Origin of the sequence: Fictibacillus sp. KU28468 (genome assembly GCF_026153615.1) — a bacterium.
Taxonomy (GTDB): Bacteria; Bacillota; Bacilli; order Bacillales; family Fictibacillaceae; genus Fictibacillus_C; species Fictibacillus_C marinisediminis.
In genome coordinates this window covers 1,318,131-1,374,416 of the sequence record NZ_CP110666.1, presented here as the reverse complement: position 1 = coordinate 1,374,416, position 56,286 = coordinate 1,318,131, and the positions used below count along the sequence as shown (strand labels likewise).

The following is a 56,286-nucleotide window of genomic DNA, read 5'->3' as shown; positions in this document are numbered from 1 at the left end:
TCCCTGTCCCGGAAGATCTCCCATAAGGACGTGAAAGCCAGCCAGATTAAATTGCTGAATGACCCATTCATAGCGCCCATGGTATTCTCCAGCGCCATGGACCATAATGACGACACCCTTAGCTTCCTCCTTAGTTTCCCACTTCCACATAACCCCATCCCCTTCTCAAAATAATTTTCAATTAATCTTTCATTTGATAGAATAAGTTGAAAAGCTGAGGCGGCTTGGTCAAAAGCGAAGGCTGTTGGAGCTCTTGAACACAAATACGCTTTTTGTATTTTGTGAAAGAGCGAAACGACCAGGCTTTTAGCCGCTGAAGCTGGATCAAGAAAAGCTGAAACGCCTTGTTTTTATTATTTTATACGAAATAGGATGTGATATTTTGATCTACCCTTACAATGGCAAACACCCAGTTATCGCAGAGACTGCCTATATTGCAGATTATGTAACCATTACCGGCGATGTTACGATCGGTGAATACAGCTCTATTTGGTTTAACACGTCGATACGCGGAGATGTTTCTCCTACCATTATCGGCAATAGCGTCAATGTTCAGGATAATTCTGTTCTTCACCAGAGCCCTAATCGGCCTCTTATTCTGGAAGACGGAGTAACCGTTGGGCACAGCGTGATCTTACATAGCAGCATCATACGAAAAAACGCACTGATCGGCATGGGATCTCTTGTACTTGACGGCGCTGAAATCGGTGAAGGAGCGTTTATCGGAGCCGGCAGCCTCGTACCCCCGGGCAAAAAGATTCCGCCGAACACCCTTGCATTCGGCCGTCCTGCCAAAGTGATACGGGAACTGAACGCAGAAGATATTGCCGACATGGACAGGATCCGCCGCGAATACCAAGAAAAAGGGCAATATTATAAATCACTTTCAGAAACAGACTGACGCTCTCCGTTAAATTCTATTAAATTTCCATCTGGATCACTGACATAAACCTGATGCCACGGTGTTTTATTATCCGGCTTATTTAAATAAGGTATTTGATGGTGGTCCAGCTTTTTTAACAGTCTCGGAATATCTGTAACACGGATGGCAAAATGACCATCCCTGCTATCCAATTCATCCGTTCCTCTCAAAGCCTTGCCTTTTGCGTTTGCGATCAAATGAAGCTGTGTTGCCCCAAAATCGTACCAAACACCTGGAAAGCCGAACTGAGGCCGCTCTTTGCTCGCCGAAAAACCCAAGATTCCCTCATAAAAATAAAGTGCTTTTTTCAAATCAGTAACTACTAGTGATACATGATGGACTCCTTCGTACATGGCTTCCCCTTTCTTTCCTCTTAATTTTCCGTTCATCACTTTTCTGTTCTTGATAAATCATACCATAAGATGTTTTCTTATTTAAATTGTAGGCTCTATCCTGATAAAATCCACATAATTACCTCCGTTAGAAAATAATTTAGTAAGAGTACGATTGTCGGAGGTGAAATCCTTTGAAACATGTAAAATCCTATGTTCCTTTCCATAGCAATTTCGATCCATGCCAGCCGATCGGAAGAAAGTATTATTCTACTCCTCCTCACTTATATATGACATTCCAGCCCTATAACCTGCCGCAGTTCTCACCACAGGAAGCATTAAAAAAAGGAACGCTTTGGCCGGTATTTTATGATTACTATGAAAATCCTTATGAAAGAAGGAGTTGATCAGGAATGGAAACAGGCCTTCCAGCTGAGTATTATCAGCTCCTCGAGGAATTACAGGCGGTTGATTTTGTGCTTGTTGAATTAACCCTGTATTTAGATACCCATCCAAATGACACAGCCAGCATCCATCAGTTCAATCATTTCGCCCGGGAACGAAAAAAATTGAAGAAAGCCATTGAGTCAAAATATGGGCCGATGCAGCAATACGGAAACAGTTATTCAGGTGCTCCCTGGGATTGGAACAAAGGACCTTGGCCGTGGCAGGTATAAAAGTAAAACCATGGGAGGGCAACTATGTGGATTTATGAAAAAAAGCTGCAATATCCTGTTAAAGTCAGCACATGCAATCCGAAGCTGGCTAAGTTTTTGGTTGAACAATATGGCGGGGCAGACGGTGAGCTTGCTGCTGCATTACGGTATTTGAATCAGCGGTATACGATCCCTGACAAGGTCATCGGCTTGCTCACCGACATAGGAACAGAGGAGTTTGCCCATCTTGAGATGATTGCCACCATGATCTATAAATTGACAAAGGATGCCACTCCCGAGCAGATGAAGGATGCCGGACTCGATACCCACTATGCCAATCATGACAGCGCGCTCTTTTATCATAATGCAGACGGTGTGCCATTTACTACAGCTTATATTCAAGCCAAAGGAGATCCGATCGCTGACCTGTACGAAGACATTGCAGCAGAGGAAAAAGCACGTGCTACGTATCAATGGCTGATTGACATGTCGGATGATCCAGATCTCAATGACGGGCTGAGGTTTTTGAGGGAAAGAGAGATCATCCACTCCATGCGGTTCCGTGAAGCTGTTGAAATTCTAAAAGAAGAGCGTGATCAAAAGGTTTTCTTTTAACCTCATTTATACCGGAAGCTGCAAACCGCTTGAATTCATCCAGGCGGTTTTTTCATTTATTTACAATTTCTTCACAATGCCTTTAAACAGCGGCAATAAACCTCTTGTAATCTGAAAGGGAAATCGTTATACAAGGAGGACTTCCATGGCAAGAGTAACCGGCTGGATCTATGAAAAGGAATGTGATGTGTTTAAATGGGTGAACGGCAGACTGCAGCACCGTTTGCTGGATAAGTATTTCAATGGGATCACACACATTGGCGGAGCAACGTGCACCATTCTAACTACACTGCTTCTCCTGCTTACCATTCCTGTCGATCTGAAGAAATTTGCTGCTGCAGGAATCCTGTCTCTTATTCTCAGCCATATTCCTGTTGCGATCTCAAAGAAATGCTATCCACGGAAACGCCCTTATCTGATGATCGCGGGTACCAAGACCTTCAGTAATCCGCTGAAAGACCATTCTTTCCCTTCAGGACATACGACCGCAATCTTTTCGGTCATCATCCCGCTCGCTTTCATCCATCCAGGATTGCTTACCATACTGCTTCCGCTCGGGTTGTCTGTTGGCATCTCGCGTATGTATCTCGGCCTTCATTACCCAACCGACGTGCTCGCCGGTATGATCCTCGGGATCAGCTCAGGAATCTTTTCCGTGTTTTTACTCAACGTTTATCTCGTTCCTTACTTTTTATAAAATTTAGGAGGGGTTACATGAAAAAAGCACCACAGGAAAACTGTTTGATGATTGTGCAAGAAATCAGTCCGAATCTCAATCCAAGAATCGCTCTAGCAGCAATCTTCAAGCTTCCTGTATTCATGAAAACCTTTGAGCATAAACCTCCGGATTTAATTGTAAAGGTGCCAGGCACCGGCTTTTGACATATGTCAAAAAGCGGTGCCTGGCACCTTTTCAAAAATAAACACTTAAATCGATTCATAAAATAACAAATCGATAATAAACTAGTCGATGTCAATAATAAATTTAGTTTTTCGATAATAAGTTCTTCTCAAAACTCTACTTACATAAAGAAATTCACTTTGTTACTTGCAAAACCCACGTTATTTCCATATCAAGGGTCGGCTCACCATCATTTCACTCAATAAGTAGTCTCTTTACTCGTAAAACTGGTCAATCATTGCCTCTTTTGATCAAAATAACTTTATTTCAAAAGAAAAACCGGCCCAAAGGCCGGTTTTTTTCAATGTATTTATGCGTTTGCTTGATCTTTAAGTGCTTCTGCTTTATCTGTTTTTTCCCAAGGAAGCTCAACGTCTGTACGGCCAAAGTGTCCGTATGCCGCTGTCTGTTTGTAGATTGGACGGCGAAGGTCAAGCATTTTAATGATTCCCGCAGGACGAAGGTCGAAGTTTTGGCGCACAAGATCAACCAATACTTCTTCAGAAACTTTTCCTGTTTCGAATGTGTTGACAGCGATCGATACAGGCTGTGCTACACCGATTGCATATGCAAGCTGAACTTCTACTTTGTCAGCAAGTCCGGAAGCAACGATGTTTTTCGCTACGTAACGAGCGGCGTACGCTGCAGAACGGTCAACTTTAGTTGCATCTTTACCGGAGAATGCTCCACCACCGTGGCGAGCATATCCGCCATACGTATCAACAATGATCTTACGGCCAGTTAATCCAGCATCACCTTGTGGTCCGCCGATAACGAAACGGCCTGTCGGATTAATGAAGTATTTTGTGTTTTCGTCGATCAATTCTGCAGGTACAACAGGCTTGATGACTTGTTCTTTAATGTCGGCTTGAATTTGCTCAAGTGTAATTTCTGGATGGTGCTGAGTGGAGATAACAATCGTATCGATACGAACCGGTTTGTCATCCTCATCATATTCCACCGTTACTTGAGTTTTACCATCCGGACGAAGGTAAGGAACTTCTTCGGTTTTACGCACTTCAGCCAATCGGCGGGACAGGCGGTGTGCCAAAGAGATCGGAAGCGGCATAAGTTCAGGTGTTTCATTGTTGGCATAACCAAACATAAGACCTTGGTCACCAGCACCGATCGCTTCGATTTCTTCATCAGTCATTGAGCCTTCACGAGCTTCAAGCGCTTGGTCAACACCCATCGCGATATCCGCTGACTGCTCATCAATGGATGTAAGAACTGCGCATGTTTCAGAATCGAAACCGTATTTTGCACGGTCATAGCCGATTTCTTTGATCGTTTCGCGAACGACTTTTGGAATATCAACATAAGTAGATGTGGTGATTTCACCAGCAACAAGCACAAGGCCTGTCGTTACGGATGTTTCACAAGCGACACGTGCGTTCGGGTCGTTTGCAAGGATTTCATCCAGGATCGCATCGGAAATTTGGTCACAAATTTTATCCGGATGCCCTTCCGTAACTGATTCAGATGTAAAAAGACGACGGCTTTTAGACAATTGAAATCCTCCTTCTCTATTGAAAGCATAGAGCAATTTTTTTATAAGATACGGTACTCATTCCTATATGGATACTTTGTTTTGTAAAATATTCAGGTTCAAACTGTTTTAAGACATAAAAAAAGCCTTTCCCTGGACCTAAAATACACGAGGGAAAAGGTCTTATTTCTACGCCTTCACCTCTTATTTTCAAGGTTTTTCACCTTGCAGGTTAGCACCTTTTCACTTCACTGCACAAGATGCATATGTGATGATGAAGTGTCGGTTGCTGGGTTTCATAGGGCCTGTCCCTCCACCTACTCAGAATAAGAGTAGCCGTTCCCGAAATATAATAGCGCAGTTCGACAAACCTGTCAACTTGAAAAGCTATACTCTCCCTCTCCGGCGGGAGTCTGGGAGATCCTTCAAACGGAATTAAGTACCAATTATAAATGAAAGATTATGCTTTTAAAAACAAAGAGCCTGATTTATGAACCAATTTACAATTTGCTAAATAAAATAGTATACATTATTTGTTTCAATGTGTTATACTAATTTCGAATTTACTTACGATATTAATGATAAATATATTTCTTAAAAGGATGGTTTTGCGAACATGAATACGGTTGATTTAACGACGACTTTAGATGACATTCTATCCAGCGCTGCTACTCATGAAAATCTACCTGTACCTATGCTAGTTGAAAAGGCGCTGCTCCGAAATGAAGGCATTTTATCTTCAACCGGTGCTCTCAGGGCCACTACTGGAAAATATACTGGACGTTCTCCCGAAGACAAATTCATCGTGGATGAAGCTAGCACACAAGATAAAATAAACTGGGGCAAAATCAATAAGCCCTTTAACGAAGAGAAATTTGAGCAGCTCTATAAAAAAGTACTTCATTACTTAGGACAAAAAGAGGAATTGTTTGTATTCAAAGGATTCGCTGGTGCCGACCACGCGTACAGGCTGCCTATTCAGGTGATAAATGAATTCGCTTGGCATAACCTGTTTGCCCACCAAATGTTCATCCGTCCGACAGCTGAAGAACTAAAAGGAATCGAAGCGGGGTTCACCGTGGTATCTGCACCAGGATTTCAAGCAGATCCTGCTGTAGACGGGACCAATTCTGAAACCTTCATTATTATATCATTTGAAAAGCGTATCGTGTTGATCGGAGGAACTGAATATGCAGGAGAAATTAAAAAGTCCATCTTCTCAGTGATGAACTACATTCTTCCTGAAAAAGGGATCCTTTCTATGCATTGCTCCGCAAATGTCGGGCAGGAAGGCGATGTAGCTCTGTTCTTCGGATTATCGGGTACCGGGAAAACTACGCTCTCTGCTGATCCGCATCGTTCATTGATCGGGGACGACGAACATGGCTGGGCTAATACTGGTGTTTTTAACATTGAAGGCGGCTGCTATGCAAAATGCATCAACCTCTCTGAAGAAAAAGAACCGCAGATCTGGAATGCGATCCGTTTTGGAAGCGTTCTCGAAAATGTCGTTCTTGACCATGAAACACGCGTAGGTAATTATAGCGAAGGTACGTTGACTGAAAATACTAGGGCTGCCTATCCAATTCAGGCGATTCCGAATATTATCCAGCCAAGTGTTGCTGGTCATCCGAACACGATTATCTTCCTGACAGCTGATGCATTCGGCGTATTGCCTCCGATCAGCAAACTGACAAAAGAACAGGCCATGTATCATTTCCTTTCCGGCTACACGAGCAAACTTGCCGGAACAGAACGAGGAATCACATCTCCTCAAGCGACCTTCTCAACATGCTTCGGTGCACCGTTCCTTCCATTGGATGCAACTGTATATGCCGAAATGCTCGGAGAAAAAATCGATCATCATGAAGTAGAAGTATACCTGGTGAATACCGGATGGTCAGGCGGAGAATATGGTGCCGGCAAGCGCATGAACCTTTCCTACACAAGAGCCATGGTTCAGGCTGCCCTTCAAGGGGAATTAAAATCTGTAGAGACGATAACCGACCCTATTTTTGGACTGCATACACCAGTACATTGCCCAGGTGTTCCTGATCAAGTACTTCAGCCGAAAAAGACTTGGGAGAACCCGGAAGATTACGACCACAAAGCAAAAGAGCTTGCAAGTAAGTTCAAGGAAAACTTCGAAAAATTCAACAATGTGCCAGCAGAAATTAAAAGTGCAGGACCGCTTTGCTAAGTTAAGAAAAACTTTAGAGCCCTGGGCACTAAAGCTAGATCCAAAACTCCTACAAACCGCTTCCCAGCCGAAGCGGTTTTTTTATTTTCCATAAAAAGGTTGAAATCGACACTTATGTCATTTATAATAACGACATAAGTGTCATTTTAATTCCTAGGAGTGATTTCATGGAAAAGAAAGCAGGTAATACATTAAGGCAGAACAAATCTTTTAAGTTTTTAATGTCGGCACAGGTCATTTCCAATCTTGGTGACTGGCTTAGCATCATGGCAATTTTTTCATTGATGGCTTTTAAATGGAACGCCTCACCGCTGGAGATGTCATTTGTCATTATTTCACTTGGACTCCCCATGACGGTTCTTGGACCGGTTGCTGGCGTGATCGCCGATCGCATGAACCGTAAAACCATCATGGTTTGTTCTGATTTTTTCCGCTGTATCATTATTCTTGGTTTGATCGTTGCATCTGTGCCTTGGCATGTGTACATTCTGCTTATTCTTCTGGGAATCTTCTCCTCTCTTTTTACTCCCGCCAAAAGCGGCATGCTGAAAGAAATTGTGTCCGATGACGATATGCAGCAGGCTGCTTCGATCAGCTCTGTCATCCAGGACGCGACGAAGATTATCGGTCCTGCCATCAGCGGATTTTTAGTAACCACGGCTGGAATCAGCAGCGTTTTTATTCTTGATTCAGCCAGCTTTCTCTTGTCCGCTTTGCTGCTGTTCGTGCTTCCAGGTGTTAAACCGCTTCACGTAAAAGAAAAACGCACAAAAGGATCTGTTATATCAGATTTAAAAGAAGGCTTTCAATATATGAAAACAGTACGCTTTATTTTGTTTGGCACTGGTCTCATGTTTGTTTCCATGTTGATCTTGCAGATGGCAGATGCCCAGTTTTCCGTTCTGATCCGATTACTCGAGACGGGCAGCCCGGCATTGGTAGGTCTAGTGGTCACCTGCTCAGGAGTTGGCTTTCTCGTGACCGGCCTATGTTTGACAAAATGGCAGATCAGTTCTCCATGGCTGGCAATGACGATCGGTATCTTCTCGCTTGGAGGCGGTTTTATGATCATGGGATATCTGGCTTCTCTCCAGCTTCCCCACCCATTTATCTGGGCTCCTGCGCTAACCTTCTTAGCTGCCTCAGGCGCAGGTTTAATCTTCATCCCTTTCAATACAGCCGTTCAGAGACTAACACCCGTTCATATGACAGGAAGAGTATTTGGCCTGACGGGAAGCATTATAATGCTAGCGACTCTTATAGGCCCGGTGACTGGCGGATTTGCTGGAAATCAATTCGGAGTGATCTCCGTATTTATTGTTTCTGGCGCTGGACTTGTTACAATAAGCATAGCGGCATTGTTTTTACGAAAATCGATTGAACGGAGCGATCAGTATGTCACCGAAAGTGCCTCACGAGCACAAGGAACAACGACAGCGTGAAATTTTAATGGCATCTAAAAAAGTGTTTGCCCAAAAAGGCTATGAAGCTGCCTCTATTAAAGACATCATGGATGCCACTTCCATCAGCAGGGGCGGAATCTATGCCTACTTCTCAAACAAAGAGCACATCTTTCTTTCTCTATTGGAACAAATGATGGAGGATAACCGCAAGGAGCTGGATGAGCTCCTTCAAAAGAATAATGGATCCGTTTGGAAAACTCTCCTTACCTTATTGGATGACTACAGAAGGGCTGAATACGAAGACACGGAAAATCTTTTTAGTGCGGCAATCGTTGAATATGGAATTACGCATTGGCGAAAACCGGAAAACAGAGATTACATCGAAAAACGATACGAAGGTGCAGCCAGTATTTTTAGCGTTCTAATCCAAAAGGGTGTGGACGCCGGTGAGTTTAATCCGATTGCCCCGGTTGATGATATTAGCCGGTTCATGATTAGCTTTCTTGATGGGCTAGCCATTTCAGCGATTAGTCTGACTCATGACCTCATGCGTACCGGAAAACAGATGGATCTTTTTGAATCCACATTAAAAATGATGCTCAACGTACAAAAGCCGGACTTGTCACAAAGGTGACAGCTCCGGCTTTTCTTTGTTTTGCGTTTTCATCCACTCACAAAAAGCATAGGTTATTTTCCGGTTTTCCTGCGGCGGAAAATGATGAGTATATTGCGGGTAGAACCAGGATTCTACTTTTTTCTTTGGCTCCAGGCATTCTTTCAGCATTAAAGAATGCTTGATTCCAACATTTTCATCACGGCTTCCATGGATTAATAAGAGCGGAACGTTAAGTTCGTCGCAGAAATATACAGGTGAACGTGTCCTATACCCCTCCGGATTTTTAGCAGGTGTTCCGCCGATGACCCTTTTCATCATTTTGCGGAGGTCTACTCGTTCTTCATAGGTAAGGACCATGTCAGAAACGCCTCCCCATATGACGAGTGAGCGGGCTTCAGGAAACTTTAACGCTGTAAAAAACGCCATCGGTCCGCCTCTGGAAAACCCAAAGATATGGAGCTGATCCTGATCAACAGAAGGCAGTGATTGGAGCACCTCAAACGCATGAAATGCATCGCACCGGTCTTCCCCGCAAAAATCTTCACGCCCCTCTCCCCCTTCATTTCCCCGATAAAACGGGGCCATCACAACAAACCCCTGTGAAGCAAGCTGGATGATTCTCGGAATGCGTACCATCCCTACTTTTTTAATCCCTCCCCGTAAATATAAAAATCCAGGAAGAGGCTGTGTCTGATGTTCAGGGATAGCTAACAGCCCTTTTACAGTTAATCCTTCACTCTTATATGTAATCTTGAATAACGTAATCTGTGGATGCGGAGATGGAAATCGTTGTGCATGAGTGATCAGGCTGCTTCCTAACAACGCGCATTCCTCCTTTTTTTCAATAGGCCAACACACAATTTTTCAACTCACATAAAGTATTACATGAAAAGCAAAACTTCATTCGAACATAAAGGAGGCACACCGCTTGAAACGGATAAAAGCTCATATCATGCTCTGCTTAACACTGCTTCTCACTGCCTGTCTGCTATTGTCGGCATGCTCATCTGATAACTCCGAAAAGCAAAAACGCGATAAAGTAAGAATTGCCGAAGTGACCCGCTCCATTTTCTATGCTCCCCAATATGTTGCCATAGAAAAAGGGTTCTTTAAAGATGAGGGAATTGATATCGATTTAAAAACCACTTGGGGCGGCGATAAAACGATGACGACCCTGCTGTCTAACGGAGCTGATATTGCCCTCGTAGGCTCTGAAACTTCCATTTACGTTGATGCCCAAGGCTCCAGTGATCCGGTCATCAACTTTGCACAGCTGACTCAAACGGACGGAACCTTTTTGGTCGCAAGGAAAAAACCAAACTATTTTTCATGGAATCAGTTAAAAGGCAGTACGTTTCTCGGACAGAGGAAAGGCGGAATGCCGCAGATGGCCGGCGAGTTCAGTTTGAAGAAGCACGGCATTGACCCTCATAAAGATGTGAAGCTGATCCAGAACATCGACTTTGCGAATATCGCTAACGCCTTCGCCTCAGGAACCGGCGACTATGTACAGCTGTTCGAACCCCAAGCCAGTCTTTTTGAACAGAAGGGCATCGGCCATGTTGTTGCGTCATTTGGTGAAGAATCCGGCAAACTTCCCTACACTTCTTACATGTCAAAACAAAGCTATATAAAAAAACACGGAGATGTGCTGAAACGCTTTACGAAGGCCCTCTATAAAGCCCAGCTGTATGTTGAAACACATTCTGCAAAAGAAATCGCCACTCTCATTGCTCCGTATTTTGAAGATACATCGGTTGATCTCATCGAAAAGGTAGTCGACCGCTATAAAGGACAGCACAGCTATGCGGTCAATCCGATCCTTGAAGAAGGAGCATGGAGCAACCTGCAAGCCGTTATGAAAGAAGCGGGAGAACTTCCAAAGAAAGCTGATTACAACAAACTGGTTAACACCACTTTTTCCCGTGATGCAACGAAATAAACCATAAATAGTAATGGAGGGATCACAGTGGCCTTCTTACAATTAAAATCGGTTGGTCAAACCTACTTTTCCAAGCATACGGCCACGACTGCACTGGAGGACATCACTCTCTCTGTTTCCGAGGGAGAGTTTGTTTCTTTTCTTGGACCGAGCGGATGCGGAAAATCAACACTTCTATCCATCATCTCGGGACTTCTTAGCCCCACAGCGGGAACCGTTACACTAAGAAATCAGATCATTAAAGAACCTCATCCCAAGATCGGTTATATGCTGCAGCAAGATTACTTGTTTCCTTGGAAAACCATCAAGGATAATATCGTGCTGGGGCTGAAGCTTCAGCATTGCCTTACTGAAGAACGACTACACTATACATTTTCTCTTATGAAGGAAATTGGACTGTACGATACACTCGACAAGTATCCGAGCGAATTATCCGGCGGGATGAGGCAGCGCGTCGCTTTAGTGAGGACACTGGCGACCAATCCCCATATCCTATTGCTGGATGAACCTTTCTCCGCACTAGACTTCCAGACTAAGCTTAAACTGGAGGACCTGGTATCCTCTACGCTCAATGAACATGGCAAAACCGCCATTCTTGTCACACACGATATCGGTGAAGCGATCGCCATGAGCGACCGTATTATCTTGTTTTCCACGAAACCCGGCCGTATCTTCCGGACGTTTCCTGTATCCGGCCATCTGCGTAAGCGCCTGCCGTTCGAAGCCCGCCAGCATCCGGAATACGCGGTCATGTTTCAACAAATTTGGGAGGAGTTGGAGCAAATTGAGCAAAATGATACTGAATAAAGCCCACTCCGACTACTTACTGAATTTGCGCAGAAGAACGATTAAAGTCAGACTTACACAGCTTCTCATCTTTGTTGTATTTTTTGGCTTATGGCAATACAGCTCGGATCATAAATGGATTGATCCTCTCCTCTTTAGTTCCCCTGCAAAAATAGCAGCCTTGCTGGCGGAAAAAATTTCTGACGGAAGCGTATTTGTGCATATTGGCATGACGCTGACAGAGACAGTCATCGGATTCTTGCTAGGAACGCTGATCGGAACATCACTGGCTGCACTGATCTGGTGGTTCCCTTTTCTGTCAAGAGTACTTGATCCGTACCTGGTTATTTTAAATGCCATGCCTAAGGTTGCTATCGGTCCCATCCTGATTGTTGCTCTGGGGCCGAACCTTTCGTCTATCGTTGCCATGGGTGTGTTGATCTCGGTCATTATTACCACAATCGTCATCTACACGTCGTTTACGAATGTTGAACCGAATTATGTAAAGGTCATTCGATCATTCGGCGGCTCTAAATTTCAATGTTTTAAAGAAGTCATCCTTCCCTCCTGCTTCCCTGCCATCATCTCTACCTTAAAAGTAAACGTTGGCTTGTCCTGGGTCGGAGTCATTGTCGGAGAATTTCTTGTATCGAAGGAAGGACTGGGGTACCTCATCATATATGGGTTTCAGGTCTTCAACTTCACGCTCGTACTGATGAGCCTTCTGATTATTGCAATTTTAGCGACGGTCATGTATCAGCTGGTTGAGGCACTTGAAAAGAAATTAATCAAGAACCGTGAATCATAACCAATAGACAAAAAAACAGCAGACTGCTAATACAGCTGCTGTTTTTATTTTATAAAAATTTTTCTTTTGTATGCTGAAGACTCTGAATCAGCACTTGATCCTTCATCATGAAACTGAATTTCCTGCTGCCCTCAAAGGTTTCCGGAATCGTTTCAAAGAATACCGGACCATTTGTTTCATAATAGCGCTCTTTCAGCAATATTTTATCTACGGTAGCGTAATAGATATTTTTTATAATAAGGCCGCCCTTTCCGTCTACCTTGTATTGTCCAAGATAGTGAAGGGAAGATACGTGGCCTCCGGTCTCCTCAAAAACCTCCCGGACTGCAGCCTCATCCGCTGTTTCTCCAGGTTCAACCTTTCCGCCGGGAAACTCAATTCCGCGCCGCGGATGTTCAGTCAAAAGCCATTGGCCTCTGAAACGGCACAGCACCCAGACGTGCTTCGGATCTTTTGAGAACGGGTGATCTTCAAAGGAAAGCTTTACCGTATTATCGTAGTAATCTTTAAAAATTATCGGTTCCATTGTTTAGTTACTCCAAATCCCTAGGTTATGTTCATTGTAAAGAAGGAAGCATGCATTTGTCCAATCTCATAAAAGACTTCATGACTATTATTTTATTTTCGTTTCATTTTTATGAAATGATCTTTAGTAACTCAATGGCGAATGCAGGGGATGGGATTGAAGAGCCAATTGAAAAGCAGATGCGGATAAGCGAACTTTTCCACGTCTGCTTTTCAAGCTCTTCATTTTTTTCCACAAAATCCTGAATCCAACTGTCGTCAGCTATCCCATCCATTCTCCTGAAAAAAACTTGAGTGTCTCTTTCAAGCATCAGAATGCGATGCTTGATAGGAAAGAAATTTTCAACAATATGCTTAACATGGCAAAAGACGCATGAGAGATCTCATGCGTCTTTTGGCATCAGGTCACGGAAGCAAAAGTAATGACCCAATGGCTATTAACTTTTTCAAATCCAAGTGTTATACTATACTCCCCATATAAATCACTCTTATTTTTTTGAATGAGGTGATAAGATGTATCAGATAATTTCTTCAGCTCATAAGGTTTGTCTTTCTCCACCCACGGAGGAAGATCTGTAGGTATGATATACAGTTTACCGTTTTTTTCTTCGAACATTCCATTCACATAATCGCTTGCTACTTTTTTAGAAGCGATGTGGCTCAAATTACGAATAAGTTCCTCTTTACTGGAATAACCTTTCACTTTATATTGATCATCTACTTCAGGAGTAAGCTTATGAATAAATTCCTGGGATAATAATTTGGCATCCGGTTTAGAAGCTTTTATTTCCTCGGCCAGAGCACGCTGTTCCATAAATGATACCTGCTTACCTTTAGAACCAGGTGAATCTGTCAAATAGTTTGGAGAAGCAAAAACAGCCAACATTGCTATTAAAAAACTGGTTGCATAATACTTCACATCGGTTCACCACCCTGTATTTTTTAATAAAATGTGTACTTAAAGTAAAACATTCCTTAAATGGGTCAAAGGAAAACCTCTTTTTCAAACGATTTCATTTTTGGTTGTTAAAGTATTCTTCAATTCTTTATCTAATCCTTGTATTCTTGCTGAAATCACATCTATCTTCTCACACAAAAAAATACGACTATGGCTAAAGTCGTATCATGCAAGACGATCTATCCTGCTTTCCGGTTTACTTTTCCTGAGCTTCTTTTACCCAGTTCATACAATCCAGTAGCGGCAAGTCCAGCGATTCCTCCGGACCATACTCTAAGAACAACCGTCATTTCGGTAAATGGATAAGCAAGGATTCCGACAAATATTCCAATGAAAAAGCTGATTAATGGAATGAATCTTTTCTTTATAGGGAAAGTACATTTTAGCAGCTGTACCAAGCCCGTCACTAGAGGCGTTAAAAGTGAGGCAAACGTCACAATATGTCCCATTCCTCATCCTCCTTTGCTTTTTCATCTTCTTATGTTGATTCACAAACGATAGTTAATAAGTTCAACCCCAAGATTAAAATACCTTCTATATAAAAAAATCTGTATTGTCCTGTACCGCTTCAATACCCGCGCATAAACTAAATTTGTTGGAAACGATTTACGATCCAAGGATTTGTGCATACTAAGCGAGAGATATAGAAACAAAGCATAACAGGAGTGAAATGCATGAGAAGAGAAGATGATTTGTATTTAATAATGCTAGAATCCAATGAACTGACGTGGTGGGAATATGCAAGAAAAGTATCTCCCAATATGCGGCCCAAACAGTACAAAACCTATTGGTCATTTCTAAAAAACAAAGGCAGGCTTCCTAAAAGATTAGTAAAAGAAGCGGAATGGAGAATGGAAGCCCGGCGAAAAGGATTGCTCGATTCATAAAAAATAACCCCTCTCTTAAAAAAGGGGTTATTTTCGTTTCAGTATCCTGTTTTATGTAATACCATAAGCAAGTCGTTCAATTTCTTTACCCGGTCATTTTCCGCTTCTCTTAAACCGAGTTCGATTTCCATCAATTCAGATTGAACCAGTTCTTTCGCATACTTTTGAGTTAACGCAAGGTCTGCCAATAACAGCTTGTCAGCTTCGCACAGTTGATTCATAAAAATCCCTCCCTCCATCTATTATATAGAGATAAAGGGAAAAACGGCGTGTTCAAAATATGGTAATTCCAAAGCCCTTACATGCTAACATTGTCTTTGCCCTGAACAGAACTCCATTCTCTTTCCAATTCGGACAATGTAAATTCTTGCAAAAGCCGGTGTTCCTGCAGAATAAAGCCATGGTGAAGCAACTTCTGGATAAGAAACTGTTTTCGTTTTTCAACCGCCCGACGCAATTGTCCTTGAGGAACATTCATCATTGAACAGGTATCCTTTCGTTTTTATATACAGTTCTCTCCAGCTTTTGCATTTTGCATTCCTTTCAAGATTCAAAAAAATTCCTTCAATAAGACGGATCTCATTATTTAGCCTGCGAATTGCTCCATTCTTCCACTACGGATTGAGGAGCACTCCAGCACAGCCAAGATACCATTGTCTTCAATCCAGACTTGCTAACATACCAATATTCATAGCGTCGTTTCGAAAGGTTTTCATAGATGCCCGTTTTCTTTACTTTTCCATCCATCATTAACGCCTCCCGTCTTTACACTATAGAATTCTACCTTGCCCTCTAACTTCCTTCTTAAAAAATACCCAAAATTCTGACAATTACAAACCTGCAGATACGACAGGGTTCCATTCAAAATAAGGGTATAAAAAGAATAAGCATATGTTTTTCGTACTGGAGGATTACTTATGAATGAGAAACTATTTGAACTCCCTACACTAAAGCTCGCTAAAACATTGTTAGGAATGGAACTGGTTCATCAAACAGATGAAGGGCTGGCCTCTGGCATCATCGCAGAAACAGAAGCCTACATGGGGCCCGAAGATATGGCCGCCCATTCATTTGGAGGCAAAAGAACGCCGCGAACCGAGATCATGTATGCAGAGCCAGGCCATGTTTATGTTTACTTCATTTACGGCATGCATACATGCTTTAATATTGTTTCCGGTCCTCTCCATAAGCCTGAAGCCATCTTGATCCGTGCCCTTGAGCCGAAAGAAGGGATTCCCTTAATGATGCACCGCAGATCCATGAAAATCCCTGTCTTGGAAAACGGAGCCTGGAAACCTGGACAATTAAAAAAACTGACAAACGGTCCAGGAAAGCTGTGCAAAGCGATGGGAATATCGTTAAACGACTACGGGCTGAAACTCAATGCGGAACATCTTTACCTGAAAGAATACAAGACCTTATCTGAAGAAGACATTGTCTCCGGTCCGCGGATTAACGTGGATTATGCAGGAGAGGCGGTTCACTATCCTTATCGTTTTTGGATCAAAGACAACATCTATGTATCAAAATAAAAGAGCATTCCGCTCAGGAATGCTCTTTTATCATTTTTTCTTCAAAATAAGGATCATCAGACGGTTCTTCATCCGGTTCAAACGGATCGTGAAGCTTTTCATTTAAACAGGCCAGCACAACGCCGTCGAGCTGAGCAAATGTACGGATTCTTTTATTCATCCACAAATGCGCAATCACAAACCAAACGAGCAGAAGCAGAACGGTTTTTACTGTACTCTCCTGAGAAAACGAAAGATCTTCCAGGTGAAGGATATCCATCGCGAAGCTGGTAAACAATCCGATCAGGATCCCAATGGCATAGCCGACCGCCTTTCCGTTCTTCATCGTTCTCGTGTTGGTCTTTAAGTACGTATGAAACAGCCGAAGCTCAGTCGGCCTCATCTGTATTAACCGGCTGCGCAAATAGTTTAAGTTCGGCAGCAGTCCCCGTGAAATCTCACGTTTCATCGAAGTTTGCAGAAAAAGATCTAAATCCGCCGGCGAACCAAGGCTGTTATTTAATTTACGATGCACAAAGTTATGGTAATAATAATAACGGATGGAAAGCTCAATGATTTTCACGGTTAACATCCCGATGATAATCGAAGCTGAAAATTGCACCCAGAAATTTTGAAACAAAACTTCAATCAGCACGCCCAGCGCAAAAAATCCAGCTGCGGCTTTTGCCCATAACAGCTTACTCACTAATACGATCAGTTGCCAAAGTTGATCCACTCTATTTCCCCCTGACAGAAGAATTCCTATTTATCATGATACCATCTTTTTTATCCAGAAAGGTAAAATTTTACGTTGATTCAGAAAAAAAGACAGCATAGGAAAAAGAGAGGGAAGAATAGAGTCATGCTCCTAAATTAAATCATAGATTTACCCCGACAGCTTTTTTAATTAGGGCGAAATATATAAGGAATAGACAGAAATTCCTAAATAGGAGGCAGAACGATGAGAATTGTTTTTTTTGAAAAAGGAGATTTAAGTATTATTGTAGGATCTTCCCGACTAAAAGGTGAGTTGACTATAGAGCAGATCAAGAATGAAAGTGAAAAGAAGGCAAAAGAATTAAGCCAGCTCCTTGGCCGTGAAATTGGCTTTATGATTGATATGAATGGCAAGCTTGAAAACGATATCAAGCGTTAATACTTAAAGAACGATAAGTACTTCTAGTCAATGATGCTAGTATTATTGAGGAATGGGATTTGCATGATCTTCGCCTAACACTTGAGGGTCTCTTTTACCAACAGTATGTGATGCATAATAGAAAGTCCCTCAATACTAAGCGCTTTACTAGCGAGAAACCCCCGGACAGGCCAAGCCTGTCCGGGGGTTTGCATGATAAGAATATTATCCGAGTTTCAGTTCACCGAGCACCCGCTGTGCGATCCGGTAATACCCTTTCGGATTCGGGTGGATGGAATCTGAGAAATAATCCTGTTTTTGAATGCCTACGAACAGTTCATAGGTGGAAATGTAAGTCGAGTTCGGTGTCTCTGCGCTGACTTGCTGAATGGATCCGTTCCACCGCTTGATGACACGGGAAGATACCTCATCATAAAAGTTTTCCGTGTAAGGATTATACAAACCGAGAATATAAATATGTGCCCTCTTATTCTGATTTCTAAGCTCGGCAGTTATCTTCTCCAGATTGCTATACAGAACCTTCTGACCGATCGCCATTTCCTTCTGATTAATATTCCTGAAGTTCCACCCCGCCGTTTTTCTGTAATCGTTCGTTCCGATAAACAAGAAGATGTAGTTCGCCTGGCGCACGGATCGTGACACCATTCCATTGCTTAATTGCTTGTACAGCTGGTCAGACCGCTGTCCGCTGATTCCATAGTTGTTAAGCACGACCGGGCGCTTCAATTCCTTTTGCATGCCCTGTCTGACTAAGCCGATATACCCTTTACGCCGAGGATCTCCTCTCCCATAAGTCAGAGAGTCACCAAGCGCGACAATTCTTATTTGTTTTGGTCTAGGTTGTTTAATGTGTGTGTTTGGTGATTTTTTTTGTTCATTCCCCTGATTCTTTTCATGACTTTTTACAGAATAAAAGATAAAAAGAACGGCTGCTGCGACAACAACCGCACTAAGGGTATAAATCACCTTTTTTCGGTTCCCCAAAAAAATCCTCCTCTATCTGATAACCATAAAGCTGTAAAAAACATACGTTCAGCTATGTTATTGAGTTCCCTTTTGCTAATCAATTAAAACAGCAATTCGGCATCTTTTCAAGTTTCATGGCATATTTCGAATAACCAATTCATCATTTCCCATTACGCGCCTGTTGGCTACATGGTTTTGTAAGTTTATAGAAAAAAAACTCCTCTTATCAAGGAGTTCTCTCTACTTCAAATTATAGTCATCTGATGTATACTCCCGGTCTTCCCACAAATTATCGATATCATAGCGGCTGGTATCAGATTTTACGAGAGAACTGATCAACAGGGCGGCGCCTCCGCACACTAAAAAAACAGGCACGAGCACAAGAACAAAGGAACCCATATTCTCACTCCTCTTCTTTTTCTCATTTATATGAATGAAAGGATGAAGATATGAGACATGGCAAAAAGTAAAAGAGAAGAGAAATCTAGTTCTCTTCTCTCCAGATGATCCAATCGTTCATTTCAAGCATTTCAATAAATTTAGCAAGCCTAGGAACAACAGGAGCTGCTTCTTCCCCAAAAGCTCTCTCCAGACCGGCAGCGATATCCTCGATCTTTTTTGTTCCATCGATTTGCGCTGCAACGAACGTACCGAGCCCATCGAGCTTGACCGGAAAGAACGAAGGCTGCTTTAAAAAACGGATAGACAGCCTTTCTATAGGATTGGTCCGGGGAATCATCAGGTATACCTTATCGTCCTTCCGTGTCTCTGTATGAATGCCCTGTTTGAACTGAGGGATCATCTTTAAAAGGTTTTTCTTTGTCTTTTTTTTACGTGATATGAAAAGACCCATTATTTTGTTTTATCCACTTTCGCTCTGGAAGAGAACCAATAGAGCAGCCAGCAAACGAACAAGAAGATCACAAATGGAATTAATCGATTATCCGTCATTGGTGTCGTTGGAATTTTGACCTTAAAGAAGATAAGCACTGCGATTAAGACGCCGAGCAGAGATTCTCCTGCGATCAGCCCTGAGGCAAACAAAACACCTCTATCAGATCTTTCCTGGCGTTCTTCTTTTGATTTTGCCTTCACATCAACGAGCCAGCGTACCGCTCCACCAAACATGACCGGTGCCGATACATGAATTGGAAGATATAAACCGACAGCAACAACTAATGAGTTGAGGCCAAGGAACTCAATAACAATGGCTACAGCTGCACCGATAAAGATCAAACTCCATGGCAGATCTCCGCCAAATATTCCTTGAACAAGTACTTTCATGATCGCAGCTTTTGGAGCCGGAAGCTGCTGTGAACCCATTCCATAGGATTTATCAAGAACAACAAGGATAACTCCAATCACAAGTCCTGATGCAATAACACCGATCATCATGGCCACCTGCTGCTTCCAAGGTGTTCCGCCGACAAGATGTCCAGTTTTTAAATCCTGAGAGATGTCGCCTGCAACAGCAAGAGCTGTACAAACGATTGCCGCAACCGTTAAGGCAGCCTTCATCCCTTCCATACCATGCAATCCTGTTATTTTATAAACAAGCGTTACAATTAATAATGTAGCAATCGTCATTCCTGAAACAGGAGACGAGGAGCTACCGACAATTCCAACGATTCTTGAAGCTACGGCAACAAACAAGAAGCCAAATATCGCAATAGCGATTGCCCCGATAAATCCAACGTTTGTAATCGGTGCTCCACCAATAATGATCACTAGCGCAACAATTCCTAAGATGACATAACGGAACGGCATATCTTTATCTGTACGCTCAATGCCTCCCCCTGTTGCACCATCTGATAAACCTCTCACGGTTTTGGATGCTGTGGAGATTAGAGTCGGCAACGTTTTAAGCAGTGTAATCAGTCCGGCTACAGCTACCGCACCAGCACCAATGTACTTAATATAGTTGTTCCAGATACCCCAAGCATCAAGTTTCCCGATTGGATCTTCCGCAGGGAAGATCGCCGCAGTGCTGTCCGCACCAAAAAAGGCGATCGCCGGAATTAACACGATCCAGGCAAGGAGTCCGCCTGCCAGCATCTGTCCGGCAATCCGTGGACCGATAATATAGCCCACACCGAGCAATGCCGGGAAGATATCCATACCAACTACCGTATTTTTCAGCTTTCCGACCTGAGTTTCGATTTCTGTTTTAAAAAGCATGAAACCGTCACCTAAAACCTTTACAAGTCCGCCGAACAAAAACCCGATGGCGACCGTTTTGGCATTGGCTCCCCCCTTTTCTCCTGATTTTAGAACCTCGGCACAAGCCGTTCCTTCAGGATAAGGAAGATTTCCATGCTCCTTGACAATGAGCATCTGCCGTAAAGGAACCATCATAAAAACCCCAAGAAGGCCCCCTGTCAGTACGATAAAAATAATAACGGTCTGAGAAAGATTAATATCCAGCAGGAAGAATGCCGGCAGGGTAAACACAGCGCCTGCTCCAATCGCTTCCCCTGCGGTTGTCATAGTCTGTACAATGTTGTTTTCCAAGATGGAATCTCTTCGGAAAATCCCTCTAAGTACACCCATGGATATAACCGCTGCAGGAATAGAAGCAGAAACAGTCAATCCAACTTTAAGTCCCAAATACGCATTGGCTGCACCGAAAACAATGGCTAAAATAATACCAAAAATGATAGCAACCATGGTAAGTTCCGGCAATGAACGTGATGAGGGAACATAGGGAACAAAGGATGAGGACTTCTCTTGGTTGTTGTTCATCATAAACACCGCCTAATCATCAGAAATTTTCAACAGTAACTATTATAGCACAATTCGACAAAAACTGAGTTTTTCAATTATTACTCCAACAGGGGTGTAGCACTAACTCTTACAAGCTTCCCTTTCTTGAAAGATTGTTATCCGCTTTTCAGAAAAAAATTTAAGATAAGTGATTGTCCTTCTTTAAGCAGCCCGAATGTTTATAAAACGAAACACAGGGTACGTTAATAAATGAACTTAGGAGGGATGACAAGTGGAAAACAATGAGAAGAAATCAAATGAAAATGGAAAGAAAGAAACTAAGAAAGATATAAAAGATATGTTTGAACAAGGCGCCATCGAACAGCGGGAATCCGTTGATACAGATACGCAAAAAGAAAAAGACAAAAAGCAGAAGTAAAGGAGAACTGAAGAAGTGATACGCACTATCTTATTAATTATCGGAATTATTGTCGTTGCAGGATTCATAATTAACAACCTATAGGGAGGACAAACAGCAATGATCCGCACCATTCTTATCATTATAGGAGCCATCGCCGTTATCGCTTTTTTGGCTAATTCCTTATAAAAATAAATGAAAGAAGGACCAGCATTTTCAGCTGGTCCTTCTTTTCCTATTTCATATAAAAACCTGCAACTTTCTCCTGCAGGTTAACAAACATCTTTTATGTAAGTTGGCACAAATTTTAAAAGTATGGAGATGATACTGTTATATTGATCCGGTGATACATGGATGCCGTCTTTCGCGATTAATTCTTCCTTTAATTTAACGATACAGTCTAACTCCTCAACTGTGGCTTCACTCGCCATATAGTCAATGGTATTAATAAGCTCTAAAAGTTGGTTGTTTTTGTTCGTTATATAATATGTGGATTCCAACTTTATCACCCCCTCCACTTTATTATTAAAGATATGAGGTCATTTTCCTACAAAAACATTTCGTCAAATGACGACATATCTTACTTTTTCTGGATTACCGGACCCTTTTTCCTATTGGTCATGTCGTATCTTGTCGTTTTTATCAACTTATTGTCCTATTAAGAGAGAAAATGTTGATGATCAAAGTTTTATAAATATAGTTCACCAAAACGTTTTGTTTTATCCAAATAATTTAGAAAGCGAGGCAAATGGAGATTGTACTCCATCCTCCTCCTCATCCTTGGACTGATAAACCAGCTTCTCAGGTTCGAAGATTTTCGACTCCAAGAAAGAATTCGGATTCTTCTCAAGCTTGATGTCCTTATGGATGGAAACAAAAATCTTCGCAGTATTCATGGCATCGTCCAATGCCCTGTGCTGAGAACCATCCAGAGAAATTTGAAGCTTGTTCAAAGCACGGGACAGGCCGTAGCGGAAGCCCTTCTCACTGTCATGGAGAATACTGAACAAAAATTGAAGGTCATTGTGATTGATGATCCAATCAATTGGAGTGTTGTGGAACGTGGAATCTGTAATCAGCGCCCATTTATCTTCCGGCCCCCAGGAGCACAGATAATACTCTCCCTCACCGATCCAATCCCTAAACTCTTTAATGACCGCCGTAAACGGCTGGGCATTGATCAAATCTTTCTTCGTAATTCCTGTCAGGTTAGTAATTCTCGTATTTAAAATATCCATCTTAGGCTGAACAAAGGATTGAAAGTGGTCAGTCACTGCTAGTTCCCCATTTGCCATACGCACCCGTACGGCGCCAATCTCAATAATTTCCGATAACCTGTTCGTCATTTCCAGATCATACACAATATAATCCATCATCTTCACTCCATCCCATTCTTCTTGCCTGCAGTGTCTGCTTTTTACTTTCTATTTTAGTTAATTTTTGAAGGTATTGGAATGATGTTGCCATTATTTTTATACATTCTGCTGGTCATATTTTTTATTGTATGTCGGCAGTGCTGATTATTGCCTATACCATCAAGAAAAAACCTAGGTTGGCAGGCTTCATTTCTTCCGTTATAATATTCAGAAATAAATAATTATTCACATTTGAATAAAAAGGGTGATAAGCATGGCATCTCAACCATGGAATGAAAATGAAGCAATCCTCCATTCTCTTCAGGATGATATTCTCGTTACTAATCTTGATGGTACCATTTTAAAAGTGAGCGAGGCGACTGGAAAAGTATACGGAGTATCCTCTGAAAGTCTGCTCGGCAAATCAGTCTATGACCTGGCAGCAAAAGGCATGTTTACCCCGATCGCTACCCCTATGGTCCTGAAGGAAAAGAAAAAAATCACGTTCGTTCAGACGACAAATACCGGAAAGAAATTGCTTGTGACCGGCATCCCTGTGCTTGATGAGAACGGAAAAATATATAGAGTGGTCAGCTACTCGCATGATGTGACAGAGCTGCTGGAGCTGAAGAAGTTCCTTCAGACGATGGAGGGAGAAATGGAACGGGTAAAAAGCGAGCTGGATCTATTGCGCAGCCGCCAGCTTTACGACAGCGGCATTATTGCCAACAGCACAGAGATGAAAAACGTCATCACCACTTCCCTCCAAGTAGCAGAAGTAGATGTGAACGTCCTGCTGCTAGGGGAATCAGGCGTCGGCAAATCGCTGATCGCAAAATTTATTCATAACAAAGGCAGCCGGAATAAGGGAGCGTTTATTGAAGTGAACTGCGGAGCAATTCCTGAGAACTTATTTGAGGCTGAGTTCTTCGGATATGAAGCAGGGGCTTTTACAGGAGCGAATCGGAAGGGAAAGCTGGGACTGGCTGAACTGGCTGATGGAGGCACTTTATTTCTGGATGAAATCGGCGAACTGCCTCTTGCCCACCAGGTGAAGGTATTGAAGTGTATACAAGAAAAACAGTTTTACAGAGTAGGAGGAACAAAGCCGATCTCCGTCGATTTCCGACTGATCTCGGCGACCAATAAGGATCTTCTCAAGGCCATTCAAGAAAGAACGTTCCGTGAAGATTTGTATTTCCGGCTCAATGTTGTTCCATTAACCATTCCACCAATCAGGAAAAGACCTGAAGATATCATCCCTTTAATCCACTATGTACTCGATGTTTTTCAAGAAAAATATAAACGGGAAAAACGGCTTGATGAAGCGGTTCTCCACCATTTTCTTCAATATGACTGGAAAGGAAATGTCCGTGAACTTATTAATCTCATAGAACGCCTTGTTGTCATTTCCCCCGCCACGCTTATTACAACCGAACATCTTCCCGATTACATAAAAGCCTCTCATTCTATTCCTGCTCCCCCCTCCAATCTGTCAAAGCCTCTGAAAGAAGTGATAGAGGATGTGGAAAAACAGATGCTGCAAAGAGCGCGCAGAGACTATAAAACTACCGTACAGATGGCAGAGGCGCTAGGGATCAGCCAGCCTTCCGTCGTACGAAAAATGCAGAAATATGACATTGATTAAACAGATTGGCACAATACTTGCAAGATAAAAAAGTAAGACTGCAAATGTCCCCTTAGAATCAAACATATGAGGAGGTACGTGATTGTGCCACAAGAACTAAACACATTGATGAACGAGCTTTCCGATTTGCTGGCTCCGACCATGGCCAAGGACCACCCAAATCTGCCTGTCGTAAAAGAAGAAGGCTGCTATTACTACGGACTGGATGGCAAAACATACCTGGATTTCACCTCTGGAATTGCTACCGCTAACACCGGCCATCGCCATCCGAAAGTGGTCAAGGCCATTAAAAAAGCAGCAGATGAACTGATGCATGGTCCTTCAGGTGTCATCATGTACGAATCCATCCTCAAGCTGGCAAAGGAACTGCGTACGGTCCTGCCTGCAGGATTGGATTGCTTTTTCTTCGCCAACAGCGGAACCGAGGCCATTGAAGGGGCGATCAAGCTTGCCAAGCATGTGACCCGCCGGCCGTATGTCGTTTCTTTCACCGGCTGTTTCCACGGCCGAAGCCTAGGAGCTTTAAGCGTCACCACATCAAAGGCCAAGTACCGAAAGTATTTGCAGCCAAGCGGTCTGACATATCAAGTTCCTTACGCTTCAACAGAAGGGTGTCCAAAAGGTATGGACCCCGGCAAATTTGCAGCTGTCAAGCTGGAGAATGACTTAACTTCTCTTTTCAAGCACCAGGTTACACCGGAAGAAGTCGCCTGTATGATTGTCGAACCCGTTCTAGGTGAAGGCGGATATGTTGTGCCCCCTGCTGCATGGCTGAAAAAAATGAGGGAAATCTGCAGCAAGCACGGGATCCTTCTCATTTTTGACGAAGTACAGACAGGTTTTGGCCGTACTGGAGAATGGTTTGCGGCTCAGACTTTCGGTGTAACACCGGATATCATGGCGATCGCTAAAGGCATCGCGTCCGGGCTGCCCTTAAGCGCTACTGTCGCCTCAAAAGAACTGATGAAACAATGGCCGCTCGGAAGCCACGGGACTACATTCGGCGGCAACCCTATCGCCTGCTCTGCCGGACTGGCTACGATTGAAGTTCTAAAAGAAGAAAAGCTGGTGGAAAACTCAAAGGCGATGGGAGCCTACGCGCGTGAAAAGCTTTTAGAAGTAAAAGAAAGACATTCGGTTGTAGGCAGCATCCGTTCCATCGGGCTGATGATCGGCATTGAAATCATGGATCCGGCTACCGGTGCTCCAGATGGTGAAGGCGTGATCTCCATCCTTAACAAGTGTCTTGAAAAAGGAGTATTGTTTTATCTTTGCGGCAACGAAGGAGAAGTCATCCGGATGATTCCTCCGCTGACCGTCAGCCAGGATCAGATCAACGAAGGCATTGCCGTGCTGGAAGAGTCGATTGCAGAATACGAAGCAGAACGGCTGCCGGGGCGCAAACTGCAAAATGTATAACAGCTGAAAGGAGACAGTATCCATGTATAAACCAAAAGATTCTTCAGCCTCTCCCCGCTTTTGCGGTGTGAAGACATTTATGCGGCTGGAACATGTTCAGACAACCGAAGATGTCGATTTCGCGGTGATTGGTGTGCCATTCGATACGGGTGCTTCCAACCGTACAGGCCAGCGGAATGGCCCGCAGCATATCCGCAACTTTTCCACCCTGCTCCGCCCGTACAACCCTGATCAGGACATTAACATTTTTGATCATTGCGGCGGTGTGGATTATGGGGACATCGACGTAGTGCCCGGCAACATCCATCAAACGTACAGCAACATGGAGAACTTTTTGCAGCCTCTGCTTGCTTCAGGGGTCACTCCTGTCATCATGGGAGGCGACCACTCCATCTCGCTCGGCAACCTGAGAGCATTTGCTAAACAGTACGGACCAGTGGCACTTGTGCACTTTGACTCTCACAGTGATACATGGGATCACTATTTTGGCGAAAAGTACACCCATGGCACGCCATTCCGGAGAGCTGTGGAAGAAGGGTTGATCGATGTCGAGCATTCCATCCAGGTCGGCATGAGAGGTCCTCTTTACGGACAGGAAGATATTCAGGATGCACGCGATCTCGGATTTGAAGTGTTAACTATGAGAGACGTCCGCAAGCTCGGCTACGATGAGGTAATCCGGAAAATCCATGAGCGCACAGGGGACAAGCCTGTTTTTGTATCCTTTGATATTGATTTCGTTGATCCTGCTTACGCACCGGGAACAGGAACACCTGAAGCTGCCGGTCCGACGAGCCATGAAGCGCTTGACCTCGTCCGCAATCTTGATGGGCTAAATCTGGTCGGCTTTGATCTTGTTGAAGTACTTCCTGCCTATGACAGCGGAGAAATCACAGCCATGCTCGCAAGTACTGTGATGTTTGAAATGATTACATTGATTGCTCTGAAAAAAGCAAGACTGACATCAAGAGTGGAACAAGCAGCACAGCAGTAACTATTCAAAAATGAATAAAGGAGGGCATTAAAATGGGGATCTTGGACACAGTTATCATTTTTCTTTATTTTGCAGTGTTAATTGCGGTAGGTATCATCGGTTCAACGAAGGCTAAAACGACAGAGGAATTCGCTCTCGCCGGCCGCAACCTCGGGCTTTTCATGTATCTTGGCTGTTTGTCTGCTGTTATTTTGGGTGGAGCGTCGACCATTGGTACCGCCAAGCTGGGCTATGAATTCGGAATTTCAGGCATCTGGTTCGTTACGATGATCGGCCTTGGCATCATTCTTTTAGGAACATTTTTTATTAAACGCATCTCCAAGTATAAAGTAACAACGATCAGTGAACTGCTCGGAAAAAAATACAAATCCGAAGCAAGGCTCATCACTGCTATCGTCGCCTCCATTTACACACTCATGGTCGCGGTTACCCAGGTCATCGGGATGGGCACAATCATCAATGTGCTTCTCGGCTGGAATTTGACAACCTCCATGTTTGTCGGCGGCGGAATCGTTCTGTTCTACACCATCCTTGGAGGAATGTGGAGCGTTACCGTAACAGACATCATCCAATTCGTCGTCATGACCATCGGAATCTTTGCCATCATGCTTCCAATGAGTATTGTGAAGGCAGATGGAATTGGCAATCTGCTAACAAAATTGCCGGAATCTCATCTCAGCCTGACATCGATCGGCTATCAGCAGATCTTTCAGTACTTTTTACTGTATACGCTTGGCATGGTTGTTTCACAAGACATCTGGCAGCGTGTATTCACAGCCAAAAACCCGTCCATCGCGAAAAAAGGTTCTATGTATGCCGGCCTCTATTCCATCGCCTATGCTTTGGCAGGCAGCATCATCGGGATGTGTGCGTTTATCATCCTGCCAAACATCGACAACACTCAGAATACCTTTGCCATGCTGGCTTTAAAGATCTTGCCAACGGGCATCCTCGGACTTGTGCTCGCGAGCGTGATCTCAGCGCTCATGTCAACGGCTTCCGGCACCTTGCTCGCTTCGTCCACCCTGATCACTAACGATATTCTGCGCCAATATTTTATTAAAGATATCAGCGACAAGAAGTTTTTGGTGCTCTCTCGTGTGACGACACTTGCTGTCGGCCTGCTCGCCATTACGTTTGCAGTATGGATTCAGGACGTTCTCGTCGCTCTTGATGTTGCCTATGCTATTCTTTCCGGCGCGATTTTCGTACCTGTGCTGCTCATGTTCTTCTGGAAGAAATCAACGGCCAACGCCGGTTTTTATTCTATTCTTGCCAGCACGGTCGTTGTCATCGGCGGATTGCTCATTGAAGGGCTCTCTTCCACCAATCCGATCATGTACGGCATCGTCACTGGCTTCGTGGTTTTGGTAGGAATCTCCCTGATGACCAACTACCGAAACAAAGAATCCCTCGTCGGATCGTTCAGCAACACGAAACAAGGCTAACTTATATCCGTCGCCGCTAAAAATCCGCTCATGCCTCGGTTTCTCAGCCTGCTTGGTATCATATGATGTATGGAGGAGGAGGGCAACCTCTTAAATAAAATAATCCGGGAGTGAAGATAATGTCTGGTGGTATCTTTAACAACTTTAGTTTAATTGTTGTCCTATTCATCCTGCTGATTATTGTTGGATGCACCTGTTACGGCGGTTACGGCGGCTTCGGCGGCTTCGGTGGCTTCGGCTACGGGTACGGATATTAAAAAGCAGGAAAACCGGTCTTCTATGGAAGGCCGGTTTTTTTTGGTTCTTTTGATACATTTTAAGTGCGGTGATAAAGTAAATTGAAGAGACGAAGAAGTGTGAATATTTAGATCGGTTTAATTCCATATTTTCCACCACAAAAAAGAACCCTCAGCACAGCTGAGAGCCCTTTTCTTACCCTATGAAACTCGTTCTTCTTTGGAAATGATCTTTCTCATGGCTTCTGCCACTGCTTCAACATCCGTTCCGACGACCACCTGGACATCGGTGGAGCTCAATTTGAGTACTGCTCTTGCTCCCGCCTTCTTCAAATCAGGCTCATTCACTTTCTCAACATCTATTACTTTTAATCGCAGCCTTGTGACACAGTTATCCAGAACCTCAAGATTATCTGCACCGCCTAAGGCAGCAAGATAACGCGCCGCAATTCTATCGTACTTGTCATCGCCTGCTCCTTCACTCGTATCTTCAACGATGCTTTCATCATCTTCATCTTCACGGCCTGGAGTCTTCAAGTTCAACTTAACAATCAAAGCATAGAACACGACATAATAAACCGCTGCAAAGACAAGTCCGAGCAGGACCAGAAGCCATGGCCGTGTTGCAAGATCCAGGTTTAAGAAGTAATCAATGGCTCCCGCGGAAAACGTAAAACCATGATGAATGTTTAATAGAACCGCAACCGCCATGGAAACTGCCGTGAGAAGTGCATGAATCACGTATAAAAGCGGGGATAAGAACATGAATGAAAACTCAATCGGTTCCGTAATTCCTGTTAAAAAGGAGGTAAATGCCAAACCAAGGAGCATTCCGGCAACAGCTTTACGCTTTTCCTTTTTAGCCGCCATGATCATCGCGAGACAAGCAGCCGGCAAACCGAACATCATTATTGGGAAGAAACCAGCCATATAGAATCCTGCAGAAGGATCTCCTGCGAAGAAACGCCATAGATCACCATGGGCATTTTTGTAATCGCCGAACACGAACCAGATAAAATTATTTAAGACGTGGTGAAGGCCTAGAGGAATCAAAAGACGGTTTAAGAATCCGAAAACAGCAGCACCAAAAGCACCTGCGTTAACAACCCAGTGTCCGATCGCTTCAATACCATCCTGAATAGGCGGCCAGGCAAACCCAAACACCCCTGCTAGTACGACCATGGCACCGGCGGTGACTATGGGGACAAACCGCTTTCCTGCAAAGAAGCCGAGATAGTCTGGAAGTTTAATATTATGGAACCGGTTATAAAGAAGTCCTGCCACGATCCCCGAAACAATACCTCCCAGCACTCCAACATTGATGGTCTTATCGATGGCAGTTGCCCCGCTCGTCAAAACAAAATACCCGATAGCACCTGCAAGAGCTGCTGCTCCATTCCCATCCTTTGAAAAACCAATCGCCACACCAATCGCAAACAAGATAGCCAGATTTTCAAAAATGGAATTCCCCGCTTTTTCCATGAACGGAATATGCCATAGTGCACCGAGTCTTAATACAAGCCCCGCTGCCGGCAGTACCGCGATCGGCAGCATGAGCGCGCGGCCGATCCGTTGTAAAAAACCTAACATTGTAGGTCCCCCCTATTTTTAGTTTAGATAATGAGAATTTATCCCTTAAATTCCTTGAGCGCCTGTTTCAGCATGCCGTTTTTCTTTTCCAAAAGTGTTTTCGTTTCACTTGGAGAAAGCTCAGTTAACAGCTGCAGAATCGCTCCTTTCGCATAACCATCATGATCAGAAAGCGCCTGTTCCGCCTCTTCAGGTGAACAGCCCGTCGCTTCGACCACGATATTCTTCGCACGCTGGACGAGTTTTTTATTGGACGGCTGTACATCTACCATCAAATTACTGTACACTTTGCCGATTCCGATCATTGATGCTGTGCTGATCATGTTCAGAACCAGTTTTTGCGCGGTTCCCGCTTTCATGCGGGTAGATCCAGTCACCACTTCCGGACCGACGACCGCAGCGATCGTGTGTTGTGCCACCTTGCTCATTTCGGAATCAGATGAGCAGACTAAAGCAGCACTCACCGCCCCGATCTCATTCGCATACTCCAGAGCACCGATCGCATAAGGCGTCCTTCCGCTGGCAGCGATGGCAACGACGACATCGTCCTTTGTTAGGTCAAGGTTTTTCAGATCATTCATACCAGCTTCTTTGTCATCCTCAGCTCCTTCAACGGCCGTATGGATGGCTTGGCCGCCTCCTGCAATAATGCCGATGACCATCTCAGACGGTGTTCCATAAGTTGGAGGACATTCCGAAGCATCAAGAATTCCCAGCCTTCCGCTTGTTCCCGCTCCTGTATAGATGAGCCGTCCTCCATTGCGGAACGCTGCAACGACCTGGTCTACGACAGACGCGATCTCAGGCAGCACCTTTTCAATCGCTGCCGGGACCGTTTGATCCTCGTTATTGATTTTTCGTACGACTTCAAGGCTCGAACATTCATCGATGTCCAAAGTATTTGGATTTCTTTTCTCAGTTGTTAGGTGATTAATTTTCATGAAATTTCCTTTCACAGCACTAAAAATTTTTGTCCCGGACCAATATAGGGAAGCAGCATCAGATCTTCTTCACGAACTTGGCCGAACACGTTCACTCGTTCATCAGCCGGCAAATCGGTCTTCGTAATTTGAAGTTCCCCCGCATATCTCCCGTATTTTTCATTATCGATCGTGATACTTCCTAACGGACGGGGCAACGGCGGATTCTGAGGCGCTGCTTTTTCACCATTGTTCATCGCATACGACCGGGATTCCACGGAACGGATCACATCCCGTGCGGCATCCTGACGATTCGTATGAACCCCCGATACAGACTCTCCCTCCATCCAATCTACTCTCAACGTTAAAATGCCGTCCTTCCATGCTGAAAGTCGCTCCAGCGTCTCGTCACTGGCTTCCACATCACCGATTAAAATGTGATCGGTCTGAAGGCTGTCCAGCTCGACAGCGGCGTGAAAAGGATTGGCTTTCCGGTGCTTTTCAAGAGTCGGAAGCCCTTCAAAAACAGGTCCTCTGAGGGTCTTGTCACCGGGTACAAAAGCCGCCGTTTGGAATCCGAGCGATTTTAAAAAGAAATTTTTCTCCCGCAAGAATGAGGAGGGGATGCCTGTGTTTTGGCGAGGATAGAAATTATGCCACGCTTCCACATTTTCAGTCAGCAATCCGTTATCTTTCCAGTTGTTCACCGTTTCTTCATCAAGGGTACTCGCGTTGATTCCTACTTTCATTTCCTGTGACAAGGTGATGATCTCTTTATCAGAAAAACCGTAATCAGCACGGATGCCATCAATGTTCCATTCACGCAGGTGCCCGATCGAATCCATTCTGATGCCGATGCTCTTCAGCGATTGCGGACCTGCATCTGCCATGATGGCCATACCGGCCTTTCCTGCCGCTTTTCCGAGAAGAATCAGCCTCTCCCGCAAAAGAGAGGCGTCTTCCTCAGGAATATGAAGCGAGGTGAAGATCTTGCGAAAACCGCAGGAGCCGGCTTTTTTTATCCATTGTGTGTTCTGGTCAGGATCATTCCCGAGATAGACTGAAATCCCTAACATGCCTGCCACTCCCTGCTATTTATTGCTTTAGATATTTTTGGCCATTGACTCTTTGTAGCCAAACAGCCATGTGAAGATAAATCCGAAAATATACGCTAGCAAAAGTCCGACGATATAAAGAATGATCTGGTTCGTATTTTTAATCAGGAACGCCAACGGAAGTCCGGAAACACCAATCGCGATCGTGCCAATTTTAAAGAAGGCCTGGAACGCACCACCAACAGCTGCACCCAGACACGCTGTAAGGAACGGACGTCCTAGCGGAAGGGTTACACCGAAGATCAGAGGCTCTCCGATTCCGAGGATACCAACTGGCAGGCCGCCCTTGATGACACGTTTCAGCTTGGCATTTTTCGTTTTGAAATAGATAGCAAAGGCTGCACCGACTTGGCCTGCTCCACCCATCGCCAGAATCGGAAGCAAAGGATCCACTTTAATCGAGTTCAATAATTCCATATGAACAGGTGTCAAACCTTGATGCAAACCGGTAACAACAAGCGGAAGGAAGGTACCTGCAAGGACGATTCCGGCAAAGATACCGCCAATATCAAGAAGGTTTAATAATCCTTTTGTGATCAAGTCAGAGATGAAGCCACCGACAGGCTGTAGAACAAACAGTGTTGCGATTCCGGTAGCCAGCAAAGCTAATGTAGGAGTTACAATAATATCAACTGCAGCTGGTACCAAACGGCGGATTCGTTTTTCGCTCCAGGCAATAAAGACAGCAGCAAGCATGACACCGATCAGACCGCCTCGGCCTGGCAATAGCTTTTCGCCAAACAATGTGATGTTGGCAAGCGCCGGGTTGATGAGCATGATTCCGGCCGCGCCGCCAAGTGCCGGTGTTCCGCCAAATTCTTTTGCGGTGTTGATTCCGACGAAGATTGCAAGGTAACCAAAAAGCCCCCATCCGATCATATCGAGCATCTGCATAATTGGTACTTCTTTTGGAACACCGCTTCGGACCAAAACGTTAGTAATACCGGCAATCAATCCGGAACCGACAATCGCCGGGATTAACGGAATAAAGATGCTGGCGATTTTACGAAGAAACAGCTTAAACGGTGTAGCGTTTTTCCGGTTGATTTCATCTTTCGTAGTCTTGGCGAGATCATCTTCTCCATCTTCATCCAGTGCTGAAACTTGAAGTCCCGTATTTCTGGACATCTCATCGGCTACCCGGTTGACTGTTCCAGGTCCGACAATGATTTGAAGGGTCCCATCCCCTACAACACCCATGACCCCGTCGATGTCTTTGATGCCTGCTCTGTCCACTTTGGATTCATCCTTAGGCGTTACGCGAAGCCGTGTCATACAGTACGTTAAGCTTTGAATGTTTTCGGCGCCGCCCAGTTTTTCAGTTATCTGCTGCGCCATTAATTGTTCTTTTTTCATGATCTTATCCCCCTTTTAAGAAAAGCGTAGCGTCCCGTTAAGGTCCGACAAGCGCAGGAACTCTTACACAGCAACACGCTTTTTGTGTTGAGGGGTAAGAGTGAAGCGACCAAAGACGAATTGTGTTTTTCAATTCGTCCTCCGAGGACCTATGCTGAAAACAAGAAACACGTTTTCTGCTTTGGACGCTGGAGCTAGACATCACTTCTATGCGAGTTCAAATACAGAAAAAGCGTTTACATCATCCCCGCTGCATATCGATGATGAATTTATAGCGGTCCCCTCGGTAAATTGACTGCACGAGCTCCAACGGACGCCCGTCTGTCAGGTAGGTGTATCTTCGAATAAATAAAACCGGCGATCCTTTCGCGATTCCAAGAATCTCGCTTTCAGCTTCGCGGGCGACAGAGGCTTCAAGCTCCTGTGTTGCATAATCAATGCTGAGTCCAAGCTCCTCCTCTACGTATTGATAGAGTGAACCTTGTACGATCTTTTCGTTCAGTCCCCTGACCAAGTCAGCCGACAGGAACGTGGTTTCAAGCGCCATCGGTATTTGATCCGCGAGCCTGACCCGCTGGATCTCATACACGGCAGCTCCCGTTTGAATTCCTAAACCTACGGCCGTTTTCCCATGGGCTTCACTCAGTTTAAAATCCAATAGTTTGATAGATGGCGAGAGCCCTCTTGCCTTCATGTCTTCTGTGAAGCTCGTCAGGCCGACCAGCTTTTGCTCAATCTTTTTGTTGGCGACAAAGGTTCCCTTGCCTTTTCGGCGGGTCAGGTAACCATCATTGACGAGATTGGTTATCGCCTGTCTGACAGTCATCCGGCTGATTCCGTAAGTTTCAGCGTATTCCCGCTCGGAAGGAATCATCTCCCCTTCTTGAAGTTCTCCTTTTTCAATCCGTCCTTTGATCGCTTCTTCAATTTGATAATAGATCGGCAGTGGTGAGTATTTATCAATCATTTCTGTATCACTTCCCTAACGAGTTCACCAGTTTTAATGCCTGTGAATCTGCAATAATGGTTACATTTCCATGCATGTTCAAGGCCGATGCCGGTACGGTTTCTGTAATTTCTCCGCGCAACAGATGGAACAGCGCGTCCTGTTTCTTTTCTCCCGAGGCGAGAAGAAGGATTTCCTTGCTTTGCAAAATGGTGGAGATGCCCATCGTGAGTGCTCGTGTCGGCTGTTTGGAGAGATCTGTAAAATACTCCGCGTTTGCCTCAAGCGTCGATGGCGTTAAGTCCACCACATGTGTTTTTGATGAAAAAGGCGTTCCCGGTTCATTAAACCCGATGTGCCCGTTCTGCCCGATACCGAGGAGCTGCAGGTCGACGCCACCGATGCTCTCAATCAGTGAGTCATAGCGCAAGCATTCTTGAAGGAGTTCCTCAGCCGATCCGTTTGGAATGTTCGTTTGATCAAGCGGAATGCTCACCCGGTTAAAAAGGTGCTCACACATGTAGGAATGATAGCTTTCCGGATCGCTTGACGAAAGTCCCACATATTCATCGAGATTGTACGTGTGCACATGGTCATACCGCGTTCCGTTCTCCTCATGATCCCTAACGAGCTCCTTGTACGTGCCAAGCGGTGTGCCGCCTGTCGCAAGTCCCAGTGTGACATGTTCCTGGCTCTTGACTTTTTCCAACATAATTTGGGCACTAACCCTGCTCATTTCCTCGTAATCCGCAACTTCAATGATTTTCATGTTATACGTCCTCCCTCCGCTGATAAGAAAGTTTTCCACGGCAGAAGGTGAAGATAACTTTTTCCTCGTTAAGCACGACAACATCGGCATCCTTGCCTGCTGTCAAACTTCCCTTGCGTTCATAAACCCCAAGCTCTTTCGCCTGGTTTACGGCGGTCATCTGAATGATGTCCTCCGTGGAACACCCGGTAAACTCCCTCATGTTTCGGGCCGCGTCCTTCATCTTTAAGATACTGCCGGCAAGCGTACCGTCTGCCAGCGTCGCTTCGTTTCCATCGACCGTTACGTCCTGCCCGCCAAGTGTATATGAACCATTGCCCATACACTTTGCCCGCATGGAATCGGTAATGAGTACGACCCGCTCGCTGCCTTTGTTGCGGTAGGCGAACTTCACCATCTCAGGCCGGGAATGAATGCCGTCAACGATGATTTCTGTTGTGATCTCATCATGCAGCAGAATCGCTCCTGCCACTCCGGGTTCACGGTGGTGAAGGCCCCTCATTCCGTTATACAGATGGGTCGCATGCGTAACACCTGAATCAATGCTCTTCACAACCTCCTCATACACCGCGTCAGAATGGCCGATCGATGCGACAACTCCAGTTTCTTTTAAATAGGAAGACAGCTCGTATCCACCCGGTTCTTCGGGTGCCAAAGTTACGAGTTTAATCGCATTGCCAGAAAGCTCCTGCCATTTCTGAAACAGCTGGACGTCCGGATTTTTAATATGGTCCAAAGGCTGGGCTCCTGCCCGCTTCGGGGAAATAAACGGCCCTTCTAAATGAAGGCCGATGATCTCCGCCTCCCCGGGAGGATTGTTTTTCCCCATGTACTCTCTGACGTTTTGCAGTGCGCTTTCAATTTCCTTTTCGCCTTGCGTCATCGTCGTTGCAAGAAAGCCCGTCGTTCCTTCTTGTGGAAGGGTAACTGCCATCGTTTTTAAGGCCTCCTCTGTCCCATCCATCACATCTGCGCCAGCAGCACCATGAATGTGCAGATCAATCATACCGGGAACAACAGATGACTTGCCGGGCAGCTCAAGAACATCATAATCTTCAAGATTTAATGCATCAGCTCCTTTGCCCACCTCTGCTATTTGCTGGTCTTTAATTATGAGATATCCATTTTCCAGCTCACCATTTTCTGTATAAATGGTACCTCCTGTTAATAGTAATGGTTTCATCTCCACTCACCATCCTTATTATCTCTATGCACAGGGTACCATTCTTATAACTAGTTGTCTATACCAGTCGAACTATTTTGTTAATTCGGAAAATAGGTCTTATCACCTTATTTATAGAGAAGGTAGTGCTTTCTGATCTTTTTGAACTGGTCAAGCTCAGGCATCCACTTCTGTTTGATCTCTTTTAAAGATGTTCCCTTTTCGATTTCTTCCCGTACCCAGCCGTTTCCGATCAGGTTATCAAAATATGAAATTCCCTGGCTGTTTTCTGCTCTGAACTGAAAATCGTTGGGATACAGATCATGTATCGTTTTCACAACCGCAAGCCCTGTATCCACAGAATTATAGGAACCATAATCGGTCACATGAATCTGAACACCGTTCGACAGCACATTTGCAAATTTTGAGAACGTTGGGGTGAAGGAATTTGAACGGAACATCACTCCCGGAAGCTTCAGTTCGTTCAATTTTTGTGCGAGCACATCTCCGTCAATGAACGGGGCTCCGATCGTTTCAAACGGCCTCGTCGTTCCTCTTCCTTCTGACACATTTGTTCCTTCAATCAATCCTGCTCCAGGATAGACGAATGCGGTGTCCACAGTTGGCATGTTAGGCGAAGGCATCGCCCACTGAAGCGGTGTTTCGTAATAAGTCTTCCAGCGGTGCCAGCCTTTCATTTTAACAACCTTCAGATCCGCATTGATATTGAACTCCTTGTTAAAAAGCATCGCGAGTTCACCGACCGTCATCCCGTGGCGGAGAGGAATCGGATATAAGCCGACAAACGTTGCATACTTCGGCTCAAGCACCGGCCCTTCCACTGCTTCTCCGCCGAGCGGATTCGGACGGTCGAGCACAACAAACTCGATGTTGTTTTCCTTCGCCGCTTCCATCGCATACGCCATCGTATAAATGTACGTGTAAAAACGGGTACCCACATCCTGGATGTCAAAGACGAGAACATCAATATCCTTCAGCATTTCAGGGGTTGGTTTTTTCGTTTTCCCGTAAAGGCTGTAAACCGGAAGCTGTGTTTTCTTATCAATGTAAAAATCAACATACGACCCTGCCTGCTCGCTTCCCCGAACTCCATGTTCCGGACCGTATAAGGCTTTCAGTTCAAAGTTCGGGTTGTTGTGCATCGCGTCGACGATACTGTTCAGCTTTCCGTCAACTCCTGTTGGGTTCGTGATGAGCCCGACACGCTTCCCTTTTAAAAGGTCTTGTTGGTCTTGAAGCAGCACTTCTGCACCCGTTTTAAAATTTTGCGGTGAATTTTTATGATGATTATCATCCTCTGCCATCGCCGACGACAGCAAGGTGATCACCAAAACAAATAACATCCCTGCACTCAACCACTTTTTCATCTGATTTCACCCCTTAATAAGATAGTCCGTGCCCGTATGGATACAATGTTTCTTTGTTGCTGTTATAGATGGTTACTGGCAGCTTTCCCGACGGATTATTCTTGCCGAAAATCGTATCCGCCACTGCTGCAAAGCTTGCTGTTCGGAAGCTGTATTGTGCGAGATATGCATCTACATCAGGAAACGCCATAATGTCATATGGATTTCGAATCCCGACCGCAATGACTGGTTTGTCACTTTCACTGTTCACTTGATTCACCATTTTCATTTGGGCACTGTCAGAGGCTCGTCCTGCTACAGAAGATGTGTACGTTCCAACGATGACAGCTTTTGCTGTTTTTACCGTTTGAAGCTGATCATCCGTTAATGGGCCAGCGGCTTTAATCATGACACTGTTTGGATACAGCCGTTTCACTTGAGCAGCCAAATCTTCTACATACGTGTTGCCGATCACGACAACTGGTGCACCCGCATCCGTACTCAATGGAAGAGCATTGTGGTTTTTAACGAGTGTAATCGACTTTTCTGCTGTTTCCTTTTCGATCTGTTTATGTGCAGGGGAACCGACGACTTGTTGAGCATTTTCAATGAGCTTGTTTACATCTGCAGATTTTTCAGCTTTAAAGATGCTGCGTTTCACTTTCAATGTAAGAAGCCGTTCAACAGACTGGTTCAAGCGTTCCTGTGTAATTTCACCTTTATGGACCGCATCATATAAGCCATTCGCTACGGCCTCAAGACCAACAGGCATGAGGACGATATCTGTTCCAGCGTTTACCGCTCGGATGGCTGAGTCTACAGGTCCAAAGTTGTCAGAGATCGCCTGCATGTTCATCGCGTCGGTTGTAATGACACCTTTATAGCCCATGTCCTCTCTCATCAGTTCTGTCAGCACTTTATGGGAAAGTGTGGCTGGGATGGCAATCGTGCTGCCGTCTTTCTTGGAAATAGCAGTGGATGGATCGATTTTTGGGAACGTCACATGAGCAGTCATGATTGCGTCCACCCCAGCATCCATCGCTTTTTGGAAAGGAAACAGCTCTACTTTTTTCAAGCGCTCCAAGTCATAGGGTACTTCCGGAAGGCCGATATGGGAATCAACTGCTGTGTCCCCATGGCCCGGGAAATGTTTTGCTGCACCCGCGGTGTTTGTGGACTGCAAGCCTTTGATGTAAGCAGTTCCTAAATCTGTAACAAGCTGAGGATCTTCTCCAAAGGAACGAGTTCCAATAACAGGGTTGTCCTGATTGTTGTTTACATCAAGCGAAGGTGCAAGATTAAAGTTGATCCCAAGCGCGTTTAGTTCTTCACCAATCGCTTTCCCTACCTTTTCAGCTAACTCAGGAGATCTTGTTGCACCAAGTGCCATGTTTCCTGGAAAATCTGTTCCGCTTTGAAGGCGGGTAACAATACCACCCTCTTGGTCAATCGAAATAAGCAATCCGTTCTTTTCTGAAGCTTCCTGATAATTGGCCACAAGTTTGGTTGTCTGTTCTGTCGTTACAACATTTTCACGGAACAAGATGATGCCGCCTAGATGATATTTCTTCACGAGGGCTTTAATCTCTGGTGTGACCTCTGTTACGTTCTTGCCATTAAACGTTCGGAAGTCAGGCATCAGCATCTGACCTACTTTTTCTTCCATACTCATCTGTTTGATGGCTGCCGGAATCACATTGTACTTTTTCCCTTTTTGCTTTTGGATTACAGCTGTCTTTATTCCTTTATGGTCTTTCACGGAGATTTGTGTATGGTCGATCTTTCGTCCGTCCGTCACAAAAATGCGAGTTTCGCCGCTGTGGCCTTTAAGTGTTACAAGTCCTTTGGGGTCTACTGTGGCAACCCGCGGATTTGCCGACCACCATCTTAAAGCTTCCGTCTCCGTGAAATGGCCGTCCACTTTATACACATGAAGAGCATGAAGCTGGATTTGATCACCATTAACCTCCTTTAACGCCTGTGGAATGTTGCTGGAGATGATCAAATCTTTTTGATCAGGATGGCTTGCTGCAGCTGTCTGCTTTGGAACCGCTCCTAGGGACGAAGCAACGACGAGCATACAGGCCATCGCATATAAAAACGCTAGTCTTTTCTTCATTGCATGTTATCCTCCTTCAGTTTTATGAACGATACTTCTTTCTGGAGGAATTTGTCGTTTCCTTTCGACTCAGGCGAAAACAAAGCAATAGGCCCAGGAAGGTTTTCTGCCATATAGTTCTAGTTGTCTATACCAGTTAACTTTATACACAAAAGAGTGGTAATAAATCCTTATAAAGGAAAAAAGCTGTGGAAGGAGCTCCACAGCTTTTAATAACTTTGTCTTTATTGCTTGGGTGGGTTATGAGGAAACTGGGACATGTACCCGGTAAACTGCTGGGCAGCCTGCTGCAGCTTCTGCGGCTGTTCCGGCGTCAGCGCATACCAGCCTTTTTGGAACATAAGCTCATAGAGTTCACGCTGCATGTTCTTCGTCTCATCAAAAATCGAATGAATCTCCTGATAGAGCGCGTCATGGCTCGCTTCATTCATGGCTGTTGAATACGAAGCGGTCATGTACTTTTCATAGGAAAGAATGTCATTCAGGAAATCCCGGTCATTCATCTGAGGCGTTTTCGGCACCTGAGACTCTGGATTTTGAATTTTGTTCTGATTGTTATTCATCTTCCGTTCCCCCTATTGATTCATATTCTGGCTTCCGCCGGATTGAAGTTTCTGCAAGATCTGCTGATAATGCTTTTCGTGCATGTGGCACGCCTTCTCAAGCGCCGTACTCACCTTCTGGTCCTGACACTGGCTCGCTGCAAAATGCGCCTTCTTAAATCCAAGCAAATTCCATGAAAGCATGTCGGTTAAGTAGTTAAAGTCTTTCCCTGTGATCACATTCGGCGGCTGTTGATACATTGGCTGCTGGTTCTGTCCCTGATTCGATTGCTGCTGTTGCATACGTATGTCCTCCTTTATTCCTTGATTTACCATGTTAGCTTTCCATCTTTTTGAGAAAGTATGCCAATAATTTGGTAAATTTATGGAACTTGAAAAGATGAGCCCTGTTAAGGCTCATCCCTCATTGAAAGAATTTTTAATAAAGAGACTTGCTTTTCTTTCTGCTTCTGTTATATAATTTTTCTTGTCAGCAACAACCATCGTGGGGGCTTAGCTCAGCTGGGAGAGCGTTTGGCTGGCAGCCAAAAGGTCAGCGGTTCGATCCCGCTAGTCTCCACCATACATAATCCATTCAAAACCCTTGGTCATCAAGGGTTTTTATTTATGTTTCGCTTTGCATGGTTACGCATATGAAAAAAGTTACAATGGTCACAATCGGGTCACACAGCATTGTATATAAGAATTTCATTTAGCCTAAAAAAGGAGTACATGCAGCACTCCTTTAAGTCGTTCCTATTTACTTAATTTTGTAATGCGGCCCTCAATTGCAGGGTAAACTTCCCCTTTAGATTTGATATAGTTGATCAACGCATCCAGGTCGGGAATATCAACCATTTTGTTTTTTCCATCCTTTAAAGCGGTAAATCCATCCCCGCCGCTTGCCATAAAGCTGTTGACGGTTGCAGTATAAGTTTTCGATGGAACAATCGCAGTACCATCAGGAAGGGTGGCTTCAACGATGCGGTCACCTTCTCGACGAGAATCAACATACTTTACGTTTAGACCCGAGATCTGAAGGATATTTGTTTTTTCCGGATCCGCCCATTGCTGATTCAACAACTGTTTCACTTGATCCCCTGTTAACTCCATTTTTACAAGATCGTTGCCAAATGGCTGGGCTGTAAATATTTCCTTCCACAAAATTTCGCCCGCATCAATGTCCGCCCGTATTCCACCTGGATTCATAAATGCAAATTCTGTATGCGTTTGGGCTCTCATGGCATCTGCAATCATGTTTCCTAATGGAGATTCTCCGTTCGCATTTTGTTGTTTACTGATTGGAGAAGAGGCCTTTCCAATCTTTTGACTTAGAATTGGATCGACATCTGCCGTATAGTTATCCACCATCTTTTTGGTTTTTGCATCCGGTTTGATTTTGTCACGATGGGTAATCACAATTTCTGCTTTCTTCTTAAAAATATCTTTGGTTACGGGGTTAATCACCAGATGAACATCAGAAAACGCAGTTCCGTAGGAGTAAGACTCCACAAGTAATTTATGGTCAACCGTGGTATTGGTTAACGCATGATTATGGCCGCCAAAAAGCACGTCTACTTCATCATCTGCTCCTTTTGCAATGTCTACTAATTCTCCAGAAGCCTTTGAACCATCCTCATTAGATGTAGCCGGATTATGTGCTAATACGACAATGGATTTAATTCCTTTAGCCTTTAATTTTCCTGCATATTTATTGATCGCTTTCGTCTCATCAGTAAATCTGACGCCATCTGTTCCGCCTGGCATGACGACGCTAGGTGTATCGGACAACGCAATACCAATAAAGCCAATAGGAACTCCACCTACTTTTTTAATGACGTATGGGGGGAGCAATGGCTTATTTGTTTTCTTATCAATAACATTGGCTGCTAAATACGGAAAGTTTGCACCTTCAAACTTGCCATATTTGTCCACCGTTTTAGGGTTGCTGCCTCCGTTTATAAGACGGAGCATCTCGCCTACTCCCTCATCAAACTCATGGTTCCCAACAGTTCCTACATCAAAGCCCGTTTGATTTAGAAACTCAATAGTCGGTTCGTCCTCAAGCAAAGCCGACACTGGAGAACTGGCACCAACCTCATCGCCAGCATGAACCATAAGCGTGTTTTTTGGATTTGCAGCTTCCCTTTTCTTAAGATAGGCTGCAAGATATTCCGCACCCCCGGCGTTGAGTTTTTTATCATACGTATCAAGCTGTCCATGAAAATCATTAATACCAAGCAATTGAACATTCACATTCTTTTGCTTATGCGCTTTATCATCAGCGAATGCATTTACGGCGTCTACTGCCCAAGGTATGGAAAGTACAGATAATGACATGGATGCAGCTATAATAGTCCATCTTAATTTGGTAAATGGCTGTTTCCACATGAACAAATCCCCCCTATGAATCTAGTTGACAGCCACATTATAGTTTTCAAACATTAAGCGAAAAGGGTGTAATCGTAAAAGTTAAGTAAAGGATTGTACTTGTTCCTTGAAAACACCAGCCACCAAAAAAAATAAAACGAAGCCGCTAACTTGCGGCTTCGTTTTTCTTATTAAGAACAGAATTTATCTGTTGATTTCGGGACGGATAATCCGAATAACGGACGGATATACAAAGCAAAAAAGGTTCCAAGCATCGCCATAACCGCCCATACATAGCCATGCAGGCTAAAGGATGCGATCCCACTGAAATACGCTCCAATATTACATCCAAAAGCAAGGCGTGCTCCATACCCCATGAGCAGTCCGCCGATGATCGCCGCGGCGGCTGTACGAAGAGGCACTTTCTTTAGAAGGAATACACCTCCAAGCGTAGAAGCAGCCAGTGCCCCAACCATAAGGCCAAAGTCCATAACACTGGTTCCATCCATGAAAACAGATTGATTAAGAGGTGCTGCTTTTTCACCGGCCCAGTAACCCCATTGGGTAACGTCGACTCCCATTGCCTGTGCGGCTTTGGATCCCCATAGGGCAAAAGCGGAAGTAATACCCCACGGACTTCCTTTAACAAGTAAAGTTGCGGCATTTAGCACTGCCAGGACGACAGCCGCAGTTAATATTGGCCATGAGCCGCGGATGACACGGGTCCAGCCTTTTGCACCTGGAATAGGAGCCATTTTTGGGGGACGGCGTTTCTTTTCAACTTTAAATGTCATCCAAGTGATACCCCCCAGGATAATCATTTGAATCACCCAGCCTCCAAACCAGCCAAGACCTGTGCTTGTCGCCAGGGAAAAAGGCTTAAATGCAGGGAGATTCATCCAAAAATCGAAGTGCCATGCTCCAAAAACAGAGCCGACAATAAATGCAATTAATGTGAGAAACATTTCAGAACGGCCACCGCCTACAGCATACAATGTGCCAGATGCACAACCGTTGCCAAGCTGCATTCCGATGCCGAAAAGAAAAGCACCCACAATTAAGCTTACCCCGACTGGAGAGACGTTTCCAACCGGACTTCCGCCAAATAAGGTAACGTCAGCCGCAAATATAATCGCAAACAACGTACTGGCAACTGCCAGCATCAGCATATGCGCACGAATGGCTTCGCCGTTCCCTACTGCCATAAACCGTCTAAAGGCAGATGTAAAACCAAACCTTGCGTGAAAGAGTGTAAATCCAAGCAAAAGGCCGAGCCACAAGAGCATTCCTTGCTTTAAACCTCCAGCCTGGATGCTTGCATAGCTCAATATAACTGTTAACAAGCCTGCAAACACAACCCAGTAAGCCTGAACCGACCCCGTGCTATTCCCTTCACCAGTCGGCTTTCTTTCTTTATTTTGTGACGTATTAGAAGAAGCTAATCCCATCAAATCACCCCTTAATCCAATAAAACTAGTCGGAAATATTCTTTCTCTGTATACTACAACTTATATTGAAAAAGGGGAACCATGTTGCTTGTGTTAATTTTAGAGTATATTAAAAAAGCCAGAGCCCCCTTTAAAAAAAGGACAGCTGACTAAATTCAGGTTGATTTGAACATTCCTAACGGTAGTAAAAAAAAGATTTTGGCAGGCGGAAACAAGCATTTGTTTGACTCGTCCATTAATTGCTATCCTTGCCAAATTAAACTACGACAATTACAATGGTTTAGTTTGACAAAGGTATGGCTTGATTCAATACTGTATCCATACATCGCTGTATTTTTTCCTTCTTTTCAGCACTTAAAGGACGTGAAGGTGCCAATACATCGGTAGAGATCTCGATTCCACGCATCCGTATGGCTTCTTTAGCTACATTCACAAAAGGAGAATCGAGTTTATATAAAAGGGGAAATGGCGCTAACTTTTTGTGTAATTCAATGGCTTTCCCGTAGTTTCCTTCCTTAAAAGATTGATAGAGGCCAACAGTAAGCTCAGGAATAAAATTGGCCGTTAGCGGGATGGCACCGTCCCCGCCAATAGATAATGTATTTAATAAGTGATCATCGTATCCAGAGAGAACCGCAAAATCTTCTTTAAAGGACTTCACCGTTAAGATCATTTCCCTGGTATGTCCCACTGATTCAACCGTTTCTTTAATGCCCACAATATTTGGATGCGATTTCACAAGCTTAAGTACAAATTCTGGTGATAAATCTTGTCCTGTTAATCCAGGGAAATTGTAGAGCAGAATGGGCAGATCAATCGCTTCAGCAATATCGGCATAATGTTGAAAAAGATTCTCCTTTGTAAGCTGCCAATAATAAGGGTTAATGACAACAATACCGTCTGTGGTGGAATGATAGAGGACAAACGTACATTTAATAGTAAAAGAATAGCCAATTATGATAGAAACAAGAATAGCATCCAAGTTATTGCTCTTGTGTTACTATCCACTATCGCCAGATCACCCTTTGTGACCATTCCGTTACTTATGCTTTGGTCCTTCTCTGCATGGTCGTCTGGCCCAAGTTGCAGTATAACCCGGTCTGTCTCGCTCCAGAAGCTTCAGAAATTCTACTTAGCCTGTATGGTTCCTGCATACAGTTAGGCATAGCAGCCGCTGGGGTTGGAGGAATTGCTTTAAGAAACTCATCAGTGCTATCAGTCAGTTGGATCGAGGGCGCAACAGTCGCAATTGCTGCAATTATTGCGGCGGCTCTATTTAGCCTAAATAGTAAAGTAACGAAGTACGAGTAAGTCGTTTAGTTGAGAAAAAGCGCATTAATTCCCTACCACTGGGAAAACTTTGATTGCATGATAGACAAACTAACTATGAAAAGGGGTATGAACCATGAAGAAAGACCACGAACAAAAGCCATCGGTCGCTCCAGGCATGAATGATGCAGAAGAATTAGACCAAGAGGCTACAAAGGAAGAAATTGAAAGCGGCAATTATACAGAAGTAACAACGATGTCTTGGGACGAAGTGGATCCAAGTGAATAAGGCTATATAGCTTTTATGAGCCAGAACAAAGCCCGTAAAAACTATAAAAAGGCATTATAATGCCTTTTTATAGTTGTTTTATTTTCTTACTCCTGGCAGCATAGACCCAGTATTGATTTATTTTAAAAGGCTCTTTTCTGAAAGATTGATAAAAAGCTGCCGGAGCCTTCCTAGTCCTGCGGGACTAGCGTGACAGGTGAGACTCCCGCCGGTGCTTGCACCAAAAAGTAGGCGTTCACGCCGGTAAGGCTCACCGCAGTAGGAGCTCGCGCCGGTAAAAGCGAGCCCCTGGAACGGAAATCAACAGCTTACATACTTCTTGGACAGCCCCCGCCTTCTTTTTTTACTTGCACGATATTCAAAGCTTGCCCGGTCATAGTTAAGCGATCCAACAATTCATGATATTGCTAACAAATGCAATGTCCAACCATTACAAATCGCTCTTGCCTGGACCATCCGTTCGAGCAACGTCATAACGATTCCAAAAGCGGTTCAAAAAGAACATGTTATAGCAAATACCGAAGCGGCAATGATTGAGATTACTGAAGAAGATCTCAATAAACTTAATCAAGTATTTTCTAAACATACAAAGAAAATGCCATTGGATATTATTTAAAAAGACTTTTTTTATTTACATTTGTGATTGAAAATACGTGAGAGAGGAACATAGAGAAGAGAGTATTTACTTATGGAGGCAGATAAAAGATGAGCACGGAAATCAAAGCTTTTGTTTTTGATGTGTATGGAACATTATTTGATGTCCATTCTGTGAAGGAAAAATGCGAGGAATTCTATCCTGGAAAAGGAGAGAAAATCAGTCAAATCTGGAGAACGAAACAAATTGAGTATTCCAATTTACGCCAGCTTATGGGCAATTATGAGACGTTCTTAACGATTACAAACGATGCCTTAAAATATGCCATTAAAGCCAGTGAAGAAGAATGGGGCGAGGAAAAAGAAAAGGCATTGATTGAAGCTTATTTGCAATTAACTCATTATCCTGAAGTAGAACGTGTACTTGTGCAGCTAAAAGATAAATCATTGGCCGTCTTCTCGAATGGTTCCCATGATATGCTTGATCCCTTAATCCAACAGTCCGGGCTCTCCCCTCTCTTTGACGCCATCATCAGTGTGGATGAAGTGAAACAGTATAAACCCACACCCGCTTCGTATGATCATGCGCTAAAAACATTGAATGTCAAAAGAGAAGAAGTATTATTCATGTCTTCCAACGGCTGGGACATTTCCGGAGCAAAAAACTTTGGATTTCGTACGGCATGGATCAACCGAAACGAGCTGCCCATTGAGGAATTGAACCTTGCTCCTGATACCATATATTCTGATCTTAATGGAATTCTTGAGTGGAAATAATAAAGAGGGAGAGGCCGTCATGGCTCCTCCCTGTATTTTTCCCTGTAATGGCATAGAGCAAGAAGCGGCCAGACATGATTATAGCTATGGTAATAGATATAAAAGCTTCCAGGCAATCCCGCACCTGTTGGGTAGGTCAGGCTTTGAACATTATAATTTCCACGGTTTAATAGATAATCAATGCCTCTTTTTATGGTACTGTTCGGTGTGGGACAAGCAGTGATCAAGGCATCAAGTGCCCAGGCTGTCTGGGTGATGGTGCTGTATGAAAGGGAAATATATTTCTTTTCGATATCACTTCTGCATGATTCTCCCCAGCCACCGTCGGAATGCTGAATTTCTGACAGCCATCCTATTGCCTTTTGAATGGTGCGGTCTTGCTCACAGATGCCCGCTGCCATCAATCCTGTCACACTTGCCCAGGTTCCGTAAATGTAACTAATTCCCCAGCGGCCGTACCAGGAACCGTCATTTTCCTGATTTCTTTTTAACCATTGCACGGCTGCTTTAATCCGAGGAGACGGCAGCAGCAAACCGTCATAGTTACAAAAAAATTCGAGGGTACGTCCTGTGAGATCAGCAGTGGAAGGATCCGTAAGGGCATCTCCCGCGTTTTCAACAGGTAAAATCCGCAGCCATTTTTTATTGGCGTCCTTCTCAAAAGCCCCCCACCCTCCATCCTTATTCTGCATGGATAACAGCCAGTCTCTTCCTCTTTTATAGGCATGATTCAGGTTCTTGTTTATTCTTTGGTATCGGTTTATTGTTCGAAGGGCAGCCTGTGTGTCATCTACATCAGGATGGCGGGTATTGCCTTCACTGAAACCCCATCCGCCTGGAGATGCATCCGGATTATGATACTTCCAATCACCATAGCTTGAATGCTGATTCTTCAGGAGGAACTGAAGGCTTTTTTTCAGACTGGGATGTGTAGAGGCAACCCCGGAAGACAATAAAGCATAGTTTATCAGAGAGGTGTCCCATATAGTGGAGGGAGAATTTTGGATATGAAAGGTCTGACCGTTATAGCACAACAAGGAAATAAGGCCATGAACGGCTTGTTTTATCATAGGTGAATCCTTCTTATAGCCGATTGAGATAAGCCCATACACCATAAGAAAGGTGGTACTTGCATAGTTAAGCAATGTACCGTCAGCTTCAATACGCTTTAAAATATAGTTTTCCAGAAAGGCAGTTTGATAAGAATACGAAGCCTTCCTACGAGTGACCTGTGTCTCATCCCATAAGCCATCTTCCATTTTTGTATACAAATGTTTCAGACACGGCGTGCTGCCGCATCGTAATTGGAACTTTTGTGACATACCCAACAAAACGGGGGCAAAATGTGCCCTGGCATAGCTGCTGATATCATAAAAGTTTAAGTTAACTTTCTCCATTATTCGAAAAATCCTTGCAGGATCAGCTGTATGTTTCGGCCAGGGGTACAGGCCGTTAAACGCAAAAAAGACTTTTGTCATCAAACTTACTTTTTTTAAACCGCCCTGATTTCTAATAAAACTGACGGCTTGCTTTAGACGGTTTGTCTCATTTGGCACGTGCCCTGAAAAGAGGAGAGCGGTGTACGCTTCTGCTGTCGCCGTCAAATTCCCCTTTTCCTCATCAGGATAGGCTTTCCACACACCATTCGTTTCCTGCTTGGACAACAATCGTTGAACGAGCCGCTGAATCAGTTTTTCGTCTTTCCATCCCAGAGTCCGTAATAAAATAATCATGTAAGCGTCAGTCATTAAAGCATTTTCGAAGCAACACCTCCATGATCCATCCTGTTCCTGCAGCTCAAGAAGGCGGGAACTGCGGCTGTCAATTTCCCTATTTACCTCAGCAAGTCTGTACATGGCATCCATCACTCCGGTTAAGTCCCTTGGCAGTTGCTTTACTGCCTATAATGTATGTGTGTGCAAGGGTACCGGTGACTGATATCTTTAATGCCAAATTTTTTCTAAGATTTAAAGATTGATATACTATTTACAATCTATTATTTTGCATGCATAAAATAGGTGATCAATAAGGGAGTGATTCTAATCAATAACTTACATAGCAAAATTGCACTCGTAACCGGAGGATCAAAAGGCCTTGGCAAACATATCAGCGCAGCCTTGGCACAATCAGGAGCAACCGTCATCGTCAATTATGCACACAGCCGGGAAACTGCCCTCCAAACCGTCGACTTCATTCAATACATCGGAGGAAAAGCATTTGCTGTTCAAGGCGACGTAACAAATGAAGAATCCGTAAATCGCCTAGTTAAAGAGAGCGAAGAGATAACGGGCGAGACAATCGATATTCTGGTAAACAACGCTACCGGCCCCCAGCCAGAGCTCTCACTTGAAGAAAGCACATGGGATGACTATATGGATCAGCTGAACTTTTTTGTGAAAGCTCCTCTGTTATTAACAAAGGCGGTCTTGCCGGGGATGAAAGAAAAAGGAGAAGGCCGAATCATTAACATTGGAAGTGAAGTCATCCAATTAGGGAACGCAAACTTTGCAAACTATGTAACTGCGAAATCCGCTCAGCTTGGGATGACCCGATCTTGGGCGAATGAACTCGGACGTTTTGGAATCACGGTGAACCTTCTGAACCCCGGCTTTATACCAGTGGAGCGGCATGAAGGGATCGATCCAAGTAATTACCAAAAAGGCGTGCCCCTCGGCCGCATGGGAGAACCCCTTGATATCGGAAACGCGGTCGTATTCTTGGCATCCCATGAAGCCAAGTTCATCACCGGACAATCATTATCCGTGAACGGCGGGAAAACGTTTGGTATATAAAACTTCTTCATTCCCTTTTGATTCATGCACCCAGTTAACCGTTCCTTCATATTTTAATGGAAAAAAGGAAGGTCTCTCATGCCCTCTTTTGGACAGTTGTGTCAGCAATACGCCCAAATATTGAATGGAACTCCCAGGGTTGAACATGGGGTATGCTCGGTAGAGTTCCAGCGCAATCTGCATGTTACCATTCAAGGACGTCCGAGCCGCGGCGAACTTCATGCTGGTCTGATGTTTGAATCTGTGGATCAACAAGGAAACGCCCTTAACCTGGGGGAAGTGGTTTTATTAGAAGAAGAGGTGCCTTTGTTCACGAGTATTCTTGTTAAAAATAAAATCATGATAAGCGCACTTCATAATCATTGGATGTATACAAAACCGAGCATCCTTTATCTTCACTTTCAATCTGTTGAATCTCCCTTAACGTTTGCTCATAAAATGTCAGAAGCATTTAGAGCTCTAAAAATTAATGTCTCATGATACTAACAAATAACTAAGTAAATAAGCCCCCTGGGTGATCAAGGGGCTTTTCTAATGGACAAAATCCATGGGCTTTTTCCATCTACTGCTTTACTTTTTTAAACGCCTCTTCTGTATACTTATTCTTCGGATTCCAGAGCAAGTACTCATCCACACCAAGCTCCTGCCCAGCCCGAATCTGATCCTTCACCTGCTGTGGCCCGTATTCAATATGGCCGTCCACCCAGGTGGCAGTGAAATCCTGGTACCACGGACGGATTTCAGCGACCGGTTTCTTTTGTTTTTCGAGCACCTTGTCCCGGTCGACAGCATACTGGAGAGCTTTCTTGATCAGTTCATACGGCTTGGCATCCGGGACACTTATGCCGTACACCCCTGGTCCGTAATGGGACGGGTACGTCATTGGGCTGATCACATCGACGGTCGGAGTAACTGACTCCCACTGCTGGCCGATGCCGGAATCGTCTTTTTGGCTTGTGGACACACCGAACACATCGGCTGATACTTTGACGCCGTATGGCTTCAGATCCTTTTTCGCATAAAGAAGGAAGTCGTGAATGTTTTGCTCTTTAGACTTTTTAGCCGGGTTATCAAACTTCACTTCGCGATCCACCTGCGCCCCGTTGTCGGGGAATCGGACATAGTCGAACTGAATCTCATCAAACCCTTGCTTTGCCGCTTCTTTCGCAATAGAGGTCACATAGGACCAATACTCTTCATTATACGGATCAACCCAGGGAATGCCATCGTTGTAATATAAGCCACCGCTTTTCTTCTTCATGGCATACTCTGGTTTTTTCTTAGCCATATAAGGATCCTTAAAGGTAACGATCCTGGCAATTGTATATATGTCTTTGTTCTTCAGCACTTTCATCCGCTGAGAGATATTGCTGATTTTCGGGTGCTGATCTGAGCCGTATTGATTAACGGCAGGCACCTTTGAATCGTATGTAATCTTCCCGTCATCTTCTTTTACATCTACCACGAGTGCATTGAGTTCTGTATCATCCACCAGCTTGACCAGTTCATTAAACTTTTCATTATTTCCGGCGGATGCTCCTGACATGTAGACTCCCTTTACTTTCACATCTTTCGGTTTTTTAACAGGAACTTTCCTTTCCTTTGCTGCTTCTTCTTTCTTTACCGGCTGGTCTTTTGCTTTCGTTTCATTCGTTGTGCTTCCCGACGTCTTTTCTGCGGTCCCGCATCCAGCCAGTCCGCCAACTACAAGCAGACAGGTTAACGAAATGCTACCGAACGCTCTCTTCATTTGGTGCTTCCCTCCCCTGATGCAGCATCTAGCTATGTTCTATGGTTCGCAGTGTTAATACCCTCTTTTAGAGAGTTTAAGCGCTTTCTCTGCTTTTTTAACAATCTTTTAATAGAAGGAAGAGAGAACTGATTACCAACTTGTTTTATTTGGTCATACTAAAGGGAAATAAGTAAATAACTCGCATGAAGTTAACTTGCCTTATATGTCGCAGGAAAGGTTGGTGCAGGAGTTGAAGAAAGAAGAAGATTTGCAGCGGGGGTTGAAAAATCGGCATATCCAGCTGATCGCCATCGGCGGAGCGATTGGAACCGGTCTTTTTTTAGGCGCGGGAAAATCGATTCACCTGGCAGGGCCGTCCATCATGCTGAATTACGCACTTATTGGAGTTATGCTGTTTTTCATGATGCGTGCCTTGGGTGAAATGCTCATCTACAGCCCGACATCCGGCTCGTTCACTCACTTTGCCGAATCGTTCATCGGGCCGTGGGCAGGTTTTATCACGGGGTGGACATACTGGTTCTGCTGGATCGTAACAGGAATGGCAGAAATTACAGCGGTCGGATTGTATGTGAAATACTGGTTTCCGAGTATTCCTCAATGGCTGACGGCACTCGCCGCGGTACTTGTTTTGCTGCTCATTAATATGTCGGCGGTTAAAGCGTTCGGGGAGATTGAATTCTGGTTTGCTCTAATTAAAATCATTACCATTATTGCGCTCATTGGTATTGGAATCGTGCTGATCGTCATGGGCTATGAAAGCCATGGCACTCAGGCTTCATTATCCAATCTCATAAATCATGGCGGATTTTTCCCGAACGGTTCATCGGGTTTTGTTCTTGCCTTTCAAATGGCACTCTTCGCATTCGCAGGTGTGGAGCTTGTCGGCGTAACAGCCGGTGAAGCACAGGATCCAGATAAAACCTTGCCGAGTGCCATCAACAACATCCCAGCACGGATTCTTCTCTTTTATATCGGGTCACTGATCGTCCTCATGTCAATTTATCCATGGGATAAAATCGATCCAGACACAAGCCCGTTCGTTTCGGTCTTTAAGTTGATCGGTATTCCGGCAGCATCGGGCATCATCAATTTCGTCGTCCTCACTTCCGCAATGTCGTCTTGCAACAGTGGCCTGTTCAGTACGGGACGAATGCTTTACACACTGGCGAATGAAGGAAAAGCACCTAAAAAGCTTGGATTGCTAAACAAAAAGCAAGTGCCGGCACCCGCTCTTATCGTTTCAACATTTTTCCTCTCGTTTGGCGTTTTGCTCAATTATTTATTGCCAGAGGAAGTGTTCACGCTGGTGACAAGCATCGCGACCATCTGCTTCATCTGGGTATGGGGAATCATCCTGGTCGCCCATCTCCGCTTCCGGAAACTAAAGCCTGAGGACGCGAAAAAGAGTGCATTTAAAATGCCGCTTTCGCCGGTGATTAACTGGATCGTACTGGCATTCTTCGCTTTTGTGATCGTTGTGCTTGGTTTTGCGGCAGATACACGTATCGCCCTGTTCATTACACCTGTCTGGTTTGTGATTTTGATCATCGCCTACATGATTACAAAAAGAAACACTGAAAAAAGCGTTCGTTAGTTTAAAACCCCCGAGAACTCATACCGTTCCGGGGGTTATTTGCGATTTACAATAATTTACATAAAGTGTAAAATAATAGGTAACTTGTGTATATTGTGGAGGGATGTATTTGTTTTCTCTATTAAAAAATTCTCTTTACCTGCGATTTTGGCTTGGGCAAGTCATTTCCCAACTTGGAGATGGAATCACAAGAATTGGGATTACCTATCTTGTGGCAACGCTATCCAAAGATCCGCTATTAATCGGACTTGTCATTTTCGCCCAATTACTTCCCACTGCAGTCTTTGGAATTTTTCTGGGTCCCCTCGCTGATCAATGGAACAGAAGGTGGCTGATGGTTAGTGCCGACCTGTACCGGATGGCTATGGTTATAGCCATGATTTTTTTCTATGATTCTGTTCCAGCATTAATCATTTTGACTGCTTTTCACGGAATCGGAACGGCTCTTTTTGATCCTGCACGTACATCTTCCATTCCAGAACTGGCCGGAGAATCCAACATCTCGGAAGCCATTTCACTGTCTCAATCTACAAAAGCTGCAATGGATATCATCGGCCCGTCGTTAGGGGCATTGCTGTTAATGAGTAAGCAGTATTCCATCATTTTTTTAATTGATGCAGCTACATTCGCCGGCTCTGCACTTCTTCTCTTTACACTTTTTTCTATTGGAAAAGTACATGCAAATCCGCCTGAGGACAAGAAGACATATTTATCTTTTATTACCTCTGGCATAAAGGAGGTCACCGGCATGCCTTCTCTGCGCTTTCTTCTCTTACTGCTGCTTCCAATCACACTGGTCGTCGGTATACTGAACACAAACCTGGTGGCTGTATTGACCACTACATTCCATGTATCTGCGTTTCACTTTAGCCTGATTGAATCTTCCATGGCGATCGGGGTGATCATCGGTGCTGCCTGGTTCGGTCCTTACCTTATGAAACGATTAAAAGCAAATGCTCTTTTAATCTCAGGAACGGCTGTTATCGGCATTTGGATGGCACTCATTCTTCCCCTTGACTGGATAAGGGAAGAAACAGGAATTGGAGCAATCTATATTTGGTGCACATTAATAGGAGTCTTTAATGCCCTGATTAATGTTCCGTTAAGTACCCTTTTCCTTCAGGTAACTCCTCCTGCTTTCAGAGGCAGGGGATCTTCCCTATTAGGGCTGACGAGCAGTTCAGCGCAAATGATTGGCATACTGTTCGGAGGCTGGATCGCAAAAGAAACCGGGGTTCTCTACGGCACAGCTCTTTCGGGTTTGCTTCTTATCCTTGTTGCCGTTATTCTTCCATTTGGTAAAGGGTATAAAAATTTGTCAAATTCGGATCACAGAAAAAAGAGGAAGGAAGCTGCTGCTATATAACAAGGTTTCTATTAAACTCACAATGTATTTGAAACACTTGTCCAACGTGATATAATAAAAAAAGAAAATGTTCATCGTTCTTCGGTAATATCAAACTGCTGGAAGAGCTTGTCATTTAATGGAATAGCGGGATGGATGGCTGGTATTTAAAATGCTTAGCAATTAACCCACTGTAAAGGAATTTGTGCAGCAAAAGCACAGATTGTTTTATAGTGGGTTTTTTTATGTTTTCTAATAGGAGGAAAGTAAAGTGGCAAACAAGATTAGGATTGAAATAAACGGGAATTTACAGGAGGCTGAGGAAGGGACCAGGGTACTGGATCATCTTCTGGCACAGGGTGTAGAGCACCCGCACATCTGCTATTCGGAAACACTGGGGCCGATCCAGACGTGTGATACGTGCATGTGTGAAATCGATGGAAAGCTGATGAGAGCCTGCTCCACCGAAGTAAAGGAAGGCATGAATATTCTTACCTTCTCTCTTTCTGCAAAAACAGCCCAGAACGAGGCGATGGATCGAATTTTAGAGAATCACCTTCTCTACTGTACGGTTTGTGATAATAACAATGGAAACTGTAAGGTCCACAACACGGCAGAACTATTGGAGGTAGAGCATCAAACTCGCCCGTTCCGTGAGAAAGGCTATGAAGTGGATATGTCCCATCCCTTCTACCGCTATGACCCGAATCAATGCATCCTTTGCGGAAAATGTGTAGAAGTATGCCAGGATCTTCAAGTGAATGAAACACTGACGATTGACTGGGAAAGAAAGATGCCCAGGGTTATATGGGACAACGATAAATTAATCAATGAATCTTCCTGCGTCTCCTGCGGGCAATGTGCAACCGTCTGTCCGTGCAATGCCTTAATGGAAAAATCAATGCTTGGGGAAGCGGGTTTCATGACCGGAATCAAGCAGGACCTGCTCAATCCGATGGTCGACCTCATAAAAGAAGTGGAACCCGGATACAGCGGAATTTTTGCAGTTTCTGAAGTGGAAGCTGCCATGCGTGAAACCCGTACAAAAAAAACAAAGACTGTTTGTACCTTCTGCGGAGTCGGCTGTTCATTTGAGGTATGGACGAAAGGCCGCCAGATTTTAAAAATTGAACCTTCCGAAGATGCACCAGTTAACAGTGTTTCTACCTGTATCAAAGGGAAGTTCGGGTGGGATTTTGTGAACAGTGACCAGCGCCTCACTACACCGCTCATCCGCAAAGGCGATGAGTTTGTAACAGCAACCTGGGAGGAGGC

Annotated in this window: 62 protein-coding genes, 1 tRNA gene and 1 riboswitch (2 of these 64 running past the window's edge); of the genes, 30 read left to right on the top strand and 33 right to left on the bottom strand. The window is 44.3% G+C overall.

Annotation, left to right across the window (positions count from 1 at the left end; all coding sequences use genetic code 11):
• Nucleotides 1-150, bottom strand: partial view of an alpha/beta hydrolase gene (locus tag OKX00_RS07110; RefSeq protein ID WP_265409932.1) — the start only. 630 nt of this gene lie to the left of the window's left edge; 150 of the gene's 780 nt are visible here — the first part of the coding sequence; it begins with the start codon at nt 148-150; its stop codon lies beyond the left edge, outside the window.
• Nucleotides 151-382: 232 nt separating this feature from the next.
• Here OKX00_RS07110 and OKX00_RS07105 point away from each other — a divergent pair, with 232 nt between their 5' ends.
• Nucleotides 383-901, top strand: coding sequence for a gamma carbonic anhydrase (locus OKX00_RS07105; RefSeq protein ID WP_053357492.1), 519 nt, complete (start codon nt 383-385; stop codon nt 899-901).
• Here OKX00_RS07105 and OKX00_RS07100 read toward each other — a convergent pair.
• Nucleotides 874-1,311: a VOC family protein gene (locus tag OKX00_RS07100; protein ID WP_265409931.1), complete on the bottom strand. Its 438-nt coding sequence runs from the start codon at nt 1,309-1,311 to the stop codon at nt 874-876. The two genes, OKX00_RS07105 and OKX00_RS07100, sit on opposite strands and share 28 nt — an antisense overlap.
• A 137-nt stretch (nt 1,312-1,448) precedes the next feature.
• Between OKX00_RS07100 and OKX00_RS07095 the strand changes: the two genes are divergently transcribed.
• The 5 genes from OKX00_RS07095 to OKX00_RS07075 all read left to right on the top strand — a co-directional run bounded on the left by OKX00_RS07095 (nt 1,449) and on the right by OKX00_RS07075 (nt 3,407).
• The gene (locus OKX00_RS07095; protein ID WP_256226337.1) at nt 1,449-1,661 is read left to right on the top strand and encodes a spore coat associated protein CotJA; all 213 of its coding nucleotides are present in this window, start codon (nt 1,449-1,451) and stop codon (nt 1,659-1,661) included.
• Between the two features lie 6 nt (nt 1,662-1,667).
• Entirely contained in the window at nt 1,668-1,931 is a 264-nt protein-coding gene (locus OKX00_RS07090; protein WP_265409930.1) for a spore coat protein CotJB, read from the top strand.
• 24 nt (nt 1,932-1,955) lie between these two features.
• Complete coding sequence (locus OKX00_RS07085) at nt 1,956-2,525, top strand: manganese catalase family protein (RefSeq protein ID WP_265409929.1); 570 nt, start codon at nt 1,956-1,958, stop codon at nt 2,523-2,525.
• Between the two features lie 145 nt (nt 2,526-2,670).
• Nucleotides 2,671-3,222 carry a phosphatase PAP2 family protein gene (locus OKX00_RS07080; protein ID WP_265409928.1) on the top strand — a complete coding sequence of 184 codons (552 nt, stop codon included), beginning with the start codon at nt 2,671-2,673 and terminating at the stop codon, nt 3,220-3,222.
• A 17-nt stretch (nt 3,223-3,239) separates the two neighbouring features.
• Nucleotides 3,240-3,407 carry a hypothetical protein gene (locus OKX00_RS07075; RefSeq protein ID WP_265409927.1) on the top strand — a complete coding sequence of 56 codons (168 nt, stop codon included), beginning with the start codon at nt 3,240-3,242 and terminating at the stop codon, nt 3,405-3,407.
• A 329-nt stretch (nt 3,408-3,736) separates the two neighbouring features.
• On the opposite strand, the gene metK is transcribed toward OKX00_RS07075, so the two are convergent.
• Entirely contained in the window at nt 3,737-4,936 is a 1,200-nt protein-coding gene (gene metK / locus OKX00_RS07070) for a methionine adenosyltransferase (protein WP_062233635.1), read from the bottom strand.
• Nucleotides 4,937-5,116: 180 nt separating this feature from the next.
• Nucleotides 5,117-5,248: riboswitch (SAM riboswitch) on the bottom strand.
• A 283-nt stretch (nt 5,249-5,531) separates the two neighbouring features.
• Here metK and pckA point away from each other — a divergent pair.
• From pckA to OKX00_RS07055, 3 genes are all read left to right on the top strand, one after another.
• A complete protein-coding gene (gene pckA, locus OKX00_RS07065; protein ID WP_265409926.1) occupies nt 5,532-7,115 on the top strand; it encodes a phosphoenolpyruvate carboxykinase (ATP) in 1,584 nt (527 codons plus the stop codon).
• A 167-nt stretch (nt 7,116-7,282) separates the two neighbouring features.
• Complete coding sequence (locus tag OKX00_RS07060) at nt 7,283-8,557, top strand: MFS transporter (RefSeq protein ID WP_265409925.1); 1,275 nt, start codon at nt 7,283-7,285, stop codon at nt 8,555-8,557.
• A complete protein-coding gene (locus OKX00_RS07055; RefSeq protein WP_265409924.1) occupies nt 8,511-9,152 on the top strand; it encodes a TetR/AcrR family transcriptional regulator in 642 nt (213 codons plus the stop codon). Before OKX00_RS07060 ends, OKX00_RS07055 begins: the two co-directional genes overlap by 47 nt.
• On the opposite strand, the gene OKX00_RS07050 is transcribed toward OKX00_RS07055, so the two are convergent.
• Nucleotides 9,141-9,941 (bottom strand): alpha/beta hydrolase family protein, encoded by an 801-nt coding sequence (locus tag OKX00_RS07050; RefSeq protein WP_265410491.1) that lies wholly within the window; start codon nt 9,939-9,941, stop codon nt 9,141-9,143. The two genes, OKX00_RS07055 and OKX00_RS07050, sit on opposite strands and share 12 nt — an antisense overlap.
• A gap of 145 nt (nt 9,942-10,086) precedes the next feature.
• On the opposite strand from OKX00_RS07050, the gene OKX00_RS07045 reads away from it, so the two are divergent.
• From OKX00_RS07045 to OKX00_RS07035, 3 genes are read left to right on the top strand one after another with little or no spacing between them, the layout of a single operon-like run.
• Nucleotides 10,087-11,076 carry an ABC transporter substrate-binding protein gene (locus OKX00_RS07045; protein ID WP_265410490.1) on the top strand — a complete coding sequence of 330 codons (990 nt, stop codon included), beginning with the start codon at nt 10,087-10,089 and terminating at the stop codon, nt 11,074-11,076.
• A gap of 27 nt (nt 11,077-11,103) precedes the next feature.
• On the top strand, nt 11,104-11,883 hold the full coding sequence (locus OKX00_RS07040; RefSeq protein WP_062233630.1) for an ABC transporter ATP-binding protein: 780 nt from the start codon (nt 11,104-11,106) through the stop codon (nt 11,881-11,883).
• Nucleotides 11,870-12,670: an ABC transporter permease gene (locus OKX00_RS07035; protein WP_265410489.1), complete on the top strand. Its 801-nt coding sequence runs from the start codon at nt 11,870-11,872 to the stop codon at nt 12,668-12,670. The genes OKX00_RS07040 and OKX00_RS07035 overlap by 14 nt, the downstream gene beginning before the upstream one ends.
• Before the next feature lie 49 nt (nt 12,671-12,719).
• Here the strand turns inward: OKX00_RS07035 and ytkD are convergent, their stop codons facing one another.
• The 3 genes from ytkD to OKX00_RS07020 all read right to left on the bottom strand — a co-directional run bounded on the left by ytkD (nt 12,720) and on the right by OKX00_RS07020 (nt 14,602).
• Entirely contained in the window at nt 12,720-13,196 is a 477-nt protein-coding gene (gene ytkD, locus OKX00_RS07030) for an RNA deprotection pyrophosphohydrolase (RefSeq protein ID WP_091003750.1), read from the bottom strand.
• 399 nt (nt 13,197-13,595) lie between these two features.
• Nucleotides 13,596-14,114: a hypothetical protein gene (locus OKX00_RS07025; RefSeq protein ID WP_265409923.1), complete on the bottom strand. Its 519-nt coding sequence runs from the start codon at nt 14,112-14,114 to the stop codon at nt 13,596-13,598.
• Between the two features lie 218 nt (nt 14,115-14,332).
• Nucleotides 14,333-14,602: a holin gene (locus OKX00_RS07020; protein ID WP_265409922.1), complete on the bottom strand. Its 270-nt coding sequence runs from the start codon at nt 14,600-14,602 to the stop codon at nt 14,333-14,335.
• A gap of 225 nt (nt 14,603-14,827) precedes the next feature.
• On the opposite strand from OKX00_RS07020, the gene OKX00_RS07015 reads away from it, so the two are divergent.
• Nucleotides 14,828-15,040, top strand: coding sequence for a hypothetical protein (locus tag OKX00_RS07015; RefSeq protein WP_053357477.1), 213 nt, complete (start codon nt 14,828-14,830; stop codon nt 15,038-15,040).
• A gap of 38 nt (nt 15,041-15,078) precedes the next feature.
• Here OKX00_RS07015 and abbA read toward each other — a convergent pair whose 3' ends face one another.
• The 3 genes from abbA to OKX00_RS07000 form a co-directional block, all read right to left on the bottom strand.
• On the bottom strand, nt 15,079-15,261 hold the full coding sequence (gene abbA / locus OKX00_RS07010) for an antirepressor AbbA (protein WP_053357476.1): 183 nt from the start codon (nt 15,259-15,261) through the stop codon (nt 15,079-15,081).
• 77 nt (nt 15,262-15,338) lie between these two features.
• Nucleotides 15,339-15,521, bottom strand: coding sequence for a Fur-regulated basic protein FbpA (locus OKX00_RS07005; RefSeq protein ID WP_053357475.1), 183 nt, complete (start codon nt 15,519-15,521; stop codon nt 15,339-15,341).
• Nucleotides 15,522-15,622: 101 nt separating this feature from the next.
• Nucleotides 15,623-15,790: a hypothetical protein gene (locus OKX00_RS07000; protein WP_156316348.1), complete on the bottom strand. Its 168-nt coding sequence runs from the start codon at nt 15,788-15,790 to the stop codon at nt 15,623-15,625.
• A 167-nt stretch (nt 15,791-15,957) separates the two neighbouring features.
• On the opposite strand from OKX00_RS07000, the gene OKX00_RS06995 reads away from it, so the two are divergent.
• Nucleotides 15,958-16,572, top strand: a complete 615-nt coding sequence (locus tag OKX00_RS06995) for a DNA-3-methyladenine glycosylase (RefSeq protein ID WP_062233622.1) — start codon at nt 15,958-15,960, stop codon at nt 16,570-16,572.
• Nucleotides 16,573-16,585: 13 nt separating this feature from the next.
• On the opposite strand, the gene OKX00_RS06990 is transcribed toward OKX00_RS06995, so the two are convergent.
• Nucleotides 16,586-17,287 carry a hypothetical protein gene (locus OKX00_RS06990; RefSeq protein ID WP_265409921.1) on the bottom strand — a complete coding sequence of 234 codons (702 nt, stop codon included), beginning with the start codon at nt 17,285-17,287 and terminating at the stop codon, nt 16,586-16,588.
• A 225-nt stretch (nt 17,288-17,512) separates the two neighbouring features.
• On the opposite strand from OKX00_RS06990, the gene OKX00_RS06985 reads away from it, so the two are divergent.
• Nucleotides 17,513-17,707, top strand: a complete 195-nt coding sequence (locus OKX00_RS06985; RefSeq protein WP_053357472.1) for a hypothetical protein — start codon at nt 17,513-17,515, stop codon at nt 17,705-17,707.
• Between the two features lie 204 nt (nt 17,708-17,911).
• On the opposite strand, the gene OKX00_RS06980 is transcribed toward OKX00_RS06985, so the two are convergent.
• From OKX00_RS06980 to OKX00_RS06965, 4 genes are all read right to left on the bottom strand, one after another.
• Nucleotides 17,912-18,691 carry a GDSL-type esterase/lipase family protein gene (locus OKX00_RS06980; protein ID WP_265409920.1) on the bottom strand — a complete coding sequence of 260 codons (780 nt, stop codon included), beginning with the start codon at nt 18,689-18,691 and terminating at the stop codon, nt 17,912-17,914.
• A gap of 222 nt (nt 18,692-18,913) precedes the next feature.
• Complete coding sequence (locus OKX00_RS06975; protein WP_156418888.1) at nt 18,914-19,072, bottom strand: hypothetical protein; 159 nt, start codon at nt 19,070-19,072, stop codon at nt 18,914-18,916.
• A gap of 85 nt (nt 19,073-19,157) precedes the next feature.
• Nucleotides 19,158-19,526: a PqqD family protein gene (locus OKX00_RS06970; RefSeq protein WP_265409919.1), complete on the bottom strand. Its 369-nt coding sequence runs from the start codon at nt 19,524-19,526 to the stop codon at nt 19,158-19,160.
• Nucleotides 19,526-21,415, bottom strand: coding sequence for an OPT family oligopeptide transporter (locus OKX00_RS06965; RefSeq protein ID WP_416054330.1), 1,890 nt, complete (start codon nt 21,413-21,415; stop codon nt 19,526-19,528). Before OKX00_RS06965 ends, OKX00_RS06970 begins: the two co-directional genes overlap by 1 nt.
• Nucleotides 21,416-21,668: 253 nt before the next feature.
• On the opposite strand from OKX00_RS06965, the gene OKX00_RS06960 reads away from it, so the two are divergent.
• A complete protein-coding gene (locus OKX00_RS06960; protein ID WP_156316345.1) occupies nt 21,669-21,815 on the top strand; it encodes a hypothetical protein in 147 nt (48 codons plus the stop codon).
• Nucleotides 21,816-22,066: 251 nt separating this feature from the next.
• On the opposite strand, the gene OKX00_RS06955 is transcribed toward OKX00_RS06960, so the two are convergent.
• The gene (locus OKX00_RS06955; RefSeq protein WP_053357468.1) at nt 22,067-22,294 is read right to left on the bottom strand and encodes a hypothetical protein; all 228 of its coding nucleotides are present in this window, start codon (nt 22,292-22,294) and stop codon (nt 22,067-22,069) included.
• Between the two features lie 219 nt (nt 22,295-22,513).
• Nucleotides 22,514-23,170 (bottom strand): 3'-5' exonuclease, encoded by a 657-nt coding sequence (locus OKX00_RS06950; protein ID WP_053357467.1) that lies wholly within the window; start codon nt 23,168-23,170, stop codon nt 22,514-22,516.
• A 253-nt stretch (nt 23,171-23,423) separates the two neighbouring features.
• Between OKX00_RS06950 and OKX00_RS06945 the strand changes: the two genes are divergently transcribed.
• The 5 genes from OKX00_RS06945 (at nt 23,424) to OKX00_RS06925 (ending at nt 28,915) form a co-directional block, all read left to right on the top strand.
• Nucleotides 23,424-24,797, top strand: a complete 1,374-nt coding sequence (locus OKX00_RS06945; protein WP_265409917.1) for a sigma-54 interaction domain-containing protein — start codon at nt 23,424-23,426, stop codon at nt 24,795-24,797.
• A 108-nt stretch (nt 24,798-24,905) separates the two neighbouring features.
• Nucleotides 24,906-26,216: an aspartate aminotransferase family protein gene (locus tag OKX00_RS06940; protein ID WP_265410488.1), complete on the top strand. Its 1,311-nt coding sequence runs from the start codon at nt 24,906-24,908 to the stop codon at nt 26,214-26,216.
• A gap of 22 nt (nt 26,217-26,238) precedes the next feature.
• Entirely contained in the window at nt 26,239-27,210 is a 972-nt protein-coding gene (gene speB / locus OKX00_RS06935) for an agmatinase (protein ID WP_265409916.1), read from the top strand.
• Nucleotides 27,211-27,242: 32 nt separating this feature from the next.
• Nucleotides 27,243-28,658: a sodium:solute symporter family protein gene (locus tag OKX00_RS06930; RefSeq protein WP_062233603.1), complete on the top strand. Its 1,416-nt coding sequence runs from the start codon at nt 27,243-27,245 to the stop codon at nt 28,656-28,658.
• 119 nt (nt 28,659-28,777) lie between these two features.
• Nucleotides 28,778-28,915 carry a YjcZ family sporulation protein gene (locus OKX00_RS06925; protein WP_265409915.1) on the top strand — a complete coding sequence of 46 codons (138 nt, stop codon included), beginning with the start codon at nt 28,778-28,780 and terminating at the stop codon, nt 28,913-28,915.
• A gap of 180 nt (nt 28,916-29,095) precedes the next feature.
• Here OKX00_RS06925 and nagE read toward each other — a convergent pair whose 3' ends face one another.
• From nagE to OKX00_RS06870, 11 genes are all read right to left on the bottom strand, one after another.
• Complete coding sequence (gene nagE, locus OKX00_RS06920) at nt 29,096-30,484, bottom strand: N-acetylglucosamine-specific PTS transporter subunit IIBC (protein ID WP_053357463.1); 1,389 nt, start codon at nt 30,482-30,484, stop codon at nt 29,096-29,098.
• Between the two features lie 38 nt (nt 30,485-30,522).
• Complete coding sequence (gene murQ / locus OKX00_RS06915; protein ID WP_265409914.1) at nt 30,523-31,425, bottom strand: N-acetylmuramic acid 6-phosphate etherase; 903 nt, start codon at nt 31,423-31,425, stop codon at nt 30,523-30,525.
• Nucleotides 31,426-31,436: 11 nt separating this feature from the next.
• Entirely contained in the window at nt 31,437-32,480 is a 1,044-nt protein-coding gene (locus OKX00_RS06910) for a DUF871 domain-containing protein (protein WP_265409913.1), read from the bottom strand.
• A 27-nt stretch (nt 32,481-32,507) separates the two neighbouring features.
• On the bottom strand, nt 32,508-33,875 hold the full coding sequence (locus OKX00_RS06905) for a PTS transporter subunit EIIC (RefSeq protein WP_265409912.1): 1,368 nt from the start codon (nt 33,873-33,875) through the stop codon (nt 32,508-32,510).
• Nucleotides 33,876-34,116: 241 nt separating this feature from the next.
• The gene (locus OKX00_RS06900; protein ID WP_265409911.1) at nt 34,117-34,842 is read right to left on the bottom strand and encodes a GntR family transcriptional regulator; all 726 of its coding nucleotides are present in this window, start codon (nt 34,840-34,842) and stop codon (nt 34,117-34,119) included.
• A 7-nt stretch (nt 34,843-34,849) separates the two neighbouring features.
• Entirely contained in the window at nt 34,850-35,590 is a 741-nt protein-coding gene (gene nagB, locus OKX00_RS06895) for a glucosamine-6-phosphate deaminase (protein WP_053357458.1), read from the bottom strand.
• 1 nt (nt 35,591) lies between these two features.
• A complete protein-coding gene (gene nagA / locus OKX00_RS06890; protein WP_265409910.1) occupies nt 35,592-36,773 on the bottom strand; it encodes an N-acetylglucosamine-6-phosphate deacetylase in 1,182 nt (393 codons plus the stop codon).
• Between the two features lie 107 nt (nt 36,774-36,880).
• A complete protein-coding gene (locus OKX00_RS06885) occupies nt 36,881-38,140 on the bottom strand; it encodes an exo-beta-N-acetylmuramidase NamZ family protein (RefSeq protein ID WP_265409909.1) in 1,260 nt (419 codons plus the stop codon).
• Between the two features lie 13 nt (nt 38,141-38,153).
• Nucleotides 38,154-40,238, bottom strand: a complete 2,085-nt coding sequence (locus OKX00_RS06880) for a glycoside hydrolase family 3 N-terminal domain-containing protein (RefSeq protein ID WP_265409908.1) — start codon at nt 40,236-40,238, stop codon at nt 38,154-38,156.
• Between the two features lie 224 nt (nt 40,239-40,462).
• On the bottom strand, nt 40,463-40,801 hold the full coding sequence (locus tag OKX00_RS06875; protein ID WP_265409907.1) for a spore coat protein: 339 nt from the start codon (nt 40,799-40,801) through the stop codon (nt 40,463-40,465).
• Between the two features lie 12 nt (nt 40,802-40,813).
• On the bottom strand, nt 40,814-41,083 hold the full coding sequence (locus OKX00_RS06870; RefSeq protein WP_265409906.1) for a hypothetical protein: 270 nt from the start codon (nt 41,081-41,083) through the stop codon (nt 40,814-40,816).
• Between the two features lie 204 nt (nt 41,084-41,287).
• Here OKX00_RS06870 and OKX00_RS06865 point away from each other — a divergent pair.
• A tRNA-Ala gene (locus OKX00_RS06865) sits at nt 41,288-41,363 on the top strand.
• 173 nt (nt 41,364-41,536) lie between these two features.
• Here OKX00_RS06865 and OKX00_RS06860 read toward each other — a convergent pair.
• The 3 genes from OKX00_RS06860 to OKX00_RS06850 form a co-directional block, all read right to left on the bottom strand.
• Nucleotides 41,537-43,171 carry a bifunctional metallophosphatase/5'-nucleotidase gene (locus OKX00_RS06860; RefSeq protein ID WP_265409905.1) on the bottom strand — a complete coding sequence of 545 codons (1,635 nt, stop codon included), beginning with the start codon at nt 43,169-43,171 and terminating at the stop codon, nt 41,537-41,539.
• A gap of 170 nt (nt 43,172-43,341) precedes the next feature.
• Entirely contained in the window at nt 43,342-44,598 is a 1,257-nt protein-coding gene (locus OKX00_RS06855) for a YeeE/YedE family protein (RefSeq protein WP_265409904.1), read from the bottom strand.
• A gap of 280 nt (nt 44,599-44,878) precedes the next feature.
• Complete coding sequence (locus OKX00_RS06850) at nt 44,879-45,580, bottom strand: dihydrodipicolinate synthase family protein (protein ID WP_265409903.1); 702 nt, start codon at nt 45,578-45,580, stop codon at nt 44,879-44,881.
• Between the two features lie 423 nt (nt 45,581-46,003).
• On the opposite strand from OKX00_RS06850, the gene OKX00_RS06845 reads away from it, so the two are divergent.
• From OKX00_RS06845 to OKX00_RS06835, 3 genes are all read left to right on the top strand, one after another.
• Nucleotides 46,004-46,156: a hypothetical protein gene (locus OKX00_RS06845; RefSeq protein WP_265409902.1), complete on the top strand. Its 153-nt coding sequence runs from the start codon at nt 46,004-46,006 to the stop codon at nt 46,154-46,156.
• Between the two features lie 394 nt (nt 46,157-46,550).
• Nucleotides 46,551-46,772, top strand: coding sequence for an aldo/keto reductase (locus tag OKX00_RS06840; RefSeq protein WP_322114370.1), 222 nt, complete (start codon nt 46,551-46,553; stop codon nt 46,770-46,772).
• Nucleotides 46,773-46,861: 89 nt separating this feature from the next.
• Nucleotides 46,862-47,527, top strand: a complete 666-nt coding sequence (locus tag OKX00_RS06835; protein ID WP_265409901.1) for a haloacid dehalogenase type II — start codon at nt 46,862-46,864, stop codon at nt 47,525-47,527.
• A gap of 17 nt (nt 47,528-47,544) precedes the next feature.
• Here the strand turns inward: OKX00_RS06835 and OKX00_RS06830 are convergent, their stop codons facing one another.
• On the bottom strand, nt 47,545-49,392 hold the full coding sequence (locus OKX00_RS06830; protein ID WP_265410486.1) for a terpene cyclase/mutase family protein: 1,848 nt from the start codon (nt 49,390-49,392) through the stop codon (nt 47,545-47,547).
• Nucleotides 49,393-49,560: 168 nt separating this feature from the next.
• On the opposite strand from OKX00_RS06830, the gene OKX00_RS06825 reads away from it, so the two are divergent.
• Nucleotides 49,561-50,319 carry an SDR family NAD(P)-dependent oxidoreductase gene (locus OKX00_RS06825; RefSeq protein ID WP_265409900.1) on the top strand — a complete coding sequence of 253 codons (759 nt, stop codon included), beginning with the start codon at nt 49,561-49,563 and terminating at the stop codon, nt 50,317-50,319.
• A gap of 78 nt (nt 50,320-50,397) precedes the next feature.
• A complete protein-coding gene (locus OKX00_RS06820) occupies nt 50,398-50,799 on the top strand; it encodes a DUF1259 domain-containing protein (protein WP_265409899.1) in 402 nt (133 codons plus the stop codon).
• 82 nt (nt 50,800-50,881) lie between these two features.
• Here the strand turns inward: OKX00_RS06820 and OKX00_RS06815 are convergent, their stop codons facing one another.
• Nucleotides 50,882-52,069, bottom strand: a complete 1,188-nt coding sequence (locus tag OKX00_RS06815; protein ID WP_265409898.1) for a putative glycoside hydrolase — start codon at nt 52,067-52,069, stop codon at nt 50,882-50,884.
• 205 nt (nt 52,070-52,274) lie between these two features.
• Here OKX00_RS06815 and OKX00_RS06810 point away from each other — a divergent pair, with 205 nt between their 5' ends.
• From OKX00_RS06810 to fdhF, 3 genes are all read left to right on the top strand, one after another.
• Nucleotides 52,275-53,666, top strand: a complete 1,392-nt coding sequence (locus tag OKX00_RS06810; RefSeq protein ID WP_265409897.1) for an amino acid permease — start codon at nt 52,275-52,277, stop codon at nt 53,664-53,666.
• A gap of 109 nt (nt 53,667-53,775) precedes the next feature.
• Nucleotides 53,776-55,032: an MFS transporter gene (locus tag OKX00_RS06805; RefSeq protein WP_265409896.1), complete on the top strand. Its 1,257-nt coding sequence runs from the start codon at nt 53,776-53,778 to the stop codon at nt 55,030-55,032.
• Nucleotides 55,033-55,282: 250 nt separating this feature from the next.
• Nucleotides 55,283-56,286, top strand: partial view of a formate dehydrogenase subunit alpha gene (gene fdhF / locus OKX00_RS06800; protein WP_265409895.1) — the start only. It continues 1,954 nt past the right edge of the window; 1,004 of the gene's 2,958 nt are visible here — the first part of the coding sequence; its start codon is at nt 55,283-55,285; its stop codon lies off the right edge, out of view.

Excerpts from the sequence above, each read along its gene's own strand:
- OKX00_RS07100 (WP_265409931.1), bottom strand. The coding sequence starts at position 1,311 with ATGAACGGAAAATTAAGAGGAAAGAAAGGGGAAGCCATGTACGAAGGA.
- OKX00_RS07090 (WP_265409930.1), top strand. The coding sequence starts at position 1,668 with ATGGAAACAGGCCTTCCAGCTGAGTATTATCAGCTCCTCGAGGAATTA.
- OKX00_RS07085 (WP_265409929.1), top strand. The coding sequence starts at position 1,956 with ATGTGGATTTATGAAAAAAAGCTGCAATATCCTGTTAAAGTCAGCACA.
- OKX00_RS07080 (WP_265409928.1), top strand. The coding sequence starts at position 2,671 with ATGGCAAGAGTAACCGGCTGGATCTATGAAAAGGAATGTGATGTGTTT.
- OKX00_RS07075 (WP_265409927.1), top strand. The coding sequence starts at position 3,240 with ATGAAAAAAGCACCACAGGAAAACTGTTTGATGATTGTGCAAGAAATC.
- pckA (WP_265409926.1), top strand. The coding sequence starts at position 5,532 with ATGAATACGGTTGATTTAACGACGACTTTAGATGACATTCTATCCAGC.
- OKX00_RS07060 (WP_265409925.1), top strand. The coding sequence starts at position 7,283 with ATGGAAAAGAAAGCAGGTAATACATTAAGGCAGAACAAATCTTTTAAG.
- OKX00_RS07055 (WP_265409924.1), top strand. The coding sequence starts at position 8,511 with ATGTCACCGAAAGTGCCTCACGAGCACAAGGAACAACGACAGCGTGAA.
- OKX00_RS07045 (WP_265410490.1), top strand. The coding sequence starts at position 10,087 with ATGCTCTGCTTAACACTGCTTCTCACTGCCTGTCTGCTATTGTCGGCA.
- OKX00_RS07035 (WP_265410489.1), top strand. The coding sequence starts at position 11,870 with ATGATACTGAATAAAGCCCACTCCGACTACTTACTGAATTTGCGCAGA.
- ytkD (WP_091003750.1), bottom strand. The coding sequence starts at position 13,196 with ATGGAACCGATAATTTTTAAAGATTACTACGATAATACGGTAAAGCTT.
- OKX00_RS07020 (WP_265409922.1), bottom strand. The coding sequence starts at position 14,602 with ATGGGACATATTGTGACGTTTGCCTCACTTTTAACGCCTCTAGTGACG.
- OKX00_RS07015 (WP_053357477.1), top strand. The coding sequence starts at position 14,828 with ATGAGAAGAGAAGATGATTTGTATTTAATAATGCTAGAATCCAATGAA.
- abbA (WP_053357476.1), bottom strand. The coding sequence starts at position 15,261 with ATGAATCAACTGTGCGAAGCTGACAAGCTGTTATTGGCAGACCTTGCG.
- OKX00_RS07005 (WP_053357475.1), bottom strand. The coding sequence starts at position 15,521 with ATGATGAATGTTCCTCAAGGACAATTGCGTCGGGCGGTTGAAAAACGA.
- OKX00_RS07000 (WP_156316348.1), bottom strand. The coding sequence starts at position 15,790 with ATGATGGATGGAAAAGTAAAGAAAACGGGCATCTATGAAAACCTTTCG.
- OKX00_RS06995 (WP_062233622.1), top strand. The coding sequence starts at position 15,958 with ATGAATGAGAAACTATTTGAACTCCCTACACTAAAGCTCGCTAAAACA.
- OKX00_RS06985 (WP_053357472.1), top strand. The coding sequence starts at position 17,513 with ATGAGAATTGTTTTTTTTGAAAAAGGAGATTTAAGTATTATTGTAGGA.
- OKX00_RS06975 (WP_156418888.1), bottom strand. The coding sequence starts at position 19,072 with ATGGGTTCCTTTGTTCTTGTGCTCGTGCCTGTTTTTTTAGTGTGCGGA.
- OKX00_RS06970 (WP_265409919.1), bottom strand. The coding sequence starts at position 19,526 with ATGGGTCTTTTCATATCACGTAAAAAAAAGACAAAGAAAAACCTTTTA.
- OKX00_RS06965 (WP_416054330.1), bottom strand. The coding sequence starts at position 21,415 with ATGAACAACAACCAAGAGAAGTCCTCATCCTTTGTTCCCTATGTTCCC.
- OKX00_RS06950 (WP_053357467.1), bottom strand. The coding sequence starts at position 23,170 with ATGATGGATTATATTGTGTATGATCTGGAAATGACGAACAGGTTATCG.
- OKX00_RS06945 (WP_265409917.1), top strand. The coding sequence starts at position 23,424 with ATGGCATCTCAACCATGGAATGAAAATGAAGCAATCCTCCATTCTCTT.
- OKX00_RS06940 (WP_265410488.1), top strand. The coding sequence starts at position 24,906 with ATGAACGAGCTTTCCGATTTGCTGGCTCCGACCATGGCCAAGGACCAC.
- speB (WP_265409916.1), top strand. The coding sequence starts at position 26,239 with ATGTATAAACCAAAAGATTCTTCAGCCTCTCCCCGCTTTTGCGGTGTG.
- OKX00_RS06930 (WP_062233603.1), top strand. The coding sequence starts at position 27,243 with ATGGGGATCTTGGACACAGTTATCATTTTTCTTTATTTTGCAGTGTTA.
- OKX00_RS06925 (WP_265409915.1), top strand. The coding sequence starts at position 28,778 with ATGTCTGGTGGTATCTTTAACAACTTTAGTTTAATTGTTGTCCTATTC.
- nagE (WP_053357463.1), bottom strand. The coding sequence starts at position 30,484 with ATGTTAGGTTTTTTACAACGGATCGGCCGCGCGCTCATGCTGCCGATC.
- murQ (WP_265409914.1), bottom strand. The coding sequence starts at position 31,425 with ATGAAAATTAATCACCTAACAACTGAGAAAAGAAATCCAAATACTTTG.
- OKX00_RS06910 (WP_265409913.1), bottom strand. The coding sequence starts at position 32,480 with ATGTTAGGGATTTCAGTCTATCTCGGGAATGATCCTGACCAGAACACA.
- OKX00_RS06905 (WP_265409912.1), bottom strand. The coding sequence starts at position 33,875 with ATGAAAAAAGAACAATTAATGGCGCAGCAGATAACTGAAAAACTGGGC.
- OKX00_RS06900 (WP_265409911.1), bottom strand. The coding sequence starts at position 34,842 with ATGATTGATAAATACTCACCACTGCCGATCTATTATCAAATTGAAGAA.
- nagB (WP_053357458.1), bottom strand. The coding sequence starts at position 35,590 with ATGAAAATCATTGAAGTTGCGGATTACGAGGAAATGAGCAGGGTTAGT.
- nagA (WP_265409910.1), bottom strand. The coding sequence starts at position 36,773 with ATGAAACCATTACTATTAACAGGAGGTACCATTTATACAGAAAATGGT.
- OKX00_RS06885 (WP_265409909.1), bottom strand. The coding sequence starts at position 38,140 with ATGAAAAAGTGGTTGAGTGCAGGGATGTTATTTGTTTTGGTGATCACC.
- OKX00_RS06880 (WP_265409908.1), bottom strand. The coding sequence starts at position 40,238 with ATGAAGAAAAGACTAGCGTTTTTATATGCGATGGCCTGTATGCTCGTC.
- OKX00_RS06875 (WP_265409907.1), bottom strand. The coding sequence starts at position 40,801 with ATGAATAACAATCAGAACAAAATTCAAAATCCAGAGTCTCAGGTGCCG.
- OKX00_RS06870 (WP_265409906.1), bottom strand. The coding sequence starts at position 41,083 with ATGCAACAGCAGCAATCGAATCAGGGACAGAACCAGCAGCCAATGTAT.
- OKX00_RS06860 (WP_265409905.1), bottom strand. The coding sequence starts at position 43,171 with ATGTGGAAACAGCCATTTACCAAATTAAGATGGACTATTATAGCTGCA.
- OKX00_RS06855 (WP_265409904.1), bottom strand. The coding sequence starts at position 44,598 with ATGGGATTAGCTTCTTCTAATACGTCACAAAATAAAGAAAGAAAGCCG.
- OKX00_RS06845 (WP_265409902.1), top strand. The coding sequence starts at position 46,004 with ATGAAGAAAGACCACGAACAAAAGCCATCGGTCGCTCCAGGCATGAAT.
- OKX00_RS06835 (WP_265409901.1), top strand. The coding sequence starts at position 46,862 with ATGAGCACGGAAATCAAAGCTTTTGTTTTTGATGTGTATGGAACATTA.
- OKX00_RS06830 (WP_265410486.1), bottom strand. The coding sequence starts at position 49,392 with ATGGATGCCATGTACAGACTTGCTGAGGTAAATAGGGAAATTGACAGC.
- OKX00_RS06820 (WP_265409899.1), top strand. The coding sequence starts at position 50,398 with ATGCCCTCTTTTGGACAGTTGTGTCAGCAATACGCCCAAATATTGAAT.
- OKX00_RS06815 (WP_265409898.1), bottom strand. The coding sequence starts at position 52,069 with ATGAAGAGAGCGTTCGGTAGCATTTCGTTAACCTGTCTGCTTGTAGTT.
- OKX00_RS06810 (WP_265409897.1), top strand. The coding sequence starts at position 52,275 with ATGTCGCAGGAAAGGTTGGTGCAGGAGTTGAAGAAAGAAGAAGATTTG.